Origin of the sequence: Paraburkholderia diazotrophica, from assembly GCF_038900755.1 — a bacterium.
GTDB classification, from domain to species: domain Bacteria; phylum Pseudomonadota; class Gammaproteobacteria; order Burkholderiales; family Burkholderiaceae; genus Paraburkholderia; species Paraburkholderia diazotrophica_A.
In genome coordinates this window covers 56,414-112,017 of the sequence record NZ_JBBPEN010000009.1, presented here as the reverse complement: position 1 = coordinate 112,017, position 55,604 = coordinate 56,414, and the positions used below count along the sequence as shown (strand labels likewise).

The 55,604-nt window shown below is 63.3% G+C and carries 55 protein-coding genes and 1 pseudogene (2 of these 56 running past the window's edge); 23 read left to right on the top strand and 33 right to left on the bottom strand.

The window, feature by feature from the left end:
* A protein-coding gene (locus AABE10_RS25685; protein WP_342936031.1) for a DUF3331 domain-containing protein crosses the window boundary here: on the top strand, positions 1-324 show its 3' portion. It extends 63 nt beyond the left edge of the window; 324 of the gene's 387 nt are visible here — the last part of the coding sequence; its start codon lies off the left edge, out of view; its stop codon occupies positions 322-324.
* A gap of 11 nt (positions 325-335) precedes the next feature.
* Here the strand turns inward: AABE10_RS25685 and AABE10_RS25680 are convergent, their stop codons facing one another.
* The 8 genes from AABE10_RS25680 to AABE10_RS25645 all read right to left on the bottom strand — a co-directional run bounded on the left by AABE10_RS25680 (position 336) and on the right by AABE10_RS25645 (position 9,487).
* Entirely contained in the window at positions 336-1,349 is a 1,014-nt protein-coding gene (locus tag AABE10_RS25680; RefSeq protein ID WP_342936030.1) for a UDP-glucuronic acid decarboxylase family protein, read from the bottom strand.
* A gap of 14 nt (positions 1,350-1,363) precedes the next feature.
* Positions 1,364-2,320, bottom strand: a complete 957-nt coding sequence (locus AABE10_RS25675) for a glycosyltransferase family 4 protein (RefSeq protein ID WP_342936029.1) — start codon at positions 2,318-2,320, stop codon at positions 1,364-1,366.
* A complete protein-coding gene (locus tag AABE10_RS25670) occupies positions 2,310-3,449 on the bottom strand; it encodes a glycosyltransferase family 9 protein (RefSeq protein ID WP_428983384.1) in 1,140 nt (379 codons plus the stop codon). The genes AABE10_RS25675 and AABE10_RS25670 overlap by 11 nt, the downstream gene beginning before the upstream one ends.
* Positions 3,446-4,504 carry a glycosyltransferase family 2 protein gene (locus AABE10_RS25665; protein ID WP_342936028.1) on the bottom strand — a complete coding sequence of 353 codons (1,059 nt, stop codon included), beginning with the start codon at positions 4,502-4,504 and terminating at the stop codon, positions 3,446-3,448. The genes AABE10_RS25670 and AABE10_RS25665 overlap by 4 nt, the downstream gene beginning before the upstream one ends.
* Positions 4,501-6,267 carry a carbamoyltransferase family protein gene (locus AABE10_RS25660; protein WP_342936027.1) on the bottom strand — a complete coding sequence of 589 codons (1,767 nt, stop codon included), beginning with the start codon at positions 6,265-6,267 and terminating at the stop codon, positions 4,501-4,503. Before AABE10_RS25660 ends, AABE10_RS25665 begins: the two co-directional genes overlap by 4 nt.
* Before the next feature lie 5 nt (positions 6,268-6,272).
* Positions 6,273-7,475 (bottom strand): glycosyltransferase family 9 protein, encoded by a 1,203-nt coding sequence (locus AABE10_RS25655; protein ID WP_342936026.1) that lies wholly within the window; start codon positions 7,473-7,475, stop codon positions 6,273-6,275.
* Entirely contained in the window at positions 7,475-8,125 is a 651-nt protein-coding gene (locus AABE10_RS25650; protein WP_342936025.1) for an HAD family hydrolase, read from the bottom strand. The genes AABE10_RS25655 and AABE10_RS25650 overlap by 1 nt, the downstream gene beginning before the upstream one ends.
* A gap of 69 nt (positions 8,126-8,194) precedes the next feature.
* Entirely contained in the window at positions 8,195-9,487 is a 1,293-nt protein-coding gene (locus AABE10_RS25645) for a glycosyltransferase family 1 protein (RefSeq protein ID WP_342936267.1), read from the bottom strand.
* 306 nt (positions 9,488-9,793) lie between these two features.
* On the opposite strand from AABE10_RS25645, the gene AABE10_RS25640 reads away from it, so the two are divergent.
* Positions 9,794-12,511, top strand: coding sequence for an ATP-binding cassette domain-containing protein (locus AABE10_RS25640; protein ID WP_342936024.1), 2,718 nt, complete (start codon positions 9,794-9,796; stop codon positions 12,509-12,511).
* Positions 12,512-12,523: 12 nt separating this feature from the next.
* On the opposite strand, the gene AABE10_RS25635 is transcribed toward AABE10_RS25640, so the two are convergent.
* The 4 genes from AABE10_RS25635 to AABE10_RS25620 all read right to left on the bottom strand — a co-directional run bounded on the left by AABE10_RS25635 (position 12,524) and on the right by AABE10_RS25620 (position 14,808).
* Complete coding sequence (locus tag AABE10_RS25635; protein WP_342936023.1) at positions 12,524-13,507, bottom strand: glycosyltransferase family 2 protein; 984 nt, start codon at positions 13,505-13,507, stop codon at positions 12,524-12,526.
* Complete coding sequence (locus AABE10_RS25630) at positions 13,507-13,740, bottom strand: DUF2795 domain-containing protein (protein WP_342936022.1); 234 nt, start codon at positions 13,738-13,740, stop codon at positions 13,507-13,509. The genes AABE10_RS25635 and AABE10_RS25630 overlap by 1 nt, the downstream gene beginning before the upstream one ends.
* Before the next feature lie 123 nt (positions 13,741-13,863).
* Complete coding sequence (locus tag AABE10_RS25625; RefSeq protein WP_342936021.1) at positions 13,864-14,412, bottom strand: DUF4142 domain-containing protein; 549 nt, start codon at positions 14,410-14,412, stop codon at positions 13,864-13,866.
* A 219-nt stretch (positions 14,413-14,631) separates the two neighbouring features.
* Entirely contained in the window at positions 14,632-14,808 is a 177-nt protein-coding gene (locus AABE10_RS25620) for a hypothetical protein (protein WP_342936020.1), read from the bottom strand.
* Positions 14,809-14,976: 168 nt separating this feature from the next.
* On the opposite strand from AABE10_RS25620, the gene AABE10_RS25615 reads away from it, so the two are divergent.
* Complete coding sequence (locus tag AABE10_RS25615; RefSeq protein ID WP_342936019.1) at positions 14,977-15,540, top strand: hemerythrin domain-containing protein; 564 nt, start codon at positions 14,977-14,979, stop codon at positions 15,538-15,540.
* Positions 15,541-15,582: 42 nt separating this feature from the next.
* Here the strand turns inward: AABE10_RS25615 and AABE10_RS25610 are convergent, their stop codons facing one another.
* Positions 15,583-15,888 (bottom strand): hypothetical protein, encoded by a 306-nt coding sequence (locus AABE10_RS25610; RefSeq protein ID WP_342936018.1) that lies wholly within the window; start codon positions 15,886-15,888, stop codon positions 15,583-15,585.
* Here AABE10_RS25610 and AABE10_RS25605 point away from each other — a divergent pair.
* Together AABE10_RS25605 and AABE10_RS25600 are read left to right on the top strand one after the other, a co-directional pair.
* Entirely contained in the window at positions 15,866-16,198 is a 333-nt protein-coding gene (locus AABE10_RS25605) for a hypothetical protein (RefSeq protein WP_342936017.1), read from the top strand. The genes AABE10_RS25610 and AABE10_RS25605 overlap by 23 nt on opposite strands.
* A gap of 234 nt (positions 16,199-16,432) precedes the next feature.
* Complete coding sequence (locus tag AABE10_RS25600) at positions 16,433-16,603, top strand: hypothetical protein (RefSeq protein ID WP_342936016.1); 171 nt, start codon at positions 16,433-16,435, stop codon at positions 16,601-16,603.
* Positions 16,604-16,676: 73 nt separating this feature from the next.
* Here AABE10_RS25600 and AABE10_RS25595 read toward each other — a convergent pair whose 3' ends face one another.
* The 3 genes from AABE10_RS25595 to AABE10_RS25585 are packed head-to-tail and all read right to left on the bottom strand — an operon-like array spanning position 16,677 to position 21,059.
* Positions 16,677-18,275 carry an efflux transporter outer membrane subunit gene (locus AABE10_RS25595; protein WP_342936015.1) on the bottom strand — a complete coding sequence of 533 codons (1,599 nt, stop codon included), beginning with the start codon at positions 18,273-18,275 and terminating at the stop codon, positions 16,677-16,679.
* A gap of 1 nt (position 18,276) precedes the next feature.
* The gene (locus AABE10_RS25590) at positions 18,277-19,866 is read right to left on the bottom strand and encodes a DHA2 family efflux MFS transporter permease subunit (protein ID WP_342936266.1); all 1,590 of its coding nucleotides are present in this window, start codon (positions 19,864-19,866) and stop codon (positions 18,277-18,279) included.
* Positions 19,866-21,059, bottom strand: coding sequence for an HlyD family secretion protein (locus AABE10_RS25585; protein ID WP_342936014.1), 1,194 nt, complete (start codon positions 21,057-21,059; stop codon positions 19,866-19,868). The genes AABE10_RS25590 and AABE10_RS25585 overlap by 1 nt, the downstream gene beginning before the upstream one ends.
* A 377-nt stretch (positions 21,060-21,436) precedes the next feature.
* Here AABE10_RS25585 and AABE10_RS25580 point away from each other — a divergent pair, with 377 nt between their 5' ends.
* From AABE10_RS25580 to AABE10_RS25555, 6 genes are all read left to right on the top strand, one after another.
* A complete protein-coding gene (locus tag AABE10_RS25580; protein WP_342936265.1) occupies positions 21,437-23,431 on the top strand; it encodes a protein-L-isoaspartate(D-aspartate) O-methyltransferase in 1,995 nt (664 codons plus the stop codon).
* Between the two features lie 202 nt (positions 23,432-23,633).
* Entirely contained in the window at positions 23,634-24,668 is a 1,035-nt protein-coding gene (locus AABE10_RS25575; RefSeq protein WP_342936264.1) for a flavodoxin family protein, read from the top strand.
* A 96-nt stretch (positions 24,669-24,764) separates the two neighbouring features.
* Complete coding sequence (locus AABE10_RS25570; protein ID WP_342936013.1) at positions 24,765-25,232, top strand: GNAT family N-acetyltransferase; 468 nt, start codon at positions 24,765-24,767, stop codon at positions 25,230-25,232.
* Between the two features lie 25 nt (positions 25,233-25,257).
* A complete protein-coding gene (locus tag AABE10_RS25565) occupies positions 25,258-26,514 on the top strand; it encodes an MFS transporter (RefSeq protein ID WP_428983388.1) in 1,257 nt (418 codons plus the stop codon).
* A gap of 168 nt (positions 26,515-26,682) precedes the next feature.
* The gene (locus tag AABE10_RS25560; RefSeq protein WP_342936011.1) at positions 26,683-27,015 is read left to right on the top strand and encodes a metalloregulator ArsR/SmtB family transcription factor; all 333 of its coding nucleotides are present in this window, start codon (positions 26,683-26,685) and stop codon (positions 27,013-27,015) included.
* Positions 27,008-27,484 carry an SRPBCC family protein gene (locus AABE10_RS25555; RefSeq protein ID WP_342936010.1) on the top strand — a complete coding sequence of 159 codons (477 nt, stop codon included), beginning with the start codon at positions 27,008-27,010 and terminating at the stop codon, positions 27,482-27,484. The genes AABE10_RS25560 and AABE10_RS25555 overlap by 8 nt, the downstream gene beginning before the upstream one ends.
* 191 nt (positions 27,485-27,675) lie before the next feature.
* On the opposite strand, the gene AABE10_RS25550 is transcribed toward AABE10_RS25555, so the two are convergent.
* Positions 27,676-28,422 carry an SDR family NAD(P)-dependent oxidoreductase gene (locus AABE10_RS25550; RefSeq protein WP_342936009.1) on the bottom strand — a complete coding sequence of 249 codons (747 nt, stop codon included), beginning with the start codon at positions 28,420-28,422 and terminating at the stop codon, positions 27,676-27,678.
* A gap of 585 nt (positions 28,423-29,007) precedes the next feature.
* Between AABE10_RS25550 and AABE10_RS25545 the strand changes: the two genes are divergently transcribed.
* Positions 29,008-29,193, top strand: coding sequence for a hypothetical protein (locus AABE10_RS25545; RefSeq protein ID WP_342936008.1), 186 nt, complete (start codon positions 29,008-29,010; stop codon positions 29,191-29,193).
* 55 nt (positions 29,194-29,248) lie between these two features.
* Here the strand turns inward: AABE10_RS25545 and AABE10_RS25540 are convergent, their stop codons facing one another.
* Together AABE10_RS25540 and AABE10_RS25535 are read right to left on the bottom strand one after the other, a co-directional pair.
* Entirely contained in the window at positions 29,249-30,640 is a 1,392-nt protein-coding gene (locus AABE10_RS25540; RefSeq protein WP_342936007.1) for a TIGR00366 family protein, read from the bottom strand.
* 304 nt (positions 30,641-30,944) lie between these two features.
* Complete coding sequence (locus tag AABE10_RS25535) at positions 30,945-32,507, bottom strand: methyl-accepting chemotaxis protein (RefSeq protein WP_342936006.1); 1,563 nt, start codon at positions 32,505-32,507, stop codon at positions 30,945-30,947.
* A gap of 246 nt (positions 32,508-32,753) precedes the next feature.
* Between AABE10_RS25535 and hmpA the strand changes: the two genes are divergently transcribed.
* Positions 32,754-33,968: an NO-inducible flavohemoprotein gene (gene hmpA / locus AABE10_RS25530; RefSeq protein WP_342936005.1), complete on the top strand. Its 1,215-nt coding sequence runs from the start codon at positions 32,754-32,756 to the stop codon at positions 33,966-33,968.
* Between the two features lie 92 nt (positions 33,969-34,060).
* Here hmpA and AABE10_RS25525 read toward each other — a convergent pair whose 3' ends face one another.
* Positions 34,061-34,816, bottom strand: a complete 756-nt coding sequence (locus AABE10_RS25525) for a hypothetical protein (protein ID WP_342936004.1) — start codon at positions 34,814-34,816, stop codon at positions 34,061-34,063.
* A gap of 240 nt (positions 34,817-35,056) precedes the next feature.
* On the opposite strand from AABE10_RS25525, the gene AABE10_RS25520 reads away from it, so the two are divergent.
* Positions 35,057-35,332, top strand: a complete 276-nt coding sequence (locus AABE10_RS25520; protein ID WP_342936003.1) for a DUF6566 family protein — start codon at positions 35,057-35,059, stop codon at positions 35,330-35,332.
* 24 nt (positions 35,333-35,356) lie between these two features.
* On the opposite strand, the gene AABE10_RS25515 is transcribed toward AABE10_RS25520, so the two are convergent.
* The 4 genes from AABE10_RS25515 to AABE10_RS25500 form a co-directional block, all read right to left on the bottom strand.
* Positions 35,357-37,651 (bottom strand): xanthine dehydrogenase family protein molybdopterin-binding subunit, encoded by a 2,295-nt coding sequence (locus AABE10_RS25515; RefSeq protein ID WP_342936002.1) that lies wholly within the window; start codon positions 37,649-37,651, stop codon positions 35,357-35,359.
* Positions 37,648-38,130 (bottom strand): (2Fe-2S)-binding protein, encoded by a 483-nt coding sequence (locus tag AABE10_RS25510; RefSeq protein ID WP_342936001.1) that lies wholly within the window; start codon positions 38,128-38,130, stop codon positions 37,648-37,650. The genes AABE10_RS25515 and AABE10_RS25510 overlap by 4 nt, the downstream gene beginning before the upstream one ends.
* On the bottom strand, positions 38,127-39,443 hold the full coding sequence (locus AABE10_RS25505) for a cytochrome c (RefSeq protein ID WP_342936000.1): 1,317 nt from the start codon (positions 39,441-39,443) through the stop codon (positions 38,127-38,129). The genes AABE10_RS25510 and AABE10_RS25505 overlap by 4 nt, the downstream gene beginning before the upstream one ends.
* Positions 39,444-39,580: 137 nt before the next feature.
* Complete coding sequence (locus AABE10_RS25500; RefSeq protein ID WP_342935999.1) at positions 39,581-39,799, bottom strand: hypothetical protein; 219 nt, start codon at positions 39,797-39,799, stop codon at positions 39,581-39,583.
* Between AABE10_RS25500 and AABE10_RS25495 the strand changes: the two genes are divergently transcribed.
* The 3 genes from AABE10_RS25495 (at position 39,798) to AABE10_RS25485 (ending at position 43,045) form a co-directional block, all read left to right on the top strand.
* Entirely contained in the window at positions 39,798-40,520 is a 723-nt protein-coding gene (locus AABE10_RS25495) for a DUF2231 domain-containing protein (protein ID WP_342935998.1), read from the top strand. The two genes, AABE10_RS25500 and AABE10_RS25495, sit on opposite strands and share 2 nt — an antisense overlap.
* Positions 40,513-41,832 carry a sorbosone dehydrogenase family protein gene (locus AABE10_RS25490; protein ID WP_342935997.1) on the top strand — a complete coding sequence of 440 codons (1,320 nt, stop codon included), beginning with the start codon at positions 40,513-40,515 and terminating at the stop codon, positions 41,830-41,832. The genes AABE10_RS25495 and AABE10_RS25490 overlap by 8 nt, the downstream gene beginning before the upstream one ends.
* A gap of 184 nt (positions 41,833-42,016) precedes the next feature.
* A complete protein-coding gene (locus AABE10_RS25485; RefSeq protein WP_342935996.1) occupies positions 42,017-43,045 on the top strand; it encodes an aldo/keto reductase in 1,029 nt (342 codons plus the stop codon).
* A 261-nt stretch (positions 43,046-43,306) separates the two neighbouring features.
* On the opposite strand, the gene AABE10_RS25480 is transcribed toward AABE10_RS25485, so the two are convergent.
* Positions 43,307-44,638, bottom strand: coding sequence for a PLP-dependent aminotransferase family protein (locus AABE10_RS25480; RefSeq protein WP_342935995.1), 1,332 nt, complete (start codon positions 44,636-44,638; stop codon positions 43,307-43,309).
* 91 nt (positions 44,639-44,729) lie between these two features.
* Between AABE10_RS25480 and AABE10_RS25475 the strand changes: the two genes are divergently transcribed.
* Complete coding sequence (locus AABE10_RS25475; RefSeq protein ID WP_342935994.1) at positions 44,730-45,326, top strand: DJ-1/PfpI family protein; 597 nt, start codon at positions 44,730-44,732, stop codon at positions 45,324-45,326.
* An 82-nt stretch (positions 45,327-45,408) separates the two neighbouring features.
* On the opposite strand, the gene AABE10_RS25470 is transcribed toward AABE10_RS25475, so the two are convergent.
* Positions 45,409-46,200: a hypothetical protein gene (locus tag AABE10_RS25470; protein WP_342935993.1), complete on the bottom strand. Its 792-nt coding sequence runs from the start codon at positions 46,198-46,200 to the stop codon at positions 45,409-45,411.
* Between the two features lie 116 nt (positions 46,201-46,316).
* Here AABE10_RS25470 and gcvA point away from each other — a divergent pair, with 116 nt between their 5' ends.
* Together gcvA and AABE10_RS25460 are read left to right on the top strand one after the other, a co-directional pair.
* Positions 46,317-47,225: a transcriptional regulator GcvA gene (gcvA, locus tag AABE10_RS25465; RefSeq protein WP_342935992.1), complete on the top strand. Its 909-nt coding sequence runs from the start codon at positions 46,317-46,319 to the stop codon at positions 47,223-47,225.
* Positions 47,226-47,518: 293 nt separating this feature from the next.
* Positions 47,519-48,772: a GDSL-type esterase/lipase family protein gene (locus tag AABE10_RS25460; RefSeq protein WP_342935991.1), complete on the top strand. Its 1,254-nt coding sequence runs from the start codon at positions 47,519-47,521 to the stop codon at positions 48,770-48,772.
* A gap of 129 nt (positions 48,773-48,901) precedes the next feature.
* Here the strand turns inward: AABE10_RS25460 and AABE10_RS25455 are convergent, their stop codons facing one another.
* The 3 genes from AABE10_RS25455 to AABE10_RS25445 form a co-directional block, all read right to left on the bottom strand.
* Positions 48,902-49,216 carry a hypothetical protein gene (locus tag AABE10_RS25455; protein WP_342936263.1) on the bottom strand — a complete coding sequence of 105 codons (315 nt, stop codon included), beginning with the start codon at positions 49,214-49,216 and terminating at the stop codon, positions 48,902-48,904.
* Between the two features lie 483 nt (positions 49,217-49,699).
* A complete protein-coding gene (locus AABE10_RS25450) occupies positions 49,700-50,044 on the bottom strand; it encodes a DoxX family protein (RefSeq protein WP_342935990.1) in 345 nt (114 codons plus the stop codon).
* 2 nt (positions 50,045-50,046) lie between these two features.
* Complete coding sequence (locus tag AABE10_RS25445) at positions 50,047-50,970, bottom strand: NAD-dependent epimerase/dehydratase family protein (RefSeq protein WP_342935989.1); 924 nt, start codon at positions 50,968-50,970, stop codon at positions 50,047-50,049.
* 127 nt (positions 50,971-51,097) lie between these two features.
* Here AABE10_RS25445 and AABE10_RS25440 point away from each other — a divergent pair, with 127 nt between their 5' ends.
* The gene (locus tag AABE10_RS25440) at positions 51,098-51,703 is read left to right on the top strand and encodes a TetR/AcrR family transcriptional regulator (RefSeq protein ID WP_342935988.1); all 606 of its coding nucleotides are present in this window, start codon (positions 51,098-51,100) and stop codon (positions 51,701-51,703) included.
* A gap of 433 nt (positions 51,704-52,136) precedes the next feature.
* On the opposite strand, the gene AABE10_RS25435 is transcribed toward AABE10_RS25440, so the two are convergent.
* The 3 genes and pseudogenes from AABE10_RS25435 to AABE10_RS25425 all read right to left on the bottom strand — a co-directional run.
* Positions 52,137-52,370: a DUF1330 domain-containing protein gene (locus AABE10_RS25435; protein ID WP_342936262.1), complete on the bottom strand. Its 234-nt coding sequence runs from the start codon at positions 52,368-52,370 to the stop codon at positions 52,137-52,139.
* A 430-nt stretch (positions 52,371-52,800) separates the two neighbouring features.
* Entirely contained in the window at positions 52,801-53,100 is a 300-nt protein-coding gene (locus AABE10_RS25430; RefSeq protein WP_342935987.1) for a hypothetical protein, read from the bottom strand.
* A gap of 296 nt (positions 53,101-53,396) precedes the next feature.
* Positions 53,397-53,698: pseudogene (locus AABE10_RS25425) on the bottom strand (oxidoreductase); the annotation flags it as partial.
* Between the two features lie 163 nt (positions 53,699-53,861).
* Here AABE10_RS25425 and AABE10_RS25420 point away from each other — a divergent pair.
* Positions 53,862-54,110, top strand: a complete 249-nt coding sequence (locus tag AABE10_RS25420; RefSeq protein ID WP_342935986.1) for a helix-turn-helix domain-containing protein — start codon at positions 53,862-53,864, stop codon at positions 54,108-54,110.
* A gap of 2 nt (positions 54,111-54,112) precedes the next feature.
* Complete coding sequence (locus AABE10_RS25415; RefSeq protein ID WP_342935985.1) at positions 54,113-55,456, top strand: type II toxin-antitoxin system HipA family toxin; 1,344 nt, start codon at positions 54,113-54,115, stop codon at positions 55,454-55,456.
* A 32-nt stretch (positions 55,457-55,488) separates the two neighbouring features.
* On the opposite strand, the gene glcF is transcribed toward AABE10_RS25415, so the two are convergent.
* Positions 55,489-55,604, bottom strand: partial view of a glycolate oxidase subunit GlcF gene (gene glcF, locus AABE10_RS25410; protein ID WP_342935984.1) — the final stretch only. 1,168 nt of this gene lie beyond the right edge of the window; 116 of the gene's 1,284 nt are visible here — the last part of the coding sequence; its start codon lies off the right edge, out of view — the gene reads right to left on this strand; its stop codon occupies positions 55,489-55,491.

Below are 55,604 nucleotides of genomic sequence, written 5' to 3'. Positions count from 1 at the left end.
CGGGAGTCGCGCGAACTCTGTCGTCCGGCGCGTGCTCCCGTTGCGAATGCATCGTCGATCGATCGCATCGAGCGGCAGACCACGTCGACAATACTCGTCTCGTGGAGCGACTCTACATTCGGCCGGTATCAGGATCAGATGTGGCGAGCGGGCTTTGCGCGCACGTCCGGCGTGTGCGGGCTGACGGGAGCACCCGTGCGGCGCGGCGACCCCGTGTTCCGGCCGCTCGTTCGCGCAGGCGCGAAGCCATTGAACGCGCTCGACATGATTCTCGCCGCCACGCTGCAAAGAGAGTGGCACGGACCATCCGCCGACGGACATTGAAGACGCGAATGCTACAGCTGTGCGATCGACGCCGTCGCTCCAGCATCGCGCGCAGTGCCATGCGTGCGCGGCGTCGCGCGCAGCAGCGCCGAGAAATAGCGGATCGTCGCGTCGAGCCCTTCATCCAGCGACGTATGCGGCTCCCATGCCAGCAATTGTCTTGCACGGCTGATGTCCGGCTGCCGATGCCACGGATCGTCGACGGGCAGTGGGCGAAACTCGATGACCGACGACGAACCCGTCATCTCGACGATGCGTTGCGCGATCGCGAGCATCGACACTTCATGCGGATTCCCCAGATTGACGGGGCCGTTGGGATCTTCGTTCAGGTTCATCAGCCGGATGAACGCGTCGATCATATCGTCGACGAAGCAGAACGAGCGCGTCTGCGAGCCGTCGCCATAGACGGTCAGCGGTTCGCCGCTCAACGCCTGGATTACGAAGTTCGACACCACGCGTCCGTCGGCGGGATGCATCCGCGGTCCATAGGTATTGAAGATGCGCGCGATGCGGATATCGAGCCCATGTTGGCGCCGGTAATCCACGAAGAGCGTTTCCGCGCAGCGCTTGCCTTCGTCGTAGCACGAACGCGGACCGATGGGATTTACGTGGCCCCAGTAGTCCTCCTTTTGCGGATGCACGCGCGCATCGCCATAGACTTCGCTCGTCGACGCCTGAAAGATTTTCGCCTTCACGCGCTTCGCGAGTCCCAGCATATTGATCGCGCCGTGCACGCTGGTCTTGGTGGTCTGCACGGGATCGTGCTGATAGTGAATCGGCGAAGCAGGGCACGCGAGGTTGTAGATTTCGTCGACTTCCACGTACAGCGGAAATGTCACGTCGTGACGCATCAGTTCGAAATTCGCGCAGTCGAGCAGATGCGCGATGTTGTCCTTCGTGCCCGTATAGAAGTTGTCGACGCACAGCACGTCGTGGCCTTGCGCGACGAGCCGCTCGCACAGATGCGAGCCGAGAAACCCGGCGCCGCCCGTCACGAGAATGCGTTTGCGCGATATCTCTTTCATCGTCGTGCTCCGTGTCAGGCCGTGACCTGCGTTAGCGTGTCGTGCCAGTCCTGCACGAAACGGTCGATATGGAAACGCTCGAGCGCCGTGCGCCGCGCGTTGTCGCCCAGCGAGCGCGCGAGCGCCGGATCGCGTAGCAGCGCGTGCATCGCATCGGCGAGCGCATCCGTGCTGGTGTCGATGAAGCCGTTTTCGCCGTTGCGGATCACCGTCGACAACTCCGTCGTCGCAAGCCCGACGATAGGCATGCCGACCGTCATCGCCTCGACGATCGCGAGGCCGAGGCTCGTCCAGCGGATCGGATTGAAAAAGAAGCGGTAACGCGCGATGAACGCGGCAAGCTCGAGATTCGCAATCTCGCCGATGCCGCCGCAGCTTTGCGCATCCATGCCGACGAGATCGAGCGGCACGCGGGAACGCAACTGCGTGAATACGTCGCTGCCGAGACGCCGTCCGCGCTGCGCGAGATGATTGACGACGACGATCCCGCACTCGCGCTCGCCGCTATACCGGACGCCTTCGGGCACGACCACGCCGTGCTCGATGACGCGCGTCGGCGTCGCGCCGCAATCCCACATCAACTGGTTGAAGTGCGTGACATGAACGAGCAGTGTTCCGGGATCGTCGACCCAGTGCCATTGCTGATACGGGTTCTCCATCGGCGGATCGTGCTCGACATAGATGCGCGGCAAGCGGCGCTGCGCATCGGAGAGCACGTGCTCGCGGTCATGGTCCCAGTGCTGACGATGCTGATACAGCACGACGTCGAATTCCTTCGACGCCACTTCGTCGATGTTCACCTCATGCACGTTATCGCCCCACGGCAGCGTGCCATTCGCGCCCGCATAACCGGGCGGATTGCCGGGCTTGGTGACGAGATAGAAATCGTGCGGGGCCTGGGTCAGGTAGTACAGATAGTTGCCGTGCACATGCCAGGTCAGCACGCGCAGCCGGCGACAGCTATGCAACATGACGCGCCTCCTCATGAGCAGATGGAACGGAAGCATCGGCCGCATGCAATGTGCAGGGCGCGGCGGGATTCGCATCGCAATCGCGCGCCAGCATGTCGCGTGCTGCCTGCACGACGTCCTGCACGGCGATGTTCAACGCGCACTCGTGCCCATAAGGACACACGCGAAACGCGCACGGACGGCAGTGCGGATAGTCCGCGAGCACGCGATGCCGCTCGCGATCGAGCGGCGCCCAGCGGCGCGTGTCGCTGCCCGACGCGACGACGACACTCGGCGTGCGCATCGCCGCCGCGATGTGCGACATGCCCGTGTCGTTGCAGACGACGAGCCGCGCGCGATCGACCAGCGCCGCCAGCGAGCCGAGCGAAGTCGAGCCCGCCAGATGCAACGCGGGCGCGGTCATCAGGCCGAGCACGGTGGCCGTCAACTCCGCTTCCGCGGCCGTGCCCGTCACGGCGATCTGCCAGCCATCGGCGGCGAGCGCATCGGCGACGTGCGCAAAGCGCGCGGCGGGCCAGCGGCGCGACGGCAATTGCGCGCCTGGGTGAATCAGCACGAGCCGATGCGCTTCGATGCCGTGCGCGGCGGCGAGCGACGCATATTCGGCTTCATCGCGCGCGTTCAGTTCGAACGCGAGCGCATCGCTTTCGCACGGCGCGCCCATTGCATTCGTCAGCGCGAGATAGCGATGTGGCTCCGGCAGCCTGTCAGGCCATTCGATGAAACAGCCCGAACGCGCGATCTCGCCGGGCTGCACGAAGCCCGCATACGCGCGCGCGCCGAAGCGGCACACGATATCGTTCGCAATGCCGCCGCTGCCGTGCAACTGGATCGCGAGATCGAACGCGCGCTGTCGCATCGCGCCGATGAACGCGGGCAGCGCGCTATCGTCTTCGCGTTGTTCGGGAAAGCCGGTTGCGCCGGGAAACACGATCAGTTCGTCGATCAGCGCAGCGTATCGGTCGACGAACACCTGAGCCCACGGCAGACCGATCAGCGCGATATGCGCGTGCGGCGCCGCGCGGCGCAGCGCGCGCAACGCGGGAACGCTGCACAGCATGTCGCCGAGTTGCAGCGCGCGAAAGACCACGATGCGTTGTGGGGCGAGTCGATCGATGAAGGAACTCACAGGAAGAACACCTTGTAACGGGTCGCGCCGCGCAGGCGCCAGTAGATGGAAAGAAACGGAATAAGCATCGACGTCCATGCCATTTCGGCGATATGCGGAAAGTCGCGTCGCGTGCGGCGCAGACGCGCGACACAGAAGCTCGCGGTCAGCAGCGCCCACAAGATCAGCGCAGCCGCTGCGAGCAATCCGTGCCCCGTGAGCGCGGCGAAGCACGCGCACAGCATGCTCGCGACGATCGCGTAATAGAGGTGCGGCGGCCCCGCGTCGATCCGTTGCCGATAGAGCGCGGGATGCTTGCGAAACAGCAGCGCTTCGAACTGGCTCTTCTTCTGCTGCGCGAGGCTCACGCCCCAGCGCGCGGGGCGCACGGGATGCACGACGACGGCATCGTACGCGCGCACGATGCGGCCGCCCGCCTGAAGCACGGCGAACTGCAAGTCGGAGTCCTCGCGCCATGCCGATGTAAACCGTTCGTCGAAGCCGCCCATTGCGACGAGCCGCGAGCGGCGCACGAACGCATTAGCGGTGGCGAACTCCGCGCGCGCGAGGCCGCTCGCATCGAGTTCGTAATCGCTGGGCGTGTCGGGCAGCGGCACGGCGATGGTGCCTGATGCAGCGTCGGCGCCCGTCGCGAGTGCGGCGGCGCCCGCCGTGAGCCAGTGCGGATCGGGAATCGTATCGTCGTCGGTGAAGGCGATCAGCGGCGCGCGCGCCGCGCGCCAGCCCGCGTTGCGCGCCCCGGCTGGCCCTTGCGTTGCCCTCACGGGCAAGTAGCGGACCGTGAGCCCGCGCGCGGACATCTGGTCCGCGAAACGCTGCACCGTCAATTGCGTCGCGTCGTCGGGGCCGTCGTCGCAGACGATGATTTCATAGCGGCGCGCGTCGAAGTCCTGCGCGGCCAGCGCGTTCAGACAGACGATGAGCAGCGCGGGCCGTCTGTACGTGGGCACGACCACGGAGATGTCGCATTGCGCGCAGTCGGCGCCTGCCGCGCCGGCCCCGGTGTCGTGTCGCGCGGAGCCATGATCGAATGTATCCAGGTTGCGCGCATTCATGCCGCGGACTCCGCATGCATAGCGCCCGAACGTGCCGAGCCCGCCTTTTCGACGATGAACGGTCCGATCACGAGGGCGTCGAGCGGGGACGTCCAGAACGATTCGACGGCATCGCGCGGGGAATTGACCATTGGCTCGCCGCGCGTATTAAACGACGTGTTCACCAGCACGGGCACGCCCGTGCGTTGCCGGAACGCGTCGAGCAGATCGTAATAGAGCGCATGCTGCGCGCGGTTCACCGTCTGCACGCGAGCGGTGCCGTCGACATGCCGCACGGCGGGAATACGCGACGCCTGTTCTTCGCGCACATCGAACACGAACAGCATGAACGGCGCGCGCTGCCCGCCGACGAACCAGTCGGCCGCGTGCTCTTCCATCACGACGGGCGCGACGGGCCGGAAATCCTCGCGGTCCTTGATCTCGTTGAGCCTTGCCTGCATGCCCGCATCGATCGGCGACGCGAGAATCGAGCGGGCGCCCAGCGCGCGCGGCCCGAATTCCGTGCGCCCCTGGTACCAGCCGATTACCTTGTTGCCGGCGAGCATGTCGGCCGCTTCGTTCACGACATCTTTCGCACGGCGATAAGGTATCTTCGACCATTTCAGGAAGCGCTCGATTTCATCGTCCGCGTAATCGGGACCGAGGTACGCGTGGTCCATCGTCCAGTGGCGCGTGTTGTCGCCGCGCTCTCGATAGTCGGTCCATAGCGCGGCGCCGAGTGCGGTGCCCGCGTCGCCGGCGGCGGGCTGCACCCAGACTTCATCGAACGGCCCCTGGTCGCGAATCTTCGAGTTCATCACGCAGTTGAGCGCGACGCCGCCCGCCATGCACAGCCGCGTCAATCCCGTCTGCCGATGCAGCCAGCGCGCGAGATGCAAGACCGTTTCCTCCAGCACGCATTGCAGCGAATGCGCGATGTCGAAGTGCCGCTGCTCCAGCGGGGCGCCCCGTTCGCGCGGCGTGCCGAAGCGTTCGACGAGACGTGGCGCATCGACGGTATACGTGCCGTCCTGTCTCACCTTGACGATCGCACGGAACTGATCGACATAGGCGGGCTTGCCATACGACGCGAGCGCCATCACCTTGTACTCGTCGGACGAGTGCAAAAAGCCGAGCCATGCCGTCACGGCTTCGTACAGCAGCCCCAGCGAATGCGGCAACTCGACTTGACGCAGCCGCGTGTACCTGCCGCCGACGAACTGCCCCATGCTCGTCGTCACGCCTTCGCCACGGCCGTCCATCGTGAGCACGGCGGTATCGTCGAAGGGGCTCGCGAGAAAGGCGCTCGCTTCATGCGCAAGATGATGATCGACGAAGTGCCACTCGAAACAGTCATTGCGATCGACGCCCTTGAATCGCTTCGACAGATGATGCGGCGCGCCGTCGAGCAGTTGCCCCTTTGCATTCGCGATATAGCTCAGAAAAAGCGGGTCCCACGGCGACTCCGACGGGTTCGCGATTCTGGATTGCGCGGGATCGAAAGGAAGCGCAATCGTTGCTTGCGGTTCTTTCGGCATGCCGGCGAACAGCGCGGGGTCGTAGGAGTACGCGATGTGATCGACGTCCTTCAACGTGATGCCAGCGGCGCCCAGACAGTAATCGATTGCATCGAACGGCAGTTGCCATGTCGAGAAAGGCACGGGCCGTTTTGCGTGCTTGATGTGCGTAAAGCGCTCGTCCTCTGCGGCGGCCAGCACGACGCCGTCGCGTACGAGCACGGCGGCGCTGTCGTGATAGACGGCATTGATTCCCAGTGTGTACATGAACGTCACCCCGTGTGAGTTGCGATTGCGTTGGATGCCAGTTGCGTGCCCGACGAAGGCGGGCTGGTGTCGTCGAGCAGATCGAGCGCGGCCTTTGCGACTTCGGTGGGCGGGATGCCGCGCAGGCACGCGTGATGTCCCTGAGGACAGACGCTGCGATAGCACCAGCGGCATTCGACATCGTTGAACAGCACGCGATGCGGTGTTTGCCACGGCCCATGCTGCGGATTGGTCAGCGCATACAGATCGACGACGGGCGTGCCGAGCGCGCACGCGATATGTACAGGTCCGCTGTTGTTCGACACCACGACCGTCGCTCTTTCGATCAGCGCAGCGAACGCGCCGAGGTCGAACGCATCCGTCAGATCGTGCATGAACGGCCGCACAGACGGGCCGGCGGCATCGATCACCGCGCGTACCAGCGGCGCTTCGCTTTCGCCGCCCGTGACAAGCACGTTCATCCCCGTTGCGCGACCGAATTGCGCGGCAGCCGCCCCGAAGCGTTCGGCAGGATAGCGGCGCGATTCGGCGCTCGCGCCGGGATGAATGACGATGAAGGGAACGTAGGCATCGATATGTCGACGGGCGAGCGTCGCGGCCAGCGTCCTGCGGTCGAGTTCTCGCACGCGCATGCGCATGCGCGTGTCGTTCGTGCTCGCTCCGACGGCCTGCACGAGCGACAGTTGCCGTTCGACTTCGTGCTGCGTGCCTTGCTCCGGTTCCGTCTCGCGCACCCAGTCGTCGAGCAGCGCATATGGATTCTCGCGGCAACGTGCGAGCCGGTGCCGAATGCCCGCGAGATAGCACATCGTCGCGGCGGGCAACGGGTTCTGGCTGTAGACGGTGAAGATCGCGGCGGCGTCGAAACGCCCTTCTTCGAGCAACGCGCGTATTGCCAGATCGGCGGGATGTGAGCGCGGAGGACGCGAGCGCGACCACGGCGCTTCATAGTGGATCACATCGTCGATATCGGGCAGAAAGGGCGCAAGGGCCGCGCCGGCCGCAGATGCGAGCATCGTCAGATGACGGCCGGGGCACGCGGCACGCAACGCGTGAAAGGCAGGCGTCGTCATCAGCACGTCGCCGAGATTGTCGGTGCGCACGCACAGGATGCGCTTAACGTCGTCGCCCCATGGCGCGAGCGCATGCGATGCCGCGACGGGTGCATGCGCCGCGCTGGGCGGTGGAAGCATTGCGAGACTTTTCATCATGCCGCCTGGCCCGACAGATCGGATGTGCCCGCGCTGCACTTTTCGTGGTACTGCAGGATCATCAGCGCGGCGCGATGGAGGTCGCGCGCATAGGCGGTCGGAATGCGCGTTTGCGTTCGGCGCCATACCGTCTCGTGACCGTTGTCGAGCAATATCGTCTTGCAGCCCGCGACGTTGCCCGCTTCGACGTCATCGAGTATGTCGCCGACGAACCACGACGTATCCAGGTCGATGCCGTGCTCGCGTGCCGCCCGCAACAGCATGCCCGGTGCGGGCTTGCGGCAGTCGCATGAGTGCGCGTAGGTCGGCACGCTGCCTTCGGGATGATGCGGACACCAGTACACGCCGTCGAGCGTCGCGCCGCACGACGCGAACATGTCGCGCAGCTTCGCTTCGACGGCATCCAGTGCGCTGATATCGAAGCGTCCCAGCGCGACACCGCTCTGATTGCTGATGACGATCAGCTTGAACGGACAGCATGCGAGCGCGCATAGCGCTTCGCACGCGCCGGGCGCAAAGCGCATCTGCTGCGGATCGACGTTGTACGGTACGTCCTCGAGGAGCGTGCCGTCCTTGTCGATAAAGACGGCCGACTGGTGCCGATCGGCAGGCGGCGTGATGGAAGGCGTGAACGACGGCGTGAGCATTGCAACCTCGGATGAATCGGATATCGGATGTGACTCGACGTGCGGACGATGCACGGCCGGCCAGCGCCGCTAGCCGGCCGCGCCTCCCGCTGCCGAGCGCAGTGCCTCGCTCGATTCGCTTCGGGCGAAGACCGTGTTCACGTCGGCGACACGCCGGTAGATGTCCGTCAACGACTCGCACACGCCGCTCCACGTGAACTCGGCTTGCGCGCGAGCGAGCCCTGCTTCGCCCATCCGGCGCGCGAGTTCGGGATCGCGCTGCAGCGTGGCCAGCTTTATTGCGAGCGCGGCCGGGTCGCGCGGCGGCACGAGCCAGCCAGTCTCGCCGTGCTTCACCGAATACCGGATGCCGCCGACGTCCGCGCCGATCACGGGCGTGCCGCATGCCATCGCTTCGACGGGTGTGATGCCGAACGGCTCATACCAGGGCGTCGTCACGAATACGTTCGCCGCGCTGTAGAACATGCGCAGACGCCGTCGTCCTCGACGGCCGACGAAGATCGTTTCGTTCGCAATCTGTTCCTGCGTCGCGATGCCACGCAGCCGCGCAATTTCGGGCGTGGCGATTTCATTCGGCGCGTCGGAATTGCCGCCGACGATGTAAAGCCGCGCATCGACGCCGTGCTGCGCCTTGAGCGCGCCGACGCCGCGAATCACGTTGTCGATGCCCTTGCGCTGCACGATCCGCCCGAGCTGCAACACGATGAACCGGTCGCGCGGCCAGCCCAGTGCATCGCGCGCGGCGTCGCGGTCCATCGGATGAAATTCGTCGGCGTCGAAGCCGCAAGGCACGATGTCGATGCGTTCGGAGTCCGCGTGATACAGATCGATCAGATCGGCTTCATCTTGCGGACACTCGGCGATGATCGCGTCCGAACGCCGGACGAGTTCGTCCTCGATCGCAAAGCGCTCGTCGGGAAAGCCGTCGTCGGTGCCCTGATGAAGGCGGCGAACGCGTCCGAGCGCATGAAACGTCGTGACGAGCGGCACGCCGAGCGCGCGCTTGACCTTGAGGCCGGCCAGCCCGGACATGAAGAAGTTCGCGTGCATCACGTGATACGGCGTTTTCTCTCGGCGAAAGAAGCCGATCAGAAAGTCGGCGAATTCGCCCATGTACGGCAGCAACTGCTCCTTGGGCAGTTGCAGCGGCGGGCCCGCCGGCACGTGGATCACGCGGATTCCGTCCATGTTCGAGACGGACGGCAGCAACGCGCGATCGCGCCGCGTGAAGACGTCGACCTGATGGCCGCTTCGCTGCAGCTGTCTCGCGACATTCGCGACATAGATGTTTTGTCCGCCGCTGTCGACGCCACCCGCAACGGCAAGGGGAGACGCGTGTTCGCTGATGATGGCAATCTTCATCGTGATCCCTTTTGGTTCCTTCATGGCCCCTTTGTTGATGGTCATAGGGCGGTTGATCGGAATGGCGCTGCTTCTTCGCAATCGCATCTGAGCAGTGCGTACCTTGTTTCAGCATGCGATGTGCCGCTCGATGAGAACGCCCATTTCCATCGTTGTGCTCGGCGCGCATGCTTATTTCGCCGAACGCGCATCGCTCGAAGCGCTGTGGCGTGCCCCGAATTACAAGCGTCGTGTAAAAAGCGCTTCGCAATGTGTGAGAGCGTCGGGGATGGTGCCGGGCGCACGGCATGCTAGCGGCACAGGACGATGGATACGACTCACGCAACCCAATCTCTTTCGCGCATCCGAGGACTGATCGTCGGCGACCTGCTGCGCGCGGTGCTCCGCTACCGGACGGTCACGGCCGCGTCATTCGCGCTGATGATCTTCGCGAAGCTCTCAGCCGTCGCGATTCCGCTGACGCTCAAACATATCGTCGACGAATTGAGCCACCCGGAATCGCCTGTTGTATTCCCCGTATTTCTGGTGCTCGCGTATGCGCTGCTGCGCTTTTTCGCCGATGCGCTGAACGAGGCGCGCGACGTCGTGTTCAGCGCCGTCACCCAGCGCACGGTTGCGGATTTCGCCGAGCGGACTTTCGCGCATCTGCACCGGCTCGGCGCGCGCTTTCATGCTCAGCGCGAGACGGGCAGCGTCGTGCGCGACGTGCAGAAAGGCACGGACGGGATCGGCTTTCTGCTCGGGACGGCGCTTTTTTCGATCGTGCCGACCTTCATCGAGATCGGTACGATCGTCGCGATCGTGATGCGCAATTACTCATGGACCTTCACGATCATCATTGCGGCAACTTTTGCGGGCTATGCGGTTTATACATACATCTTTACGCAGCGGCGTCTCGTCGTGCAGCGCCGTGTCAACGAGATCGAGGCGCAGTCGGACGGGCGGCTCGTCGACAGTCTGCTGAACTACGACACGGTCAGGTTCTTCGCGACGGAAGAGACGGAAACGCGCCGTCTGAGCGCGGTGCTCGCGCAATGGGTCGATGCGCGCATCGCGAACCAGCGCGCGCTTACCACACTGCACGTCGGACAGAGCGCCGTGATCGCGATGGGCATTGCGGCCGTTCTGCTGCTCGCCGTGCAGCACGTGATGACGGGCGTCATGAGCGTCGGCGATCTGGTGCTGATCAATGCGTACATCATTCAGGTGTGCATGCCGCTCAATACGCTCGGCTTCGTGTTCCGCGAGACCAACGACGCAAAGGTCAACGTCGAGCGCATGTTTGCCATTCTTGTCGCGCGCGGCGTGCCGGGCGAGGACGTCGATCTGCCGAACGCGCGGGCGCTGGCTATTACGGAAGGCGCCATCGAGTTCGAGCATGTCAACTTCGGCTACGATCCCGCGCGCCAGGTGTTGCGCGACGTGACGTTCCGCGTTCATCCGGGGCATCGCCTTGCCGTCGTGGGCGGCAGCGGATCGGGCAAATCGACGCTCATCAAGCTGCTGTTCCGCATCTATCAGCCGACGTCGGGCCGCGTGCTGATCGACGGCCAGGATCTGCAAGTCGTGACGCAGAAGAGCCTGCGCGAAGCGATCGGAATCGTGCCGCAAGACACGGTGCTGTTCAACGACACGATTGCGTACAACATCGCGTATGGCAAGCAAGGCGCGTCGCGCGCCGATGTGGTGCGCGCGGCAAGAGCAGCGCAGCTCGACGACTTCATCGAGCGTCTGCCCGATCACTACGACACGCGAGTCGGCGAACGCGGCGTGCGGCTGTCGGGCGGCGAGCGGCAGCGCATCGCGATCGCGCGCGCTATTCTCAAGAATCCGCGCGTCATCGTGTTCGACGAGGCGACGTCGGCGCTCGATACCCGCTCCGAACGCGCGATCCAGAGCGAGCTGAACCGGCTCGCGCAAGGGCGCACGTCCATCTCGATCGCGCATCGCCTGTCGACTGTCGTCGACGCGGACTGGATACTCGTGATGGAGCATGGGCGCATCGTCGAGCAGGGCACGCACGGCGAGCTGCTGTCGCGCAACGCCGTCTACGCGAAGATGTGGGCGCTTCAATGGCAGCAGGGCGAGCTGGAGCATCTGCAACGCAAGGTGTCGGCGCAATCGTTGCGCCTCGATGTGGTGATCTCCGATGCAATGGCGCCGCTGCAAGCCACGATCGCGCAACGGCGCATCACGTGGCGGATGGTCGTGCCGCCGGAAGAGTTGCGGGTCACGGGCGATCCCGTCGAACTGCAACAGGCGATCGGCACGCTTTGCCGGAGTGAAATCGAGCAGACACGCATCGGGGGGCGTGTCGAATTGCGCGTCGAGCGTCGTCAGAATCATGCGTGGATCAGCGTGACCGGCACACGGGAGGGTTCTGTCCAACTCTCGCAGGAAGCCGCGCGAACGATGGAAGCGAAGCTCGCTGCGCTCGGCGGCAGACTCACCGTGATGCCCGTCGACAATCGCATTGCGTACGTGATGGTCTTGCCGTTGCGGCCCGTTCTCGACGACGATGCGGCGGCTTTGCCGCGCGAAGCGCCGCCTTCTGTCAGCGACGGATCGTCGCTCGCCATGCAGGCGCCGCTGAAGGGCTTGTGCGTGCTCGCCATCGACGATCAGGAAGATGCGCGCGATGCGCTCGAAGCCGTGCTGAGCGCGAGCGGCGCGCGCGTGCAACTCGCGGCGTCCGGCGACGAGGCGCTAGCCGTGCTCGCGAGCACGCCGGCGCAGGAATGGCCGGATGTCCTGCTGTGCGATATCGTGCTGCGCGCAGAAGATGGCTACCAGGTGCTCGAACGCATCAGAGCCTTTGTCGGGGCCTTTGAAACGCAGCATGAAGCGCGTTCCGAACGACATCTTCCCGCCATTGCACTGACGGGCTACACGCAAACGGAAGATGGCGCCCGCGCGGCCAAGGCCGGCTTCGACGCGCATCTGACCAAGCCCATCGCGGCGCCCGCGTTGATCGCCGCGATTCGCAATGTTGCAGACAGGCAAGGCGAGTCGCTTGCGTCGTAAGGTGCGGAGAACCTATCGCCCGGTTGTCTCTTCGTACTGTGTCGCGCGCGATTCGCCGGCGTTCGCGGTTTGGGCCGGCTGCGGCATCGATTGAAGATTGCGTTCGTGACGTTGGACCACGCGGCGCATTGCAAGCACGCTGTCGGGCAAGCGCTTGCGTTCGCGCAGCGCCCAGCGCAAGCCGCGCAGCATCGCGGTGCCGTCGTGCCATAGCGTGCGCTCGCGCCTGAAAGTCGAGAATGCGCGCAGTGTCCGCGTGAACGCCTCTGCAACGGGAAGACGCATCCATCCCGTCCACGCCGCGTTGCGCGCGAGCGTGCGCCGGCGCAATGCGCTGTCGCGTGCCGGCGACGGATGATGCTTGACCACGAGCGCGTCGCGGTAGACGATCGCGTGGCCATTCGCGAGCACGTCGAGCGCAACGAGCTCTTCTTCGCCGCCGATGAAAAGGCGCGCATCGTAGCCGCCTGCCTCGCGGAACACGGCGGTTCGGAATACGCAGGCGCCCGCCATATAGCCGATGAGCGACGGGCCAGGCAGTTTGCCCGGATCGAGTGGACTGTGCTGCATCAACAGACACGTCGCGTCTGTTTCTCCCGACTCGCCCACTTCGATGCGCGCGTTGAGCACGCCGATTTCAGGGTGCGCGTCGAGCAGCCGCACCGCCTGTTCCAGCGAGCCCGGCTCCCACCAGGTGTCGTCGTCGCAGAACGCGACGTACTCGGTGTCGACGCATTCGACCGCGCGGTTGCGGCCCGCCGCGCCCATGTTGCTCTCGCATTGGACGATGTGCACGTCGGGGTAGGTGAGGTCGGCCATCAGCACGGTCTCGTCGGTGGACGCGTTGTCCGCGACGACGATGGCGGGGCGCTCGGGCAGCGCGCGCAGACGCCGCAATGTGTCGAGAAGGCGTGAGGCCCGGTTGTGCGTCAGGACGACGACGCTGACGCGCGAGCCTGCACGCCGTTGCGCATCGCTGGAAGCGCTGGCTTGCATCACTGGATGCGCGAAATTTCTTTCGACACCGCAGCCGGACTGTCGTAGTTGTGATCGGGAAGCTTGTCGATCAGATCCACGATGTCCGTGTTCGCGTGATTATGGCGAGCTCGTTCGACCAGCTTCTCGCGCGTGGTCGGATAGTCGACGCCCGATAGGGCCTTCTGGATGTCGATGGGGTTGGGCTGTCCAGGATGACGTTGATCCTGCGAATGAGCCGGATGCTGTGACATAAGCTTTCTCCCTGGTTATCAACGCAGCGCGGACCGTGTTGGTCGCCGCGATCTGCGAGAGGTTGCATGCGCGATGCCAGCGTGTTGTTGCGGCCATAGTTGCCGCTATGGTCGTTACTGATGCTATTGCGAAACTCCCTTCTTGGCCGCAAGGTCCTGCGCCATCTGATAGTGCTTCTGGATGGTGGGCAATGCGTCTTGCGCCGCCTTCTTCAACTTCGCGTCCTGGCCGTCCGAGATTTCCTTCTCGAACGCCGCGATGGCTTGCTTGTGGCCTTCGAGGCCAACCTTCGTGATGTACGCCTGGTCGAATGCCTTGTTATTGAGGTTGCGCAGCGAGCCGATCAGCTCCGTGTCGGAGTTGTCCTTCGGCACGGTCACGCCGTGTGGCGCGGCCATTTTCAGTTGAACGGTCAGCTTGGTGTGATCGAGCATCATGTGATGCGCGAACGATTTCACATCCTTGTCCTGCGAATGCTTGGTGGCCAGCTTGGCTGCGTCGATTTCCGTCGATGACGACATCGACGCCGCCTGCACGAAGTCCCTATCGGCCTGCGCCAGCGGGTTCGCGGACGTCGTCGAGGCGGCTTCCGTTTGCGCCGCGGCTAGCGGCGAAACAGCGAGCGCGCCCGCATAGAGGCTCGTGCAAATGATCGCGTACTTGAGCTTCATCGATTTCTCCCTGAGTTGTGCATCGGACCCGTTTGACCGATGACTGGTTAGCTTCATTGAAGAACGGAGCAAGCAGTGAACCGCATGTCGGGCACGCGCGTTCACGCTTGACGTGGCTGCCGCCTGTTGCGTGGACGGCCGACGCATGACGACGGGCGTGCTGCAATCGATGTGCCGCTTCGGCGAACGCGCGCGGCGTAGTGAACGGGCGGCAGCGGCCTAGCGTTTCGATTCCTCCGGCACAGGATTCTTGTCCTGAGTCGATTCGAGCGCGTTTTCCGATGCAGGATGCTTGCTTCTTTCCTTTTCGTCCTTGGCCTGTTGCGCCGTGTCGGCCGGTGGATTTTTCTTGTGGTGTGTATCCTCTTCGCGGGGATGGTCGGAGCCGTGTTTCATGATCTTCCTCTTTAGTCCGTGCGTGGTTCTTGACCTTGCTGTTTCGTGCAATCAGCGTACCTGTGCGTCTGCGGGGCAAGCGTCACGGCGATGTGCGGAATGGCGCTTGCTACATCCGTCGATCGACGCCGCGTTTATCTATTAGCGAAATTTTCCCAGGAGGCAATGATGAGCGAAGACGCAAACAAGGAACTCGCAGCCGAGGCCGCCGTGGAAAATGCGGCGCGCGACGCGATCGAAGTGCTGAGGGCAGACCATCGCATTGCCGAGCAACTCTTCGACGCATTCCACCGGACAGCGGATACCGACCTCGAAGCAAAGCGCGCGCTCGCGCAGCGCGCATGCGAAGAGCTGACCGTTCATACGCTGATCGAGGAGGAGATTCTTTATCCCGCCGCGTACAAGGCGTTGCAGCAGTCAGAGGAAATCGACGTAGACGAAGCCTATGTCGAGCACTTCGTGATGAAGACACTGATCGCCAGATTCGAATCATTAAAGCCCGGAGACCGCGGCTTCGATGCGACATTCGAAGTGCTGTCGGGGATCGTGCGTCAGCACATCCTGGAAGAGGAATCCGTTCTGTTTCCTGAATTGCTCAAGAGCGGGATCGATCTCGTGAGCCTCGGCGAGGAAATCGTCACGCAAAAAGAAGTGCTGATGAAAAGGCTCGAAGCGGCAGGCAGCAAGCTCGCCGGTGATGGAAGCCCCGCGTTCGATCGCGAGGCGAACTGACTCGAAGCGGCGAGATAACCCGAAGCGACCGGGAAGACTGCGTCATCGGCCGTCGTGCTTGCTCGCCTCGAGCGCGGCTTCCACTGAAGGCATCTGCTCGTCGCTCGCGTCCACACTGAGCGTGAACCTTGCGCCCGTATCGACGTCTTTGAATTTGCGGTCGTATTCGTCCGGTTCCGAACGTCCCGTTTCGCAGTCGCCCGTCAGGAAGTTGCCGCGCACACCGCCTGCTTCGTCGGCTTGCGACCATAGCGTCACGCAGTCGGGCGGCACGCCGCAGCGCAGTACGGCGTCGCGCGCCGCATTGGCTTCCGTCAAGGTTTCGATGACTCGGGCGATTATCGGCATCTCTGTTCTCCAATCTGTTGGTGTCCTGGTGGTCTATTGGCTGGCCCCGGAAGGCACGGCACTTGCACCCGCCGAAGGTGAACTGGCGACGGGCGCCTCGCTTGATGGGGGCGGCATGCTCGCAGCGGCCGCATTGCCGCTGGCGCCCCTGGCCGCCGCGCTTTGCCCCGGCGTGCCGCTCATGCCCGCCGTGTTGCTCATCACGCCGCTGCTGCCGGAGCCCATGCTGTTCGAGCTTTTATCGTCGACCTTTTGGCAGGCAGCTGTGCCGAATGCCAATGCTGCCGCCGCGAACGCGACAGCGAGATGACGCGCGACGAGTTTCATATCCGAAGCTCCTTTGCGAACGTATGGCGCCTGACGACATGCGCCCGTCCGTATATAGTCGGTATAGCAACGCGTATTCCAGCGTTCGCCCCGTCGCGGATGGTGCACATGGGCTCTTTACGGCGACGTACACGCCGCAAGGAGCGGGCCGCGTTCTTGCACGTACGTCCAGGAGCCGGTTGAACATCGGACTTTAATGACGTCAAGGAGCACTGCGATGAAAGTGAGAGTGACCAACGAGGGAGACACGCCCATCCGCCTGATCGTGGACGGCGACCCGGTATTGGGCGAGACGATCGAACCAGGGGCGGAAATGGTCGTCGACGGCGAGCTGGTCGAGATTCAGGATCTGGAGCCCGGTCAGGTCGTGCCTGACGACGAAGAATGACGTGAGCGGCACACGCGCGGAACGCGGCGCGCGGCCCATCGTGCCGGACGATATGGAACAGCGATGCACCGCATCAGCGAGGCTGCAAATCGCGGACGGCATCCTCCTGCCAGCCGCCGCCAAGCGCCTTGTACAGCGCGACGAGATCGGTGGACACCTGCATCGTCGCCTGTTCATGTTGCTGGCGGGCCTGCGAAAGCTGGCGCTCGGCATCGAGCACGTTGATGAAGCTGACAAGCCCCTTCCGATAGCTGTCGCGCGCAAGGTCGAACGCACTCTGCTGCGCGGCCGCCTCGTCGGCCAGCGCGTCGCGATGTGACTGGTCGGTGCGATAGACGGCGAGCGCGTTGTCGACATCGCGCAGCGCGCCCAAAACCGTCTTGCGGTAATCGAGCGCCGCGACCTGCTGTTCGGCTTTCGACAGATGCAGATTCGACACGAGCGCGCCGCCCTGAAAGACGGGCAGCGAAATCGCGGGACCGACTGACCAGAACAGATGCGACCAGCGCGCGAGGTCACGCGCATTCGTCGCGCGCGTGCCGATTTGCCCCGTCAGCGAAATGTCCGGGAAGAACTGGGCCACGGCCACGCCGACATTGGCCGTCGCGGCATGCAGACTCGCTTCCGCGCGGCGTATGTCGGGCCGCCTGCGCGCGAGCGTCGACGGAACGCCGACGGGGATCGTCGGCGGCCCTGGCGGAATCGCGGAGGGCGCGGCGAGTTCGGCATCGAGCGCGCCTGGTGTCTCGCCGATCAGGTACGCGAGGCCGTTCATCGCCTGCTCCGCCTGCTGATCGTATTGCGGCAGCAGCGCGCGCGTCTGCGCGAGTTGCGCGCTCGCGCTCTTCACGTCCAGTTCGCTCGCGAGCCCCACGCGAGCCTGACTCTTCGTCAGATCGACTATCGTGCTCTGCTCGTCGATCAGATTCGACGTGAGCGCGCGCAGCGCCTGCGCGCCGCGCAACTGGATGTACGTCTGGGCCACCTCCGCTTCGAGCGAGATCAGCGCGTCGTTGCGGCTTTCCTCTGCGCCTTGCACTTGCGCCGTGGCCGATTCCACGGAACGTCGCACACGTCCGAACAGATCCAGCTCCCACGACGCGTCGAAGCCCACTTGCCACAGGTTGATGGGCTCCGTGAACTGATTGAGCGCGTTCGTCGCCGCTTGCTGCACTTTGGGCCCCGCGCCTGGCGCAATCTGATCGATGGGCGAATTGGGCGCGCCGAGCCGGTTCACGTCGTCATAGATGCCTTGCGATTCGAACAGCCCTTTCGCGCCGAGCTGCTCACGCTTGTAGCTCGCCGTGGCGCTGATGTTGGGCAGTCCCTGCGCGGCCGTGCCCTGCACCTGCGTGCGCGCTTCGACGATGCGCCACACCGCCTGCTGCAATTCCAGGTTGCCCTGCACGGCGCGCGCGATCAGGCTTTCGAGCGTGGCATCGTTGAAGCTGCGCCACCACCGGGGATCGGGGTCCGAGTCGACGGTCGGAACGGAGGCGGGCGCGTGGCTCTCCTGCGTCTGCGGAGTCGCCGTGTGCTGCATGTCGTGCCACGCCCCCGGCGCATCGGCGGAAGGCGGCTTGAAATCGGGACCGACAGTGCAGCCGCTCGCAAGCGCCACGATGCAGCATGCCGCTATCCGTCGGGCGAATCCGTGCAAACGCGCGCGCATGTCAGTGTCCTCCTGCGCCGCCCGATGCCTTCACGGGCGAGAAGAGCAGCGTCATCGGCGCGCAGGCGAAGCAGAATACGGCGAGGATAGCGAACACATCGACATACGCGAGGATTGTCGACTGCGCGACGAAGGTTTCGTACATGCGGCCCGTCGCGGACTGGAGCGCCTGCGCCATCGGCGCGCCGTTCAGCGCGGTGATCGCATGGGCGTTCTGCTGGAGCGCGTCGTTGAAGTTCTGCGACAGCGGCGACATGTGCACGGAGAGATGCGCCATGCGCGCCTGCACGCGCTCGCGGATCATCGCCGTCGACAGCGATATCCCGATCGAACCCGCGACGTTGCGAAACATCGTGAAGAGCGCAGACGCATCGTCGTTCAGGCGCTGCGGCACGGTCAGATAGGCGAGCGTCGTGATCGGGACGAACAGAAAGCCGATCGCGAGCGACTGGGAGCTGCGCATTTTCACGAGCGTGAAGTAATCGATATCGGGCGTGAGCGTATGCGAATAGATCAGCGCGAAGCCGAGCAGAACAAAGCCCGTCATGACGAGAAAGCGCGTTTGCACATGAGGCATCAGCTTGCTGATGATGGGTATCTCCATCGTGATGAGCAGCGCGCCCGGCGACAGCACGAGCCCCGCGAGCATCGCGGTGTAGCCGAGCTGCTGCTGGGCCAGTTGCGGCACGAGCACGGCACTGCCGTAAAGAATGGTCGCGAACGCGGCGATGCAGATGCAGCCCAGCGCGAAATTGCGGTCCTTCAGGCAGACGAGATCGACGACGGGCTTTTTCGTGTAGAGCAGCCAGAACGTCGCGCCGACGATGCCCGCCACCGCCAGCACCGCGAAGGTGCAGATAAACGGCGACGCGAACCAGTCGTCGTCCTCGCCGCGATCGAGCATGACCTGCAGGCAGCCGAGTCCAATCGCGATCAGCGCGATGCCGATGTAGTCGATCGACTGCTTGCCCGGCGCGTTGCGCCACGGCGGATCTTCGACGAGTTGCATCACCGCGAGCGACGTCAGCACGCCGACGGGCACGTTGAGCAGAAAAACCCAGCGCCACGAGAAGTTGTCCGTGATCCAGCCGCCGAGCGTCGGTCCGAGCACGGGCGCGACGACGATCGCGACTGCGGAGATCGAGAACGCGCGACCGCGCTGCGCGGGCGGGAAGGTGTCGAGAATGATCGACTGCTGGTTGGGCTGCAAGCCGCCGCCGAAGAATCCTTGCAACACGCGGAACACGATCAGTTGCCCGAGATTGGTCGCAACGCCGCACAGAAACGAGAAGATCGTGAACGCCACGATACAGACGACGAAGTAGCGCTTGCGGCCGAGCACGCGGCCGAAGAAGCCCGATATCGGCAGCACGATGCCGTTGGCGACGAGATAGGACGTCAGTGTCCACGTGGCTTCGTCGTAGCTCGCGGACATCGTGCCCGCGATGTGCGGCAGCGCGACGTTCACGATGGTCGTATCGAGCACTTCCATGAAAGCGGCGAGCGTGACGGAGATGGCGATCAGCCACGGGTTGGCGGCGGGACGCCAGTTCGATTGCGCGTCGCCTTGCGCTTGCGATTGGGCATCCATCATTGCAGATATACCTTCGGCGTGACGGACAGCCCCAGGCCGAGCGGCGGCTGGCCTTGCGGCATCTGGCTGTCGATGACGATCTTGACGGGAACGCGCTGCACGATCTTCACGAAGTTGCCCGTCGCGTTCTCGGCGGGAAATGCGGAGAATCGCGAGCCCGAGCCCAACTGGAAGCTGTCGACGTGGCCTTCGAGATCGAGCTTCGGATAGGCATCGACTTCTATCTTGACCTTGTCGCCGGGCCGCATGCGCTCCAGTTGCGATTCCTTGAAGTTGGCTGTGACCCAGACACGCGTCGTCACGATCGAAAAGAGCGAAACGCCTGCTTGCAGAAAGCTGCCGTATTGAACGTTGCGCTTCGTGATCCAGCCATCGGCGGGCGCGCGCACTTCGCAATACGAGAGGTTCAACTGCGCCTGCTCCAGTTGCGCCTGCGCCTGGTCGACCTGCTTGCGGCGTTCTTCGACGAGCGCCTGCGCCTGCCTGATCTGCTGCGCGACGAGGCTCGCCGTCTTCACTTGCGCCTGGGCTTGCGTCACGTTGGCCTTCGCGCTGCGCCATTGAGCGTCGGCGGTATCGACGTTCTGTTGCGACGTCGCGCGCTGATCGACGGCGTGCTGGCGCTCATACGCGGCCTGCGCCTGCTTCATGCTCGCGCTGGCCGACGACGCCTGCGCCTGGGCTTCGCGATACTCGGCCGGATACCGGACGCGCGCGATATCCAGCTGGACTTGCGACGAATCGAGCTGTGCCTGCGCGAGTCCCAACTGAGCCTGCGCGGCATCGACCTGCGCCTGGTAATCGCGCTTGTCGATGACGACGAGAAGCTGCCCTGCGTGCACGAATGCGTTGTCGTCGACGGCGAGGCGCACCACGTAACCGGACACTTTCGGCGCGAGCGTGACGGCGTTGCCGTCGGTGTAGGCGTCGTCGGTGCTCTCCTGGTTGCGTGTCGCGAACCACCACACAAACGCGACGATGAGCAATAGCACGACGACGGCGGCAAGAATGATCAACGGCAGCTTGCCCGGGCGTTTGCGCTCTTTGCCGCTGTCGCCGTTTCCATTGCCGTTGCCATTTCCTTTGTGCCCGTTATTTTTATGCGCGCCCTGTTCACCATTCTTTTTTGGCTCACTGGAAGAGGGGTGCTGTTCGGGTTGCTGTTCAGCGGAGCCGGTTTGATCGGACATGGGATGCGCGTCGAAGAAGAAGTTCGATGAGTGGGGCGAAATCAGGAAGGCAACGGGCGACACGACAGGCATCGCGGCGCCACCGTTGGGCCAGCAATTTCCGGACTTGCTCTGGAGATGACTGACCGGCGGGCTGTCCGGCGTGCATCGTCACGGCAAGCGCGACGCCGGACGAAAGTCACGGCGGTGGAATACGGGTTCCAGCGCTTGTAACGCTGACGCAGAAGCATACGGCGTGCCTCGCCGGATGAAGTTGCGCCGCGGCGCACGTAAGCAGCCGAAGTGCGCTCGCAAGCGCGACCGAACGTTCGCGGAACAGCCGATGCTTGCATCCAGGTGTATCCAGCGACAACGTCCCCGTGAAAGTCCCTGTGAAAATGGAACCATTCGATTTCGAGCGGCAGCAAATGGTGGACAGGCAGATCGCATCGCGAGGCGTTCGCGATCCGCGTGTTCTCGATGCGATGCGCACGCTGCCGCGGCATGTGTTCGTGCCGAGCCACTTAGCGGAAATCGCCTACAGCGACACGCCGTTGCCGCTAGCGGGCGGTCAAACCATCTCGCAGCCGTTCATCGTCGCGAAGATGATCGAAGCGGCGGAACTGTCGCCGCAAGATCGCGTGCTCGACATCGGCACGGGCTCCGGCTACGCGGCTGCCGTCGCGTCGCGGCTTGCGTCGCATGTGGACAGCATCGAGCGCGACACGTCTCTTGCGGCGTCGGCGCGGCAAACGCTGTCTGCCAACGGCTTCGCCAATATCGATGTGCATGACGCGGACGGCACGCTCGGCTGGGCGGCGCGCGCGCCGTTCGATGCGATCATTGCGGCGGCGGGCGGCCCCGATGTGCCACCCGCATGGCGTGAACAGCTCGCGATGGGCGGAAGGCTTGTGATGCCGATCGGCGTGCATCGCGAGCGTCAGCGGCTCGTCAAGCTCACGCGCAAGAGCGCGACGCAATTCGATGAAGAGGACCTGGGCGAAGTGCATTTCGTGCCGTTGATCGGCGAACAGGGCTGGCCCGAAATCGACGATGCGCTTGCCGGATCGCCGCAGGCCGCGCGTGCGGAGCGCGAACAATCGCAAGCGATGTCGCTCGCGGGCCTGATTGCGGAGGCGGCGCGCCCGTTGCCCGCATTCGACGATGCGTCTTTCGGCGACGCCTTCGATTTCCTCGCCGCAAAGCGCATCGTACTGCTGGGCGAGAACAGTCACGGCACGTCCGAGTTCTACGACGCGCGCGCGGCGATCACGCGGCGTCTCGTCGAACGGCACGGCTTCAATATCGTTGCTGTCGAGGCGGACTGGCCTGACGCGGCCAGCGTCGATCGTTACGCGCGGCAGCGCGATGGGCGAACCGACGCGCTTCCGTTCCAGCGCTTTCCCGCATGGATGTGGCGCAACGAAGAATTTGCCGCGTTCGTCCGCTGGCTGCGCAGCCACAACGAGCCGCTCGACGCGCGGCAACGCTGCGGTTTTTATGGTCTCGACATGTATAGCCTGTCGGCGTCGGTGGCGGCCGTGCTCGATTATCTCGATCGCACCGATCCCGAAGCGGCAGCCGTTGCGCGCGAGCGGTACGGCTGCTTGACGCCCTGGCAGAAAGACCCGCAGGTGTACGGACGAGCGGCATTCTCGGCGGGCTTCAAGACCTGCGAAGATGCCGTCGTCGAGCAGTTGCAGCAGCTATTGCGCACGCGTCTCGAGGACGCGCACGAGGATGCCGAAACATGGTTCGACGCGGCGCAGAACGCGCGGCTCGTCGCATCGGCCGAGCGCTACTACCGGACGATGTACCGCAGCGCCGCCGATAGCTGGAATCTGCGCGACACGCATATGTTCGAAACGCTGGCGCATCTGCTCGAATCGCGTCGCCCCAATGGCAAGGCGGTGGTGTGGGCGCACAACTCGCACATCGGCGATGCGGCCGCGACCGAGATGGGCCGTGTCCGCGACGAACTCAACGTCGGCCAGCTTTGCCGCGAGCGCTTCGGCGACGCAGCGGCACTCGTGGGATTCGGCACGCATGTGGGCACCGTGGCCGCGGCGTCGGACTGGGATGGTCCGATGCAGATCAAGGTTGTGCGGCCTTCGCGGCCGGACAGTTACGAGCATCAGTTCCATGCATCCGGTCAGACGCGCTGCATGGTCGACCTGACGGACACGGCGCACGCGCAGTTGCGCGAGCCGCGACTCGAACGCTTCATCGGCGTCATCTACCGGCCCGATACGGAGATGCATAGTCACTACATGGAAGCGACGCTTGCCGAACAGTTCGACGCGTTCGTATGGTTCGACGCGACACACGCGATCGCGCCGCTTGCCACGCGCGCCACCGAGCGCGCGCCGGACCTCTATCCGTTCGGCGTTTGAAGTTTGCGTCATCGCGACGGTCATCGGCGGTCACAGGATGACCGGAACGGCGTGGGAACGCTGCTTGCAGGACAGGTAGCGTTCGCGCGCCTTTGCGCGCTTCATAACGGCGATGGAAGCAGGAGTGAATCTCGTGACGAGCCCGACAAAGAAGTCCGAAGGCGTGCGGCCTGTCGTGATGAAAGGACAGGTGACAGAGAAAATGACGCGCGAAGCGTTTCGCGAGCGCTTCAACGCGCGCTTTTACGATCCGGCTTTTCGCGCCGAAGACGGTGCGATCGCGCGGCTCGAAGCGATCGCGTGGCAGGCGTATCTGGAAGGCCGCAAGGCGCCTGTCACGCAGAAGGCAGGCGCGGGTTACGCGGACCCCGACTACGATCTATCCGTCGAATGGCGCGAAGCGGCGCAGCGGGTGAACGCGGCGCAGGCGCGGCAGCAAGACCCGTCGACGCGTTCGCGCATTCTCGTCATCAACGCGTCGTCGCGCAACGACTACACGTGCCCTGGCGAAATGTCGAAGAGCTTTCGCCTTGCGAAGCGTGTCCAGGCTGTGATCGAGGCGGCCAGTTTCGATGCGGACTTTCTCGACCTGTCGCTGCTGTCTTCCGATCACGACCGGCACATTCATCCGTGCAAGGGCTGTGTATCGACTGCGATGCCTTTGTGCCATTGGCCATGCAGTTGCTATCCGAATCACTCGCTCGGCCAGGTCAACGACTGGATGAACGAGATCTACGAGCGGTTTGCGGCATGCCACGGCGTGGTCATCGTGACGCCCGTGTACTGGTACGAATCGCCGAGCCCGCTGAAGCTGATGATGGACCGGCTCGTGTGCGCCGACGGCGGCAATCCCGATCCGTCGTCGACGCACGGCAAGGATGCGCAGCGCGCAAAGGAACTGGAACTCGAAGGATGGCCGTATCCGAAACATCTGAAGGGGCGCGCGTATGGCCTCGTCGTGCACGGCGATGTCTCGGGCATCGAAGGATCTCGCGCGGCGCTCGCCGACTGGCTCGACTGGATGGGCTTCATCGAAGCAGGCGCGCAGGCGCGGCTCGACCGCTACATCAACTATTACGCGCCCTATGCGACGAGCCACACGGCTCTCGACGACGACAAGGGCGTGCAGGCGGAGACGGACAACGTCGCGCGCGCCGTCGTCAACGCGGTGACGGCGATTCGCGCGGGCGAACTGCGCCGGCCTGACGATGCGCTCGAACCGCCGCGCGCGAAGTGAAGCGCACGGCCACGCATCGCACATTCAGGAATCGGACTTGCTCGATAACAGATGAACGAAGGCCGCGAGACGGAGTACGTGATGATGGAATCAGCTATGGATTTTGTGATTCAGCGTGAAGATCCGTATTCGCTGGATGCGCAGATATTGATGGACGAACTGAGCGCGATGCTCGCCACGCTTTCCGGGGACGGCGGTCAGTCGCGCTTCAGCACCGACGATGTGTGTTCCGCGAGAGGGGCATTCATGATTGCGCGATCGTCGCACGGCGCGCCGCTGGGCTGTGGCGCGTTCCGGCGCTTCGACTTCGGCGTCGCCGAACTGAAGCGCTTCTACACGCGGCCCAACAAGGCGGGCGTGGGCCGCGCGCTATTGAGCGCGCTCGAAGCGGAGGCCGTTGCAGCGGGCTATCACACCCTCGTGCTCGAAACGCGAGCGGTGAACCGGCGAGCCATTGCGTTTTACGAGCGCAACGGCTATTCGCCTATCGATGTTTTCCCAAGCTGTTCGGACCTGGCCGATGCGCGCTGTTTCGCCAAGACGCTTTGCGGCATCGACGCCTGAGCGGACGCACGCGTTCGCCACGCACGTGAAGCCGACCAAACCGCTACTGGCCGTCAGTTTCTTCGCGGCCGACGTGCAGGCGGGCGTGGGCCCGTTTCTCGGCATCTACTTGCAGGCGAGAGGATGGACGCCCGATACGATCGGCACCGTGCTGACACTCGGCGGGATCGTCGGCATGCTCGTGACAGCGCCTGCCGGCGCGCTCGTCGATGCCACGTCTCATCGGCGCGCGATCGTCGTCGGCGCGGGCGCGCTGACGATCGTCGCCGCATGCGTGATCTGGCTATCGCAACGCTTCTGGCCCGTCACGTTGTCGCAGATCGCAACGGCGATCGCCGGCGCCGCGATGGGCCCCGCGTTGGCCGGCCTGACGCTCGGGATGGCCGGGCGCAAAGACTTCGACCGGCAGTATGGCCGCAACCAGGTCGCGAACCACGCCGGCAACATCGCGGCGGCGGCGTTGTCGGGCGTGCTCGGATGGTGGCTCGGCATTGCATACGTGTTCGCGCTTTCCGCCGCGTTCGGTCTCGCGTGCATTGGCTCGGTGCTGCTGATTCCGCCGCGCGCCGTGCATCGACACTATGCGCGCGGCCTCGCGCACGACGACGAACAGGACCCGTCGCAAGTACACGCGGACAGCATGCGCGTGCTGTTGCGTTGCCGGCCGCTGCTGGTGCTTGCCGTCGTGCTCGCCGCGTTCAATCTCGGTAATTCCGCGATGCTGCCGCTCTATAGCCTCGCTGCAGCGGCGGCTCACCAGGACGGCGCAAGCCAGATCACGGCGGCCAATATCATCATTTCGCAAGTCGTGATGTTGATCGCTGCCGTCTACGCGAGCCGCCTCATTCGCCGCTGGGGCTACTGGTGGATCATCCTCGCGACGCTGATCACGCTGCCGCTGCGAGCATTCACCGCCGCCTGGCTCACGACGCCTCTGGGCATCTTGCCCGTGCAGATTTTCGACGGCGTGGGTTCGGGCCTGCAGAGCGTCGCGATACCCGCGCTCGTCGTGCATCTGTTGCATGGCAGTGGCCGCGTGAATCTCGGTCAAGGCGCAATGAAGGGCGTGGAAGCCGCGGGTGCCTGTTTCAGCCCGTTGCTGGGCGGATGGCTCGCGAGCCGCTTCGGCTTTTCGCTTGCGTTCGTCGCGCTCGGAAGCCTTGCAGCCATCTCATTGGCCGTCTGGATTGCGCAAGGCGCGCGGATACGGCGCGCCTGCGACTCGCGCCGCGACGAACTCGACAAGATGGCCGACCTCGACGTATCGGCGCTGCTTCGTTGAACACGTCGGCGCCTTCGCTTTTCGAACGACGTCACATCATCGGCATATGCGGATGATGTGACGTCATTGACGTTTCGTGCGCCCATCGCCAATCGCAAACGACCACTTGACATGCAAGCAAGGGCTTGCCTATTATTCATGCAAGAGATCACTTGCATATCGCCGTTCATGGCCGAGCGCCCCGATGACAACCTGCTGTTCAAAGCCCTCGCCGATCCCAGCCGGCGCAAGCTGCTGGACTTGTTGCACGCGCACGATGGCCGCACGCTCAACGACTTGTGCGAGCACATGGACATGACGCGGCAGGGCGTCACGCAGCATCTGGATTTGCTGGAGGCGGCGAACCTGGTCGCGACCGTGCGGAGCGGGCGCGAAAAGCTGCACTTCCTCAATCCGGTGCCGCTACAGGAAATCTACGAGCGCTGGATTGCCAAGTTTGAGAAGCCGCGCCTGAAGGCGCTTTCGAAACTGAAGCGACGTCTGGAGAAAGGCAATGACTAGATCGACCTTTGTCTACGTGACCTATATCCGCACCACGCCTGAGAAACTTTGGTCGGCGCTGACCGACGCGGAGTTCATGAAGCAGTACTGGTTCGGGATGCACTGCGAAAGCGAGTGGAAGGCGGGATCGGCGTGGAAGCTGGTGTCGAGCGAGGGGCAACTTTTCGATGCCGGCGAGATCGTCGAGGCCGAACCGCCGCGGCGTCTCGTGATCCGCTGGCGGCACGAGAACAAGCCCGAGCTGAAGGCAGAAGGCGCGTCGCTGTGCACGATGGAACTGGAATCCAGCGGATCGGCCGTCAAGCTCTCGATCACGCACGCGATCGAGCGCGAAGCGTCGAAGCTTATCGACGCGGTGTCCGGTGGATGGCCGAAGGTCATGTCCAATCTCAAGTCGCTGCTGGAAACGGGGTCGATCGCTCTGCTGGAACCTTATCCTGCTGCGAGCGCATGCGAGCAAAAGGCGTAATCGCTTGCAGCAGGAAATGAGCGCAACGCAGCGCTCGCGCATCGAGTATTTGCGCGAGTGCTGCGGCTGTGAGCCTATACGAAATCGCAAAACGAAACCGCAATACGAAGCCGAAATGCAAAGCCGAAATGCAAAGCCGAAATGCAAAGCCGAAATGCAAAGCCGAAATGCAAAGCCGAAATGCAAACCGGCTATATGAAACTAATGCCGCCATTGACGGGAATCGTTTGGCCCGTGACGAACGCGTTGCCGACGATCATCAGCACGACATCCGCGACCTCGCTCGCTTCGCCCAGGCGCCCGACGGGCAGCCGTTCCGCGACATTGGACGCCTTGAGCGGCCCGGCCATTTCGGTATCGATGGGTCCCGGCGCAACGGCGTTGACGGTGATCCCTTCGCGCGCGAGGCGTGCCGCATAGCCGCGCGTGAGCCCTTCGATGCCGGCTTTCGACGTGTTGTAGTGAATGCCGATCAGACCCGCGCCGCGCGCGGCCGCCGACGACAGATTCACGATGCGTCCCCACCGTTTCGCCCGCATGCCGCGCAACACGGCTTGCGTGCAGAGAAACGCCGACTTCAGATTGACGGCTAGCGTTCGATCGAATTCCGCTTCCGTCAGATCGTCGATGTCGACGATCGTCGCGGTGCCTGCGTTGTTCACGAGCACATCGACAGGGCCGAGGCGGCTTTCCACTTCCTGAATCATCGCTTTGACTTCGTCTGCCATCGATACGTCGGCGCGTACTGCGATCGCGCGCCCTCCGGCGCGCCCGATTTCCGCGACGACGTCAGCGGCTTCGTTCTCGCGTTGCCGGTAGTTGACAGCGACGGCGGCTCCGGCCGAGGCAAGCGCGATCGAAATGGCGCGTCCGATTCCGCGCGAGCCGCCTGTGACGAGAGCAACGCGATCGTTCAGACCGGGCGAATGAGCGGGCATGAGGAACTCCTCGTTGTTGCGGGATGGTCGTTCCTAGTTTGCCCCTTTCGTGGCGATTCCGCCGGCGAGTCGCACGGATGCATTCATCGAGCTTTCGGCTGTCGTGTGACATCTCGCGATCGACATGAAATCGGGATCCTCGTGGTCGGCAACATGTTGGCTCTGGCACACTATGCCGCCAGTCACGAGGACAACGCGGGACAACGCGGGACATCGCAGGGCATCGGAGTGAATCGGATGAAGCAGATAAAAATTTCGCTGTGGCGGGCGCAATCGCTTTGTCGTCGCCGGCGGCCGTTTTGGCGCAAAGCGGCGTGACGCTGACGGGCGCAATCGACGCGGGCGTCACCTACGTGATCCCACGGGTTCATTCCATTTCGACCGGATGGCGGGCGCGACGCGCGTGCCGAATGCGGTCAAGTATCGCAGTCCCGAAATCTCAGGATTGCAGTTCGGCGCGTTGGATGGGTTCGGCGGCGTGCCGGGGTCGTTCCCGGCCGATTCGACGATGAGCTTCGGCCTCAACTACGCAAATGGTCCGCTCGGCCTGGGGGCGAGACGCTCGACCACAACCGCGCGCATCAGATGAGCGGCGCGCTTCAGGTATCACCTGTCGAAGCGCAGGTTCGTGTACGGGAGGCGATCTATCAGCGGGCGAGCGGCGACAACGCGGTGACGCAGGCATGGATCAATGCACTGTTGCAGCCGGGTGCCGCAGCAAGCAACCGTTCGCAGACGCTCGCGCGCATCGGCGTATCGACGCGCTTCTAGCTTCTGACGAATCAGAAGCGCGCCGCGAACGGTCATCATCGGGACGTTTGAATGCTTACGGCACGAGCCACAACGCGACCGCATAGATCACGAGCGAGACGGCGAACGTGACGGCCGTGTAGCCCATCACGCGCTGAATGCGGATGCCGGCAATCGCGACGATAGGCACGGCCCAGAACGGCTGCAGCATGTTGGAGACGTTCTCTGCCATCGCAACGCCCATTGCAGTGCGCGGCACCGACGCATGCAGGCTCATCGCCGCAGGCAGCACGAACGGCCCCTGCACGGCCCAGTGGCCACCCGCGCTCGGCACCAGCAGCGTGATGATCAGCGAGCTCAGAAAGCTCCACATCGGCAGCATCGCGGGCGAAGCGATCGTGACGAACGCTTTCGCGATCATCGATGCGAGCCCCGTGCCCTTCATGATGCCCATGATGCCGCCGTAGACGGGATATTGCAGCAGCATCGAGCCCGTCTGGCGCGCGGCGCGGCGGATCGCGTTCGCATACGCGATCGGCGTGCGCTGAAGCGCGAGGCCGATCAGCAGGAAGATCAGGATCGTCGTGTTGATGTCGAGTTCGAACTCTTTTCCGTGCCACGCCATCCACAGGTAGCCGATGCCGAGCGCGAGCAGAAGCAGCGTGCCGAGCATCGACTGTTCGAGGCGCGATGCAAACGATGCGGATTCGCCCGTGCGCGCGTGAGGGTCTTCGCTGGCCGCGTTGCCTGCGTCCTCATCGGCATTGTGAAACGCGACCACGTTCTCCGGCTTCGGATGCATCTTGATGAAGATGACCGTCATCATGATCACGACGAGCAGCGTCGGAATAAAAACGAACGGCGCGAAAATGGTTTCGCTCAGCGGCACGACGTGGCCCGTCGCTTTTTCGACTAGATTCAGCGCGTTGCCATGCGAGGCCTGCGAGAGCGCGATCGAACTCGAAAGCCCGCTATTGCAGATCGACCAGGCCGAATAGCTGCCGGCGACGAGCCACGCGAAATCGACCTTGACGCGGCGGGCAATCTCACGCGACAGCATCGCGCCGACGATCAGCCCGAGCCCCCAGTTCAACCACGCCGCGATCGCGACGACGGGAAACACGAGCAACGCGGCGCGCGCGGGCGTCTGCGCATGGGCTGCGAGCGCGCGCAATCCGCGCTGAACGATAGGGGCCTCTGCGATCGCGTAGCCCGTCGCGAGAATCAGGATCATCTGCAACGCAAAGCCCAGAATGCCGAAGGTGCCCGTGTACCAGGCGTCGAGCAGCGTCGGCATCTTGCCTTGCGGCGCGATGAAAAGCGCCAGCACGGCTACGACGAGCGTGAGGGCGATGGACAGCACGAACGGGTCCGGCATGACCCGCTCGAAAACATAGACCAGGCCTTCGACGACCCCTCGTGAGGCGGCAGGTTGGCTAGCGGCGGTAGGGTAGGTGTCTCGCTTCATGTGCATTGCTCTGTATGGCGTCCGGCCGTTTGCGGACGGGCGGGAAGAAGATAGATACGCGGCCTGCCGATCAGCGGCGTACGCATGCCGGCAAGCCTGGTCTGATTCCACTGATGAGGGAAAGAGCTCACGGCTCCGGGCGCGAGCCGACGGCAACGCGACGCGTCCTGGTCGAGCTTTCGCCTGGTGACCGCGCTGCGTGCTCCGGCAAGAAGTTCGCTAATCGAACATCACTTCGATAAACGAACGGCGGCTCATTATTCGTCTGATGCGCATTGGATGTCAAGGCGACGCCGCGGGCCTGTCAGGTTCGAGCGCCTTCGACCCGAAATACCGAGACCGAACCTTTCAGCGCGACCGTCTGTTCATCGAGCGCGAGCGCGGCTGCCGAGGCCTGTTCGACGAGTGCCGCGTTCTGCTGCGTCACCTGATCCATCTGCGCGATTGCGCGGTTGACCTGCTCGATGCCCGACGATTGCTCTTCGGAAGCCGCCGCGATTTCGCCCATCAGGTCGTTGACCCTGTTGACCGAGGTCAGGATATCGGCCATTACCTGGCTTGCCTGTCTGGCTTGCTGCGTGCCCGCTTCGACGCGGCCGAGCGAATCGGTGATGCGCTCCTTGATTTCCTTCGCCGCGCCGGCGCTGCGCTGGGCAAGCGAACGGACTTCACTCGCGACGACGGCGAAGCCGCGTCCTTCTTCACCGGCGCGCGCAGCCTCCACGGCAGCGTTGAGCGACAGGATGTTGGTCTGGAACGCAATGCCTTCGATCACGTTCGTAATGTCCGCGATCTTGCCCGACAGATCCGACAGCCCCTGCATCGTCAGCACGACGTCGTGGGCTGCGCGATTGCCCTGTTCGGTGATGAGCGCGGTGCTGCGTACGAGCTGCGTCGCCTGCTTCGCGTTGTCGGCGTTCTGACGGACCGTGCCCGTCAACTGCTCCATCGACGAAGCCGTCTCCTGCAACGCGGCGGCCTGTTCCTCGGTACGCTGGGACAGATCCGTATTGCCGCTCGCCATCTGATGAACGCCCGTCGCAATGGTGTCGGTGCCGCCATGCACGGCCTGCACGATGCCGCCCAGGCTGCGCTTCATGTCCCGCATCGACTCGAAGAGCTTGCCGATTTCGTTGGTCGATTCATGGCGAATCGCGACGGTCAGATCGCCGCGCGACACGTGCGCGAGCACGTTCATCGCTTCCCTCAGCGGAAGGACGACAGTGTGATCGAGCGCGTAATAGACGAGCACGATCAGCGCGAACGACAATGCCAGCAAGCCGATGGCGATGCCTTTCAGCAAGGTTGCGTTCTGTGCCTTGGCGTTTTGCAGTTGCGCCGATTCACGGGTGGCCACTTCAAAGAACGCATCCGCCGATTTGCCGAACGCCGCGCTCGTGGCGGTCATCGGACCTTCGTTCGTTTGCGCGTACGCGGTCACATCGTTCTTGCCGATCGCGCTGAAGAGCTGATCGATCGCATTCGCGTGCGTGTGGAATGCGTCGGCCACGCGATTGGCCGCCTGCTGCTGATCCGCCGTCTCCTTGGGGATGGCCTCGAAGGCGCTGAAGGCCTTTTTCGCCACGTCGTAGTAGCCTTGCGCAGCCGCGACGGCAGTACCCTTGTCCGCAGGATTGGCAGAAAGCGCGATGTAGGCCCGGCTCAATGCACTGCGGGTCTTCAGATTGTTGATGTAGACATCCTTGAGATGGACGGTTTCGGCGTTAAGGGTATTGATCTGTTCGGACAACGCGTTGGTCCGCGTCAGCGAGTAGATACCGAACAACGCGGTCGCCAGAACCAGCGTCCCGAACAGCGCGAGCACTGCGATAAAACCCGTTCGCACGGGCAGATCTTTCAATTTCATAGGTGTCTTTTCGAAAATGAGCCGTGAATCTGGCTCGTCACGAGCGCGAGAGGCAGCAACGTATCGCCGCGGCTTTGTTAACGGGCGCTTAATTGAAAACTTGAGAGGCGGTCGATGCGTGTGGCGATGGAGAATCGGCCCACGTCAGCGATCTCGATCATCGGGAAGACAGCAAACCTGCGCGTGCGCGGCATCCCGTATGCGACGCACGCGTGTGCAATGCGATCATCACGAATGGAGGGAACGATGCTCACCCAGCGTACGAAGGACATTGTCAAGGCGACGGCTCCCGTGCTCGCCGAACACGGATACCCGATCATCCAGCGCTTCTATACGAGGTTGTTCGACGCGCATCCGGAGTTGAAGAACGTGTTCAACATGGCGCACCAGGAGCACGGGCAACAGCAGCAGGCGCTCGCGCGCGCCGTCTACGCGTATGCGGAAAATATCGAAGACCCGGGCAGCCTGTCTGCCGTGCTGAGAAACATTGCGAACAAGCACGCGAGCCTCGATGTGCGCCCGGAACACTACCCGATCGTCGGCGAGCATCTGCTCGGCGCGATCAAGGACGTGCTGGGCGACGCGGCCACCGACGACATCATTTCGGCCTGGGCGCAGGCCTACGGCAATCTCGCGGATGTGCTGATGGGCATGGAAAGCGAGCTGCGCGAAGAGACAGCCACCCAACTGGGCGGCTGGACGGGCTGGCGCACGTTCGTCGTGAAGGAGAAGCGCTCTGAAAGCAGCGTCATCACGTCGTTCGTGCTCGAGCCCACCGACGGCAAGCCAGTCGTCAACTTCGAGCCGGGCCAGTACACGAGCGTCGCGGTGCGCGTGCCCGCGCTGGGCCTTCAGCAGATTCGACAGTACAGTCTGTCCGATATGCCCAACGGCAAGACATACCGGATCACCGTCAAGCGCGAAGCGGGCGATGCGCAACGGCGCGAGGGCTACGTGTCGTCGCTGCTGCACGAACAGGTGAAGGTCGGCGACGAGCTGCAACTGGCCGCGCCCTACGGCAACTTTCATATCGACGTCGATGCGAAGACGCCGATCGTGCTCATCAGCGGCGGCGTCGGTCTCACGCCGATGATCAGCATGCTCAAGCGCGCGATCCAGGACCCGGGACGCCGCGTCGTGTTCGTGCATGGCGCGCGCAACAGCGCCGTCCACGCGATGCGTGACAGGCTGAAGCAGACGGCCGCGACGCATTCGAACTTCCGCGCGATCATCTTCTACGATTCGCCGTTGCCCGCCGACGTGCAGGGACGGGACTACGACCATGCCGGCTTCATCGAACTCGACCGGATTGCGAGCGAGGTCATGCTGCCCGACGCCGATTACTACATCTGCGGGCCGATTCCGTTCATGCGCATGCAGCACGACAAGCTAAAGAGCATGGACATCCACGAATCGAAGATTCACTACGAGGTGTTCGGGCCGGACCTGTTCGCCGAATGAATCGCATCGGCCATCGGCTGCGATAACGCGCTACACATCGCATTACCCGTCGCGCGGCGTGACGAACGTCGCGTCGCGCGACGGATTGCGCGCTAGTGCGCTGCTTCAGCGGGCCGTTGCCTGAACACCGACCCGCAGACCAGAATGAACACGACGAGCGCAATCGACGCGTGATAGCGGCTCATCGCAAGACCGCCGTTGGCGATGGGCTTGTCAAGAAAGTCGCCGACCACGGCGCCGAGCGGCCGGGTCAGGATGAACGCGGCCCAGAAGAGCAGCGTGCGCGGAATCTCCGTTGCGTAATACGCAATGACGAGCGCGAGCAGCAATCCGCCGAAGATCAGCGCGGCACCGGAATAGCCGACACCTGCCGTGTCGGCCGTCCAGTCGCCCAGCGCGGTGCCGAGCGTCTGCGAGAACATGATCGTGACCCAGTAGAACACTTCGGCCTTGCTCGACGACACTGTCGTGACGGACACCGACCCCATCACGCGATACCAGACGAAGAGCGAAGCGAGCAGCAGGAACACGAGCAGCGTGCTGCCACCCGCATAACCGATGCCGAGCGACCGGTCTACGAAATCCGCGAGCGTCGTGCCGACCGTTGTGGTCGCGATGATCGTGACCCAGTACAGCGCGGGGCTGAAGCGCTCCGCTTTCATTTGCGCAACGACCGCTACGAGAAAGATCGCGGCGAAGATGATCGTGCCGATCAGATAACCCAGATTCATCGACATCGAGACGGCATCTCCGCCCGTTTCGCCGAGCGTCGTTGCGGCGATCTTGATGATCCAGAACGCGAGTGTGACCTCGGGAACCTTGACTATGGCGTTATTCGTTTTTTCCATGGCTTTAGCGTGAAATCCAGTTGAGACATGGTGGTTGAAATTGCAGGAATCGCCGGCTGATCGCGCCGATTGCATGTCGAACCCATGCGCAAATCGGCGGCCTGCCAGCGGCACAAGGCGACAGGCTAGCGATGTTTTCTTAACAAACCCTTAGTGTCGCGATGTTGTCGCTATGTGTTGGCGAGGGGCACACCGCTTGCTCGCCGAGAGCACGCTCTTGTTTCAAAGAGGTGATGACTCATGAACCCATCCACGAGTTCGGCCGACGGCGCATGCTACGAGTATCACGGCTATACGGTGACGGTCGGCGCGACGAGCCAGGACGGTGAGAACTGGCTGCCCGCGATCGATGTCGAACGCAACGGACAACGCGTGGACCTCGACGCGCCAGAAAGCGCTGTCCCGTTTTGGGCGACGCGCGCCGAAGCGCTTCGCGCGGGCATCGAACGCGCGCGCTATCTGCTCGACCGGCGCGATGGCCTGCTCGACGACCGCAATCCGGGCCGCCGGGGCTGATTTCAATCGATGCGATCCGATGCACTACGCTTTCAGCGCATCCTTCGATTTCGCCGCGAGCAACGGCAACTCGCGCACTCTCACGCCCGTCGCATCGTAGATCGCATTCGCAAGCGCCGCAGCGGCGGGACCTTGCGCCGCTTCTCCGACGCCGAGGAAAGGCAAGCCGGGACGATCGATCAACATGACCTCGACGTGCTTCGGCACCGATGAAAACCGCATGATCGGATACGTGCTCCAGTCGGCGCTCGTGATGCGCTCCTTGTCGAAGCGCGTCTCTTCGAACAGCGTCCAGCTGCTCGTTTGCAGGATACCGCCTTCGATCTGATTGCGCACGCCATCGGGATTGACGATCTGTCCGCAATCGACTGCGGCCACCACGCGTTCGATGCGAACGTCGCCCGTATCGCGGATGACGGTCACGTCCATCGCGATCGCAAGGTACGCCATCAGATTCTTGTATTGAGCGAACGCGAAGCCGGTGCCGCGCGGACTGGTGCCCGTTTTCTCCACGCGTGTTGCGCGCGGTTGCCAGTCGAATTGTTTGGCCGTCGCGCGAATGACGTCGAGCGCGCGCGGATCGTCGAGATGCTTGACGCGAAACGCGACGGGATCGGCATGCGCCGCGCCGGCGAGTTCGTCGATGAAGCTCTCGATCGCGAAGATGTTCATGTGCGCGCCGAGCGAGCGCATCGCGGACACGCGTATCGGCATGTCGGGCAGAAAGTGATGCTGCACGTGCAGGTTCGGCGCGCGGTAAAGCGGAATGCTGTTGCGATCGCCGCCGCCTTCGGGCATCGGAATCGGCTTCGGCGGCGCGGGCGTGAACGGATGCTCCAGCAGTTGCGCGGCCAACAGACGGCCCGCATTCTCGATGCGGTTGTTGTGCGTGTTGCTCCACAGTTCGTAATGCCAGTCGACGATCGCGCCACTATCGTCGAGCGATGCGCTTGCATCGACGGTCATCGCAGGGCCGAAAGGCTCCCACATGTGTTCCTGCTCGCGCATCGACTGCACCCGTACGGGACGTCCGGGCAGTTCGAGCGCGATCAGCGCGGCGTCGGCGGCGACGTCGTCGGCACCGTTGTGGCCATAACAGCCCGAGCCTTCGACGTGAACGCAGCGCACCTTGTCGCGCGGCATCGAAAGCAATTCGGCGAGGCCCGCGCGCAGCGGATAGACACCCTGCGTGTGGGTCCACACCGTCATCATGCCGTTGTCCAGATGAGCGACCGCACACGACGGCCCGATCGATCCGTGCGTCAGATAAGGCCTCGAATAGCGGGCCCGCAGTGTCGTCGCGGGCGCGGTGGAGGACGCGTGTCGATCGGCCACGCCGATTTCCTGCGCCGGCAGGCTCATCAGCACGTCGTGAATCTTCGCGGGATCGGGCAGCGGTGGCCCGGCGTGCCATTGCGCGGCGAGCATCAGCTCGCGCATCGCGACGATCGCGCGCCATTCGTCATCGGCGGCCACGGCGAGATAGCTGCCGTTGCGCACGACCTTGACGACGCCGGGCAGCGCTTCGACGCGCGTGGTATCGACGGAAGCGAGCGTCGCGCCATAGGCCGGCGGCCTGACGACGCGGGCATGCAGCATTCCAGGCAGACGCAGGTCCTGCACGTAGCTCGCGCCGCCCGTCACCTTGGCGGGGATATCCACGCGCGGCAGCGTGCGGCCGATCACCGCGTAACGCGCCGGCGCCTTCTTCGGCGCATCGGGCTGCGCGTTCCGATGCAGGTTCGCATGGCGGACGGCTTCGCCATACGTGACGCGGCGCCCATCCGCCGCGACGATCGCGCCATCGCGCGTCGTCAGTATCGATGCGTCGACGCCCAACCGCGACGCCGCGCTCGCGACGAGCAGCGCGCGCACCTGAGCCGCCGCGTTGAGGATCGCGGTGCCGCTGTCCGCCATCGTGTGGCTGCCCGCCGTATAGCCCTCGTTCGGGGTCGCGCCGGTGTCGGCGGTGATCAGGTCGATCGCGTCTGGCGACAAGTCGAGTTCTTCTGCGGCGAGCTGCAACAGGGCCGTGCGCACGCCCGTGCCGAGTTCCGCCTTGCCGGTGCATGCGCTCACGCGGCCATCGGGATCGATCTTGATCCACGCGTCGAGCAACGGCGTGGTCTTGAGGCTGCCGGGCAGCTTCGGCGCGCTCGCGCTGAAGCTGCCCGCTTCCGTCGTGGTCTGCGCGAGCGCGGCCGCGCCGGGCACGATCGCGAAGCTCACCATCAGCGAGCCGCCGACGAGGAAGCGGCGCCGTCCCGCATCGCTTGGCGCGCCATCTGAAGCGGCCATATAGCGGTGATCGTTGCTCATGACTTCGCTCCGTCGTTTGCCTGCGATGGAGGCGCGGCCACTTCGCCGATCGCGGCCAGTATCCGCATGTGCGTGCCGCAGCGGCACAGGTTGGGCTGCATATGGCGGCGAATCTGTTCGTCGGTCGGATGCGGCGTGCGGTCGAGCAGCGTCTGCGCGCGCATGATCATGCCCGCGATGCAGTACCCGCATTGGGCGGCTTGCTGATCGATGAAGGCTTGTTGCAGCCGTCCCGGATGTTGCGCCGTGCCGAGCCCTTCGACCGTGCGCACCGGCCGCTCGCCGACGGCCACGACGGGCATCAGACACGAGAACACCGCTTCGCCGCCGACGCTGACCGTGCATGCGCCGCATTGGCCGAGTCCGCAGCCGAACTTCGCGCCGTTCAGCTGCAACTGGTTGCGCAGCACATAGAGCAGCGGCGTGGACGGATCGACATCGAGTGTGTGACTGACTCCGTTGACGTTGAGCGTGATCATCGTTGTGGGCTTTCCTTTCGAAGACGGGCGACCGCGTCGGCATCGAGCGAGGGCCACGCGCCGCGTGCGGTGAAGCGCGTGCGCGTGTAGTTCGCGAGCTCGGCGATTTGCGCATCGGTGAAGGTGCTTGCAAAGGGGGGCATGAACTGCGCCGACGCGCTGTCGTCCCAGTCGATTCCATCGAGGATGATGCGGACCATGTTGCGCGGGCTATCGGCGTTGACGGCCGTGCCCAGCGACAGCGACGGATGAGCCGGGCCGCCCGATATCGGCGCGCTGTTGCCGTGGCACGATGCGCAGGCCGCGACGAACAGGCTCGCGCCGTTTCCGGGCTGGGCCGCGACGCTGACGCGAGAAACAGAAGAGTTGGGAGAAGCGGCGGCATCGCCGGGCGTGGCGCGCGTATTGGACTGCAACGCAATCAGATACGCAGCGATTGCCTGAACGTCTTCTGCGGAAGCGTCGGCGAGCAGGCGCGTGACAGCGCGCATCGGACCCGCAGACGCGCCGTGTTCGCTCGCGAAGCCCGTGCGCAGGTAGCTGACGAGCTGCGCTTGCGTCCAGGGCCTGGGACGCGTCGAGAGATTCGTCAGCGCGGGCGCATCCCAGCCTTCCATCGTGCCGCCTTGCAACGCGCTGTCGCGTCGTTCCGCGCCCAGGCGGTTGAGCGGCGTGTGGCATGCGCCGCAGTGCCCGACGCTGTCGACGAGATAGCGCCCGCGCGCGGCTTCGGGATCGGCAGTGCTCGACGATGATTCGTCGGGACCGGGATGCAGATACAGCAAGTTCCACGCGGCCATGATCGGCCTGAAGCCGAGCGGAAACTGCAACTCGTTTTTCGGCGCGCGTGCGTTGACGGGTTCGCGGCTCATTAACCATGCATAGAGCGATGCGATATCCGCATCGCTCATGCGCGTGAAGTGCGGATACGGAAACGCCGGATAGAGCAGATGGCCATCGCGCGAAACGCCGTGCCGCATCGCGCGCGTAAATGCGTCGAGCGACCAGCGGCCGATGCCCGTGTCCTTGTCGGGTGTGATGTTGGTCGAATAAATGACGCCATACGGCGTTTGCAACGGCAGTCCGCCGGCGAACGGTTCACCGTCGGGCGCGGTGTGGCAGCCGATACAGTCGCCGATTGCCGCGAGATTCGCGCCGCGCGCCACGGCCGCTGCATCGCCGGCGGGCGACGAGGGCATCGATACGGGTTCGAGTCGCGATTGCCATGCATGCGCGGCGCGGCCACCGTATGCAGCCGCGAGAGCAAGAACGATGATGGTCGCGCCTGCAACGAATATGCGTCTACCTTTCATCCCGCCTCCAGTGCGCAGCATGCTGCGTTCGAGGAAACGCTACCTATGATGCCTGAGGCGAGGAGAAGTATCTGCTGACGTCGAAGTTCTTTGCGCTGATGCGTGTCCGCATCTGCTGGCGGTTCGCGCCATTTGCGCTAGTGGCTCGCCCCGGAGGAAGGAGCATCGCTTGCGGCAGTTGAAGGGGAAGCGGCGACGGACCCCGGCTGCGTATTGCCGGGGCGCGTGCCGGCCGCCGCAATGCCGCCGCCTGGCGCACGCATGCTGTCGTTGCCCGCTTCGTGGGCCTTCTTGCACGCGGCCGTGCCGAATGCAAGCGAGGCGACCGCGAGCGCAACAGACAGAAACCGTTTCATGTTTTCTCCTCGCGCTATGCCGTGTGGCGTGAGATCAATCGCAGCAGACAACGTACCCGATCGAGCCGCGCTCGCCCGGTTCGACAGGATTGACGGCCTGTTGAATGCTTCGGGCACGTGGCGTGCATCGCGCAGCAGTGAGGACCGCAAATCCAAGGGCAAAGGGTCTGCAAGACGATGCAGCGCGGATCGCGTGGGTCTGACCGGCTCATGCGGATGTGTCGTCGACGCATCTTTATCTTCAGCAAAAGGCGTATTCATGGCTTCGACCACTTCAACATATCGATCGAGATTCGCGGCGGCGGTTTTCGATCTGCTGAATCCGATCCCGTATGGTCTCTTCGTCGGCACATTGATTTTCGATGTGACTTACGTGATCACACGCAATGTTTTCTGGGGCAAGGGCGCCGCGTGGCTTGTCGCGGCGGGACTCTTTTTCGCCATCGTTCCGCGCCTGATCAATCTCTGCCACGTATGGATTCCATCGCGGCATCGGGCGACAGGGGTGATGAGGGCGACAGGCATCGAGAGACTCGACTTCTGGTTGAACCTGCTCGGGATCGTCGCGGCGATCGTCAATGCATTCGTTCATAGCCGCGATGCTTATGCAATGGTTCCGCTGAACGTGATCCTGTCGGTGATCACCGTAGTGTTGCTGAGCATCGGGCAGATCGCACTCGCATTCGATAAGGTCGGTTTCAGGGAGACGGCTCATGAATAAGCGCATCGTGAGCAGCGTCGTCGCAATCGCGCTCGCGGCGCTCGCGAGCGGATGCAACGAGCAGGCAACGTATGACCCCGAGCATCAGGCGGGAGCCAATCCGCCGCTGCCGGCCGTGCGTAATTTCTTCGCCCCGCCAATGCAGGTGCCGAAGTACGTCGGATGGCAGAAGGGCGCAACACCGAAGGTGGCTGACGGCCTGAAGATCGAGGCAATTGCATCGGGACTCGTGCATCCGCGCCAGGTCTACGTTCTCCCGAACGGGGATATTCTCGTCGCGGAATCGAACAGTCCGAACGAGGAGGCCGTGACCACGCCGAAGCAGCTGATCGCCGGCATGATCGAGGGACGTTCGGGCAAAAAAGCGAAAGGCGCGAATCGCATCTCGTTGCTGCGAAAGCGTGCGGACGGCAGCGGGCAATGGGACAAATATCTGTTCATCGATCATCTGCATTCGCCGTTCGGCATGCAGCTCATCGGCGACACGCTCTATGTGGCGGATACCGATGCGATTTTGAAGTACCCGTACAAGTCCGGCGAGACCAGCATTTCGACTCGCGGCGTCGAGCTCACCGATCTTCCCGACACGATCAACCATCACTGGACCAAAGCACTGCTCGCGAGCCCCGATGGCAAGAAGCTGTATGTCGGCGTCGGCTCGAACAGCAATGTCGGCGAGAACGGCCTGGACGTCGAGTACCGGCGCGCGGACGTACTCGAAGTCGATATCGCGACGGGCGGCAGCCGCATCTACGCGGACGGAATACGCAACCCGACAGGTCTGCAATGGGAGCCGAAAACGGGAAGGCTTTGGGCGATTGCGAACGAACGCGATGAGATTGGCGCGGACCTCGTTCCCGACTACCTTACCTCCGTGCAGGAACACGGCTTCTATGGCTGGCCGTACAGCTACTACGGCCAGCATGTCGACCGGCGCGCGCAGCCGCAACGCCCCGACCTCGTCGCAAAGGCGATCAGGCCTGACTATGCGCTCGGCTCACACGTCGCGGCGCTCGGATTGCTTTTCTATACGGGAAATGATCTGCCCGCGCAGTATCGGGGCGGCGCGTTTATCGGCGAGCACGGCAGCTGGGACCGTTCGCCGCTCAGCGGTTATGCCGTCGAGTATGTCGCGTTCGAAAACGGCAAGCCTGTCGGCGAGCCGAAGCCGGTCGTTACCGGCTTCTTCTCCCGCGACGAAAAGCAGCTATATGGCGCGCCCGTCGGTCTCGCGCAGGATCGCGACGGCGCGCTGATCATCGCCGACGATGTCGGCAATACCATCTGGCGCGTGACAAAGGCAGGTGGCTAGCTGGCGACGCAAGCACGCTTCATCGTTCATATCGTCGACGTTGCGCGCCCTGCACATCGAAAATGGATGGAGTAGTCTGTCGGCTCGGCATTCCGCCTTGCGCCGCATCGCACGATGTGGACGCGCATCATCGTCCAGTCCGGTTCATTACGTTCAACGCGGTTCATTCATCAATGAGGACAGCATGGAATATCGTCACCTCGGCGCATCGGGATTCAAGGTTCCGGTACTGAGTTTCGGCACGGGAACGTTCGGAGGAAAGGGCGAACTCTTTCAGGCATGGGGAGAAACGGACGTCGCCGAGGCGCGCAAGCTTGTCGATATCTGTCTCGACGCCGGCGTGACGATGTTCGACAGCGCCGACATCTATTCGAGCGGCGCGTCGGAGTCCATCCTGGGCGAAGCGCTCAAGGGGCGGCGCGACAAGGTGATCGTCTCGACGAAGGCCACTTTTCGTTTTTCCGAGAGCGACCCGAACGATGTCGGCTCGTCGCGCTTTCATCTGATCAAGGCAGTCGACGCGGCATTGAAGCGTCTGCAAACGGATTACATCGATCTCTTCCAGTTGCACGGCTTCGATGCGAAGACGCCCGTGCAGGAAACGCTTTCGACGCTCGACGATCTCGTGCGCGCGGGCAAGATCCGCTACACGGGCGTGTCGAATTTCTCTGGCTGGCACTTGCAGAAATCGCTGGATGTAGCGGACCGTTACGGCTATCCGAGGTATGTTGCGAACCAAACCTACTATTCTCTGATCGGCCGCGACTACGAGTGGGAACTGATGCCGCTCGGCATCGATCAGGGCATCGGCGCAGTGGTGTGGAGCCCGCTCGGTTGGGGCCGCCTGACGGGGAAGATTCGCAGAGGGCAGCCGTTGCCCGCGCAGAGCCGCCTGCACAAGACGGCCGATATCGGTCCGCCCGTGCCCGACGAGTACCTTTATCGCGTCGTCGATGCGCTGGACGATATCGCCAAGCAAACCGGCAAGACCGTTCCGCAGATCGCGTTGAACTGGCTGTTGCAGCGTCCCACTGTTGCGACGGTGCTCGTCGGGGCGCGCAACGAGGAACAGTTGCGTCAAAACCTCGGCGCAGTCGGCTGGAATCTCACGCAGGAGCAGATATCTAAACTCGACCAAGCGAGCAAGGTCCGGCCGGCCTATCCCTATTGGCACCAGGAAGGATTCGCGGAACGCAATCCGTTCCCGGTATAAGCCATCCCCAACGCATTCGAGGGAACGCTGCGTCGTTGTCCGAAGCATCTTGCCTTGGCGCGCGCAGCGTAATGTCGAATTGAACGATACTTCGTCGGAGATGCGGCCTTCGAGTGACAGCATCGCCTTGATCGCCGATGCATTGGGCGCGGCGAAAAACAGTTCTATCGCGGGCCTGAGGCGGTTGAAAATACGGCGTGCTGCGTCCGGATGTGGGGCCGCGATCACGGGGAAAATCGGGCGCCGCGTCGCGAGTCGCGCTCAGTAAGTATGATCCGCAACAACGCGGGCCACGGTTTCCAGAGACCGCCTGAGCGTGTCGAGATCGACGGAGCCGAGCGCCAGCCGGATCGCGTGAGGCACATGAGCCGACGTCGAAAACGGCTGGGCCGTCGACACCGAAACGCGCTCGCGCATCAACGCCATCGCAATCGTGTCCGCGCGAACCTCCTGCGGCAGAGGAAGCCAGACGAAGTACGACACGGGATGGCTGATCCGCTTGAGCCGGCCCAGGACTTCGGCGGCGAGGCTTTGACGTATCGTGGCGTCTCGCCGCTTCCCGGCTTCGAGCCGGTCTACCGTGCCGTCCTCCATCCAGCCGCATGCAATGGCCGTCATGGTCGCGGGCGCGTTCCAGGTCGTTGCCCTGATAGTCCGTTCGAGCCCGGGAATCCATTCGCGCGGTGCACGGACGAAACCGACGCGCAACCCGGTCGCGACACTCTTCGACAGGCTCGACACATACACCGTCGTCTCGGGAGCAAGCGATGCCAACGGCGGCGGCGCATCTTCGGCGAGGAATGCATAGGCTGCGTCTTCGATGACGATCAGTCCGTGGTGTCGAGCGAGGGCGACAAGCTCGCGACGTCGCGTCGTGCTCATCACCCAGCCGAGCGGATTGTGCAGCGTCGGCATCGTGTAGACGGCGCGTACTCGCCGTCGCTTGCACAGGGCCGCCAGCGCCTCCAGATCGGGTCCGCGCCCAGCGGCCGGTAGAGGCGCGAGCTCCAGGTGATTGGCCTCGGCGGCCAGCTTGAAGCCCGGATAAGTCAGCGCATCGACGGCCACCACGTCGCCGGGCTCGAATAGCGCCATCGCGGTCGTCGTCAGGCCGTGCTGCGCGCCGCTCACTAACAACGTGGTGTCGACGGTTGCGGGCACGCCCCGGCTCGCCAGGTGACGCGCGACCGTCGTCCGCTCGTGCTCGCGCCCGCCGTGCGGCTGATATCGAAGCAGGGACTCCAGATCACCTGCGGCCGCAAGCTGACGCAGTGCTGCCCTGAGAAGATCGGTCTGGCCCGGCGCGGACGGATAGTTGAAGCTCAGGTCGACGATGTCCGCGCTCCACGCATGCAGGTCGATGCCTTGTCCGCGAGGCAGCGGCTCCTTGACGAACGTGCCGCGGCCAGCTTCGCCGCTCACCAGACCCATTGCTTGCAGCTCCGCGTAGATGCGCGTGGCCGTGACCAGGGCCAGGCCTTCGCGAGCAGCGAGGTCGCGGTGAGTCGGCAGACGCGTCCCGGGACGCAGGCGGCCTGCGCGGATATCGGCCGCGAGGCGATCGACCAGCTCTTTGTAGCGGGGCTGAGGCATGCCTGAATGTATCCATGACAATTATTTGATTGTATTGATTGTCGGCCCTACGATGAAGCGATTCAACGTCGCCACCCGCACGAGGACCGCCATGCATATCGCCATCCTGACCTTTGAAGGCTTCAATGAACTCGACTCGCTGATCGCACTCGGCATCCTCAACCGGGTCAGGAAGCCGGGATGGCGGGTGTCGATCGCGAGTCCGGTTGCGAAGGTGCGGTCGATGAACGGCGTGGTGCTGGAGGCGCAAGCGTCGCTGAAGGACGCTTGCGAGGCCGACGCCGTGCTGGTCGGCAGCGGAATGCAGACCCGTGACGTCGTCAGCGATGCGACGTTGATGTCGCAATTGAAGCTCGATCCGACGCGCCAGCTATTGGGCGCGCAATGCTCGGGCACATTGATACTCGCGAAGCTGGGTCTGTTGAACGGCGTGCCGGCCTGCACGGACCTGACCACCAAGCCGTGGGTCGAAGAAGCGGGTGTGGCTGTGCTGAACCAGCCGTTCGTGGCGAGGGGAAATGTCGCGACGGCGGGCGGCTGTCTGTCGTCGCAGTATCTGGCAGCGTGGTTCATCGCGCGTCTGGAGAGCGTCGAGGCCGCGCGCAGCGCGATTCACTACGTTGCGCCAGTGGGAGAGAAGGAGACGTACGTCACGCGCGCGATGGCGAACATTTCGCCGTTTCTCTGAGGCGTCTCACGCGCCGAGGAGACGCGGCCGATCGCGCGTTGTGCGTATTGGCGAGCGCATCGGTATTGCGACGTTCGCCGATTCACCGCACTCGAGCTGACTCCGCACGCACGGTGGCGGGAACGCGCATCCGGTACAGAGAGACGGCTTGTATCGCGAGCGTGCAGAAAATCGCGCCGCCATATGCGGCAAGCAGATTGAACCGCGTCAACGTCAGGCCGAGCACATAGAAAAACGCAGCGAAGGCGAGAAGTCCCGCCACCATGCCGCGCAATACTTGCTGCGCGGCTGCATGGCCCATCATCCGATGACTGAAAACGGCAAGAATGATCCCCATGAACGGGAAGGATGCGAGCACGCCGCTCGCTTCTGGTCCGACGTAAGGCGCGGTCAACGTCACGCTGACGACGAGGCCGGCAATGAGCGCCATGCGCGTCGGCAGATCCCACCACGGCGCATCGAGCTTGCCGGTTTTTGCCGTCGAATTGGGAATGACGCTGAGCGCGAGCATGGCGGCCAGGATCGCGACAAGAAAGAGGCCCGTTTCCGGTAGCGCGATGTGTTGCAACAGACCGGCGACGATGGAAAACGTCGCGCAAGCGCCAGCGAGTGCCACGGGCCATCCCTGGGCCGCCAGTCTGCAATAGACAAAGCAAAAGGCCGCTTGCGCAGCCGTCGCGACGAGCGACCCCGCCGTGGCCTGCGCGGCAAAGGCAGAGCCATGCTCGAGCGTCAGGAAAAGCGAGATCGGCCCCGACGTGAGCGGCAGCGCGACTACAAGCCCGCCGATTGCCTCGCCCCAGCGGCGAACGGCCATGGATGCACCCAACAGCAACAGCGGCGTAACGATGAGCTTGAAAGCAAGAAGATTCATGATGTGCGAACAATGAAAAGGATGCCGGCCTTGGAGAGATATTGAAGGCCGCCGCCCCGGCTGACAAACCATTTGTCATCATATAATGCGTGAGCGAGACTCACACATATCTATCTATGTTCGACCGGCTTCCCCCTCTGCAAACGCTGCGCGCCTTCGAAGCAACGGGGCGGTTATTGAGCATGACGCTGGCGGCGGAGGAACTGCACGTCACGCATGGCGCAGTGAGCCGGCATATCAAGACGCTCGAAGATCATCTCGGCGTCGCGCTGTTTCAACGCCTGACCCGGCGGATCATCCTGACGGAAGCCGGGGCCGAGTTTCTGCTGGTCGTGACTCGCGCGCTGGGAGAACTGACGAGGGAGGCCGAGCGCCTTCGTGCCCCTGACAATGTCGCGCGCCTGAAGATCAACGCCAGTGTTTCGTTCGCGAACAAGTGGCTCGCGCCACGGCTGCATCGGCTGAAGGCGCTGCATCCGGAACTCGACGTTCACCTCGACGTCACCGATACGTATGTCGATCTCAACGACAGAGAGGTCGATGTGGCGATACGTTATGGGAGCGGTCGCTATCCGCGCGTCCTCGCAGAGCGGATTCTGGAAGAGACCGTGACGCCCGTTTGCAGCCCTGCCTACAGAGAGGAAATGGGTGGATTGCCTTCTGTGGCGAGTCTTGCCGGTTGTACGTTGCTGCACGAGGACGGCATGCTGGCCAACTGGGAGCAATGGTTCGCGCTGACGGGTGTGAGCAGCGTGCGTAGCGATCGCGGTTCGGCGTACAGCCACGGGAGCCTGGCCATCGAGGCGGCGATTCGCGGCGAAGGCGTCGCACTCGGGCGCAGCGTGATCGTGGCGGACGACATTGCAGCCGGACGGCTGGTTGCGCCGTTCCCGCAGTTTCGCCTCAAGGCCGAGCGCGGCCATGATCTCGTCTATCGCATCGGCAGCCGCGACGACCCGAAGGTGTGCGCATTGCGCGACTGGCTCTCTGACGAAATCCGGTTGTTTCTCGCGCGCGCGGGCTGATCGTCGAGCGCTCGCCGGCATGTGACGGGGCGCGCGCCATGGCCTCGCAGCAGTCGAAGTCCGAAGGCTTTTGCGCACCGCAGCGAACGGACGCACACCGGTACCGTAACGAATACGAGGGGCAGGTCAGCCCGGACAACGGACTTCCGCACGCGGATCGTAGCTGGCGCGTTAATCGTTGATTTCCCGACGCAAGAAGACGCGCGGGTATAAAAGGTGCTCACTTCCCTCAGGAGTTTGTTCGCGTGCAGGTTGACGTTCTTTCGTCCGCCTGATCGCGTTGTGAGGCACCCATGGACCGATTGCAAGGCCGGGCCGATAGCACCGGCGCGTGGCCTCGACGCGTGCTGATCGCGCTTTTCGCGGCGGCCTGTCTTTCCTGTGGCGGAGGTGGTGGCGGAATGTCTGATGGCAAGGCATCGGTCGGCGCATCACCGATTCCGTGGACCGGTACGTGGGCTGTTGCACCATGGGCCACCGATGCACCGGGCTTCAACAACCAGACCGTGCGCCAGATCGTGCACACGAGCATTGGCGGGTCTGCTGTGCGCGTGCAGTTGTCGAACCTTTACGGGAGCAAGGCAGTCGTGATCGGCAACGTTTATGTTGCCCTGCGCGACAGGGGTCCCACTACGGTCGCCGGCAGCACCAGAACGATCACGTTCGGAGGCCAGCAAAGCGTGACGCTGCCCGCAGGTGCGTCAATCGCAAGCGATCCCGTTCCATTCGACGTGCCGCCACTCGCGGACATTGCCGTCAGCGTTTATTTGCCCAGCGAGACGCCACCGCGGCCGACGGGTCACGACGATTCGCTACAGGACGTCTATGTCGCGCCGGGCAACGTCGGGGCCGATCCGGGTTTCACCGGCTCCACCACCAACCCTGCCGGTCAGGCCTACTATTTTTTGACGAACGTCGATGTCCAGAACGCGCATGCAACGGGCGCGGTAGTAGCGTTCGGCGCGTCGATCACTCAGGGGCTCAGATCCAGCAGCAATGCCAATCGTCGCTGGGCGAACGATCTTGCCGTGCGCCTGTTCAACGCCGGCATGGCGGTCGGTGTGTTGAACGAAGGAATCAGTGGCAATACTTTCTTTGCGGATGGCGAGGGCGAAGCGGGCCTCAATCGCTTCGATCGCGACGCGTTGGCCCAGCCGGGAGTGAAGTGGGTTATCGTCTCCGACGATGCCGTCAACAACCTCAACACCGCGTCGCCATCCAGCGCGCAGGATCTGATCGGCGCGTTTCAGCAGTTGATCGCCCGCGCGCATCGGGTGAATGTCAAGGTGATCTGCTCCACGCTGACACCGTTTCGTGGCACACAGTTCTGGACATCCGCGGTCGAAGCTACACGCGAAGAGGTCAACGCGTTCGTGCTGAGCCCGACGAGCGGCTGCGATGCCGTGCTGGACCAGGCTCGCGCCGTAAGCGATCCCGCCGACCCAGCCTCCTTCCTGCCGGCATTTAACAGTGGCGATAACTTGCATCCGAACGACGCCGGCATGCAGGCGATCGCCGACGCATTGGACCTCACTAGCCTCAAGTGATGACGCGAACGGCGTCGAACTCCAGGGGCCGCCAATAGTCGCCGCATGAAGCCGTCTTTCCAATGGCGGTCTGATTTCAAGGAGTCAACGGGTGGATGCAACAAATGACTGCGCGAACTTCATTCGCGATCAATACCCGTATCCACCCTGACAAGGCACATAGGCGCGTTGATAGCTGTCGTAGCAAGTCGCCGAAGGCGGTTGCGCATAAACCGGTTGTCCATAAGCGGGTTGCTGATAGACCGGTTGTGTATAGGTGGGCTGGGCAGTCGCAACCGACGTCACGAGCGCCCCCAGCACCGCGCCTCCGATGAGCGCGCCCACGATCGCGCCGCCGTTGCCGCCGCCGTGACCATGGCCCCAGCCACCGCGCCCGTGCGCCGATGCCTGCTGGGTCACCAACAAACTACCGATTACCAACAAGACGAGTGCTGAGCGTTTCATGAGACTCTCCCTTTTTCCGTTTGACGGATTCATGGAGATCATCTTAAGCAGGCGTCGATGAAATAACTTATGCAGTTGGTAACTGCGCATTTCAAATATTACAAGGCCGCGTTTCGGTATTTCATGCAGGTATCCGAATGCGATGCGCGTTTGGGGGCGTATCTGCTTCATCCTGTCGTCTGCATGTCTATTCGCTAAGTGATAAGGATGGCGAATGAAATGATCGACTTCCGAATTACTGCTTTCCCACGATTCGCCATTGGCATATTGATGTGTCCGCCTTAAATCGACTACGCTGCGAGACCTGTATCGTCATAAAGAATGAACTGTCGTGGTGGCTGAGTTAGCTGGCCGTGTTCCTTGCGCGCCGATACCGGACGCGTGCGCGGGGACGGGCTATCCGTATGCGTATTTCTGGTATCTGCAGCACGGATTGCCCGCGCGGCCCGTTAGTGTCCGGGCTCACTCGTTTGGTGGTGAACCTCAACCGCGGGCCGCCACGGTAGCCACAATCAGAGCCGAAAAGACCAGCGCCGGGGCGAGATGCCGGAATGGCTCTCGATTTCGCACCAACGTGAAGAGCACGCCGATCATGATCGTACCGGCCAGCGTCAGGCCTACGACTCTGGTTTGTTGTCCAGGAAGAAGTGCCGCACTGAACAGTTCGAGAGTGCCACATAGCAATCGAAACCATGCCGGATAACCCCAGCGCGCGAAGTCGCGCTTCACCGCGCCGCGTCCTGCGAGATTGACGACACCGGCAACCGCGAACAGAACCGCTACGATCGTCGCGAGAAGCGATTCGACGGATGCACTATTCCATGCCATCGTCATGCTCCGTTGATTTGCTGAAAGTGCGTTGGTGCAGAGAGGTCCGCAATCAGGCCGGGACCATGGGGTTTCCACGCAAGAACGCGCCGGGCATGCTGGCCGCTTACTGTCTGATCGAGCGCCAATGCATCTGCGAACGGTCCAAGCGATTTGCGAGCGTCGTCGAGCGGCCAGAGTTCGAGGCGATCGGCCCCGACCGAGGTCCGAATCGCTTCACCCATTTCGGCGACGGCAACGGCCTCTTCCGCGACCACGTTGAAGATCTGCCCCGTGACCCGATCGTCCCCGCTTGCCGCCTGTTCCACCGCGCTCAGGTACGCCGTGGCGAGATCATCGACGTGAACAGCAGGCCAGTGATTGCGACCATCGCCGACGATCCTCACACTGCCGGTCCGACAGACCATGCCGGCAAGCATGCCGAAGATGCCACCGCCGTAGCCATGCACCATCGCCGGCCTGAGAATCACTGCGGCAATGGCGCGGCGTGCTGCCAGCGCCTGCACATGTTGCTCCACTGCGGGCCGCCACGCGATGAGTGGTGTGGGGTTCAGCGCCGATGCTTCAGTCGCCGGTTCCCCCGCCGTATTGCCGTAGACCCACGAGCCCGACGTATAGACGAACGCCGCGCCCGGATGCAGATGCGAAAGCATCGCTACAGCTGCGGCCTCATCAGCAGCAGCGGCAGAAGCGTCGTTGGTGGACGCGATGTGCAGGACGCCGTCAGCGGAACCGGCAGTGCCAGCGAAAGACTGTGGCTCACGCAGGTCGCCGGAATGCAGTTTCACGCCGAAACGTGCCAGCGTGCTGGCGGCCGCCGACCTGTCCTCGCGCACCAGCGCCGTCACCCGATGGCCGAGGCCGACTGCCTTGCGCGCGACCGCTTGCCCGATGTAGCCCGTACCACCCGTCATAAACAATTCCAAAGCGTTCTCCCAACGAATCGTGCGAGTTGAATAAAGACACAAACGAGACCATTGGGTCTCGTTTTGGCAAAGGTAAACGAGACTGATCAGTCTTGTCAACTGCTCGGCGATCTGGTATTTATTTCGTATGAACGTCTCCTCTCCCCCCAGCTTGAGCCCGCTGCAACGCCGCAAGCGGTCTGCAATCCTCGACGGCGCGAAAAGCGTTTTTTTACGTCAGAGTTTCGATCTGGCAACGATGGACGATGTTGCAGCGGCCGCCGGCGTCGGCAAACAGACGGTCTACCGTCACTTCGGGTCCAAGGAGGCGCTCTTCGTTGGTCTGGTGATCTCGATGTGTGCTCAGGTAGGTGAATTTCTCTCCAGCGCTCTGGACGAGCAGTCCGATGGCTCACCCGACGTCGAGTTGCGCGAGTTGGGATGGTTGCTGGCACGAAGCCTTATCGCGCCGGATAATCTGCGGCTTTACCGGGCCATCGTAGCTGAGGCCGAACGTCTTCCGGAACTCGGTCAGGTGTTTTACGAAAACGGTGCAAAGGTCGTGCGCGCCGTCGCCGCAAGAATCCTGCGAAAGCGATTTGACGAATTGACTGCTGCATTCCGGGCAGCAACATTCGTCCAGTTGGTGCTAGGCGACGCGTATCTGGAACTAACAATTGGCTTCACGGTGCCCGATGTTGAGGCGCGCTTTGCACTGCAGATTGAAGAGGCGGTAGCGGCTGCACTTCGCTAACGAGCGCAGAACAAGATGTTGAGTCGCTGCATGCGGAGCGCAACAGCGTGTCGCGCGGGAAGCAATCGTTCCATTGCTTCCCGGGTTCGCCTGGTCTACGTCGATCACTACCGGCTGCTTTGGCCGACAAAGCAACGCTCACCGTTGCGAATTGAGCGGCCGCTTGCCGAGCGGATCCGACGTCTAACCATTCGAGCATCAGTGCTTGAGATTGTCTCTTGTTGCCCGACCGTACGCGCTCGCCAACGTGGCCGTAAGTCGCCGTACAAAAGCAGTCGCCTTGCGTCTGCGGCTGCCTGTGGCGTCATTGCACCGTGAGTGCAACCGGGCACTAACGGTCCGTTGCGATCGATTCGCGAAGGACCGTTCACAAGAGAAGGATCGCTCTTCGAAGGGCGATTAAAACCGACAACCCTTCTGCCTGAATCATTTGCTACAAGGTCACGTCCGCGATCCTTTCCAGCGCGACGATCCTCGCGGTCGCGCATTTTTCACGGATAGCCTTGAGACGGGCGTACTCTGGCGAGTCATACCAGGCCATCAAGGAATCCATGTCCGGAAACTGAATGATGACGAGCCGATGCGGCTGCCAATCGCCTTCGAGAACTTTGGTCAGACTGCCACGGCCCGAGCACTTTCCGCCGTAGCGCGCCTCGGTAACAGGTATTTCTCGTTTGTATGCTTCGAAAGGGCGGCTTCTTATACGTCGACATCGGCAATAAGGTATGCAGACATGGCGCGATCCTCCTTTTCACGGTAGTCACACCGCTCGTTGTCGCTGATTGATTGTAGCCAACTGGGGCGTCAATCCGCGGGCAGTACTGACTGTCGTGACAGCCGGCGTTGTCGAACAACTGCAATGGCGGAACAGCTGCGGACTGCGGTCAAGTCGAGTATGGACGTTCTACCGAGGGGCGCACTTTTCTGCTTTGGCCAAGGATGCGGCATCTACTTCCTCGCCCATCCAGATGTCCGGCCGTCGTAAAAAAGACCACTGCCCGTCACGGACAGTGGTCTTTTGTTCTCCTGAACCGGCTGGCTAATGAATAAGTCGCACTCCAGATCGCTTTGCGCCTGATTGCGAATCTTGATTGCTGCTATTTGCCGGGTGACACGGTGCTTGGAGTCGCCAGCGTGTTGTTAACGCCGTAAGCGCTAGCGCGGGGCGTCGAACTATCATTCGTGCTCTTTTGCTGGCTCGAGTTCGGCGACGCGGTGCCCATGCCGCTGTCCGAGTTAGTGGCAGCAGGCGTGCCGTAGCTGCTCGTTGTATTGGCTGCGGCCGCCGGTGACACGGTGCTCGGGGTTGCGAGCGTATTGTTGGCCTGCGCGTAAACGCCACCCGATAGCGTGAATGCGGCGACGGCCGCGATTGACGTGATGCTTGCCTTGTTCATGATTCGCTCCTCCTTGTTTGGACTGGAATTCCGACGCAAACGGTCGATCCGTCTTTTCTCAATGGTGCTCGTCGTACGCCGCGGCTCGCGGCGATCAAATCTGCGCGGCCGTTTGCAGTGGTACATATGATGCAGACCGTAGATTGCCGCTGAGGGCCCTCAACGAGACATCGAAGCCGCTCGTCGAAAGAATCGACCGCGCGTGAGTTAGCCCTTGGCAACTGAGCACAAGTTTAGAAAAGCTGTCACGGATAATTAAGCGCATTGTTCGCAAGGGTATATTTCGGCTTTTGAGCGAGAATGAACGATTTAGCCCGCTCGTCGAGCGGGAATCCGTTTCGCGGCAACGAGACCTCGATCGCGTCCCTGCGGAGGGTTTCGTCGACGAGATTGTTGGAGCCGCCTCGCCCGTCGCTCTCCCGCTTCACCGCAATGACGTAGCGATCTCGCTCCTGCGAGTCGTTGCAGAGCGAATAGCTGCGACGCGCGCCGTCGGGCACAACGACGGTCAGGTTCGGCCCCGCTTCGAACGGCGGCAGCGGGGCGCCTGCGGACCGGTTAGCTGAAAGCACCAGATGTCGCGCGCAATTTTCTCCAGGTAACGGGTCCGACATGATGCCGGCTCTGCGCAATCGCGATGACTACGCGTTACCTGTAAAACAGCTAATCGTCATATACCCGTATAGCAGTTATCTTGCAATTACCCGTTTTGCAGGTAAAATGCACTTACCTGCGTTACAGCTATCCCGCGAGCCGCCTCGATGAAACGCACGCTGATCACTCCGCACCAGCTTGGCCAGATCCTTCGCACCGCCCGGCGCGCGAAAGGGCTTTCGCAGGCTCAGGCGGCGTCGCGGGTGGGCCTGAGCCAGAGCCGGCTGTCGGCGATGGAGCTCAATCCCGACTCCATCACGACCGCGCAACTCTTCACGCTGCTGGCCATGTACGGCCTCGAACTGGCCGTGCAGACGCGGCCCGCGCGCGCGGAGCCGTCTAAGGAGGACTGGTAATCATGGGCCGGCCGTCTCACGCGCGCGCGCTGTCGGTGTGGACCAACGGGCTGCGGGTCGGCACGTGGCGCATTCCCTCGCGCGGCGACATGGAGCTTCAGTACGATCGCGGCTGGATGACGTCGTCCACGGGGCGGCCGCTGTCGCTGTCGCTGCCGTTCGGCATCGACGATGCGCCGTTGCGCGGCGAGCGCGTGCGCAACTACTTCGACAATCTGCTGCCCGACAGCGAGCCGATCCGGCGGCGCCTCGCGACCCGCTTCCGGACGGCGACCACCGACGCGTTCGATCTGCTTGAAGCCATCGGACGGGACTGCGTGGGCGCGGCGCAATTGCTTCCCGAAGACGCGCAGCCGGAAGGGTACGACCGCATCGACGGCACGCCGATGTCCGATGAAGAGATCGAGCAGATGCTGGCGCGCACGGTCGCGTCGGGTGGCCCGGGCGCGGGCGGCGATCACGACGACTTTCGCATCTCGCTCGCGGGCGCGCAGGAAAAGACGGCGTTTCTGCGGCACGAAGGAAAGTGGATGCGCCCGCACGGCGCAACGCCTACCACGCACATCTTCAAGCTGCCGCTGGGACTCGTCGGCAACAAGAAGGCGGACTGGACGACGTCCGTCGAAAACGAATGGCTGTGTCTCGCGCTCTTCAGGGCATTCGGTTTGCCCGTGCCGAACGCGGATATTCTGACTTTCGGCGAGCAGAAGGTGCTGGCCGTCGAGCGCTTCGATCGTCGGCTGCATCCTTCGGGGCAATGGATCTTGCGGTTGCCGCAAGAAGATTTTTGCCAGGTGCTCGGCAAGCCGTCGCATCAGCGATACGAAGCGGACGGCGGCCCCGGCATGGTCGACATCGCCGCCGTGCTGCGTCAGTCCGAGCGTCCCGACGCCGATCTCGCGACGTTCCTCACCACGCAGATTCTGTTCTGGATGCTCGCCGCGCCGGACGGCCACGCGAAGAACTTCAGCGTGCATCTGTTGCCGGGCGGGCGCTATGCGCTCACGCCGCTCTACGACATCATGTCGATCTGGCCCGTCGAAGGCGACGCCGGCAACCAGTGGTCCTGGCACAAGGCGAAGCTCGCGATGGCCGTCGCGGGCAAGAACCGGCACTACCTGATGAAGGACATTCAGCGCCGCAATTTCAACGCGATGGCGTCGCGCTGCTTCCACGGTCCCGACGCCGAACCGCTGATCGGCAGGCTGATCGAAGACACGCCCGCCGCCATCGACAAGGTCGCCGCCACGTTGCCCGACGGTTTCCCGGCGCGCGTCGCGGAGCGCATCTTCGGCGGATTGCGCGCTTCGGCCGAGCGGCTCTCGGCGATGCCGCCGGGTGTCTGAGCGGCCTGTGCTGTCTGCGCGTCAACTGCTTTTCACACAGGCTCCGCAGCCACGCTTTTGCGCATCGAACGCGCCTTCGCATCCGACGCATCCAAAGCTTCCTCGACCAGCTCGATCCAGTGACGCACGCGCGTTCTGCCCGCGCCAT

Bases quoted from the DNA above. Each gene is read 5' to 3' on its own strand.
- AABE10_RS25680 (WP_342936030.1), bottom strand. From the start codon at position 1,349: ATGAAAGAGATATCGCGCAAACGCATTCTCGTGACGGGCGGCGCCGGG.
- AABE10_RS25675 (WP_342936029.1), bottom strand. From the start codon at position 2,320: ATGTTGCATAGCTGTCGCCGGCTGCGCGTGCTGACCTGGCATGTGCAC.
- AABE10_RS25665 (WP_342936028.1), bottom strand. From the start codon at position 4,504: ATGAATGCGCGCAACCTGGATACATTCGATCATGGCTCCGCGCGACAC.
- AABE10_RS25660 (WP_342936027.1), bottom strand. From the start codon at position 6,267: ATGTACACACTGGGAATCAATGCCGTCTATCACGACAGCGCCGCCGTG.
- AABE10_RS25655 (WP_342936026.1), bottom strand. From the start codon at position 7,475: ATGAAAAGTCTCGCAATGCTTCCACCGCCCAGCGCGGCGCATGCACCC.
- AABE10_RS25650 (WP_342936025.1), bottom strand. From the start codon at position 8,125: ATGCTCACGCCGTCGTTCACGCCTTCCATCACGCCGCCTGCCGATCGG.
- AABE10_RS25645 (WP_342936267.1), bottom strand. From the start codon at position 9,487: ATGAAGATTGCCATCATCAGCGAACACGCGTCTCCCCTTGCCGTTGCG.
- AABE10_RS25640 (WP_342936024.1), top strand. From the start codon at position 9,794: ATGGATACGACTCACGCAACCCAATCTCTTTCGCGCATCCGAGGACTG.
- AABE10_RS25635 (WP_342936023.1), bottom strand. From the start codon at position 13,507: ATGCAAGCCAGCGCTTCCAGCGATGCGCAACGGCGTGCAGGCTCGCGC.
- AABE10_RS25630 (WP_342936022.1), bottom strand. From the start codon at position 13,740: ATGTCACAGCATCCGGCTCATTCGCAGGATCAACGTCATCCTGGACAG.
- AABE10_RS25625 (WP_342936021.1), bottom strand. From the start codon at position 14,412: ATGAAGCTCAAGTACGCGATCATTTGCACGAGCCTCTATGCGGGCGCG.
- AABE10_RS25620 (WP_342936020.1), bottom strand. From the start codon at position 14,808: ATGAAACACGGCTCCGACCATCCCCGCGAAGAGGATACACACCACAAG.
- AABE10_RS25615 (WP_342936019.1), top strand. From the start codon at position 14,977: ATGAGCGAAGACGCAAACAAGGAACTCGCAGCCGAGGCCGCCGTGGAA.
- AABE10_RS25605 (WP_342936017.1), top strand. From the start codon at position 15,866: ATGACTCGGGCGATTATCGGCATCTCTGTTCTCCAATCTGTTGGTGTC.
- AABE10_RS25610 (WP_342936018.1), bottom strand. From the start codon at position 15,888: ATGCCGATAATCGCCCGAGTCATCGAAACCTTGACGGAAGCCAATGCG.
- AABE10_RS25600 (WP_342936016.1), top strand. From the start codon at position 16,433: ATGAAAGTGAGAGTGACCAACGAGGGAGACACGCCCATCCGCCTGATC.
- AABE10_RS25595 (WP_342936015.1), bottom strand. From the start codon at position 18,275: ATGCGCGCGCGTTTGCACGGATTCGCCCGACGGATAGCGGCATGCTGC.
- AABE10_RS25590 (WP_342936266.1), bottom strand. From the start codon at position 19,866: ATGGATGCCCAATCGCAAGCGCAAGGCGACGCGCAATCGAACTGGCGT.
- AABE10_RS25585 (WP_342936014.1), bottom strand. From the start codon at position 21,059: ATGTCCGATCAAACCGGCTCCGCTGAACAGCAACCCGAACAGCACCCC.
- AABE10_RS25580 (WP_342936265.1), top strand. From the start codon at position 21,437: ATGGAACCATTCGATTTCGAGCGGCAGCAAATGGTGGACAGGCAGATC.
- AABE10_RS25575 (WP_342936264.1), top strand. From the start codon at position 23,634: ATGACGCGCGAAGCGTTTCGCGAGCGCTTCAACGCGCGCTTTTACGAT.
- AABE10_RS25570 (WP_342936013.1), top strand. From the start codon at position 24,765: ATGGATTTTGTGATTCAGCGTGAAGATCCGTATTCGCTGGATGCGCAG.
- AABE10_RS25560 (WP_342936011.1), top strand. From the start codon at position 26,683: ATGGCCGAGCGCCCCGATGACAACCTGCTGTTCAAAGCCCTCGCCGAT.
- AABE10_RS25555 (WP_342936010.1), top strand. From the start codon at position 27,008: ATGACTAGATCGACCTTTGTCTACGTGACCTATATCCGCACCACGCCT.
- AABE10_RS25550 (WP_342936009.1), bottom strand. From the start codon at position 28,422: ATGCCCGCTCATTCGCCCGGTCTGAACGATCGCGTTGCTCTCGTCACA.
- AABE10_RS25545 (WP_342936008.1), top strand. From the start codon at position 29,008: ATGAGCGGCGCGCTTCAGGTATCACCTGTCGAAGCGCAGGTTCGTGTA.
- AABE10_RS25540 (WP_342936007.1), bottom strand. From the start codon at position 30,640: ATGAAGCGAGACACCTACCCTACCGCCGCTAGCCAACCTGCCGCCTCA.
- AABE10_RS25535 (WP_342936006.1), bottom strand. From the start codon at position 32,507: ATGAAATTGAAAGATCTGCCCGTGCGAACGGGTTTTATCGCAGTGCTC.
- hmpA (WP_342936005.1), top strand. From the start codon at position 32,754: ATGCTCACCCAGCGTACGAAGGACATTGTCAAGGCGACGGCTCCCGTG.
- AABE10_RS25525 (WP_342936004.1), bottom strand. From the start codon at position 34,816: ATGGAAAAAACGAATAACGCCATAGTCAAGGTTCCCGAGGTCACACTC.
- AABE10_RS25520 (WP_342936003.1), top strand. From the start codon at position 35,057: ATGAACCCATCCACGAGTTCGGCCGACGGCGCATGCTACGAGTATCAC.
- AABE10_RS25515 (WP_342936002.1), bottom strand. From the start codon at position 37,651: ATGAGCAACGATCACCGCTATATGGCCGCTTCAGATGGCGCGCCAAGC.
- AABE10_RS25510 (WP_342936001.1), bottom strand. From the start codon at position 38,130: ATGATCACGCTCAACGTCAACGGAGTCAGTCACACACTCGATGTCGAT.
- AABE10_RS25505 (WP_342936000.1), bottom strand. From the start codon at position 39,443: ATGAAAGGTAGACGCATATTCGTTGCAGGCGCGACCATCATCGTTCTT.
- AABE10_RS25495 (WP_342935998.1), top strand. From the start codon at position 39,798: ATGTTTTCTCCTCGCGCTATGCCGTGTGGCGTGAGATCAATCGCAGCA.
- AABE10_RS25500 (WP_342935999.1), bottom strand. From the start codon at position 39,799: ATGAAACGGTTTCTGTCTGTTGCGCTCGCGGTCGCCTCGCTTGCATTC.
- AABE10_RS25490 (WP_342935997.1), top strand. From the start codon at position 40,513: ATGAATAAGCGCATCGTGAGCAGCGTCGTCGCAATCGCGCTCGCGGCG.
- AABE10_RS25485 (WP_342935996.1), top strand. From the start codon at position 42,017: ATGGAATATCGTCACCTCGGCGCATCGGGATTCAAGGTTCCGGTACTG.
- AABE10_RS25480 (WP_342935995.1), bottom strand. From the start codon at position 44,638: ATGCCTCAGCCCCGCTACAAAGAGCTGGTCGATCGCCTCGCGGCCGAT.
- AABE10_RS25475 (WP_342935994.1), top strand. From the start codon at position 44,730: ATGCATATCGCCATCCTGACCTTTGAAGGCTTCAATGAACTCGACTCG.
- AABE10_RS25470 (WP_342935993.1), bottom strand. From the start codon at position 46,200: ATGAATCTTCTTGCTTTCAAGCTCATCGTTACGCCGCTGTTGCTGTTG.
- gcvA (WP_342935992.1), top strand. From the start codon at position 46,317: ATGTTCGACCGGCTTCCCCCTCTGCAAACGCTGCGCGCCTTCGAAGCA.
- AABE10_RS25460 (WP_342935991.1), top strand. From the start codon at position 47,519: ATGGACCGATTGCAAGGCCGGGCCGATAGCACCGGCGCGTGGCCTCGA.
- AABE10_RS25455 (WP_342936263.1), bottom strand. From the start codon at position 49,216: ATGAAACGCTCAGCACTCGTCTTGTTGGTAATCGGTAGTTTGTTGGTG.
- AABE10_RS25450 (WP_342935990.1), bottom strand. From the start codon at position 50,044: ATGGCATGGAATAGTGCATCCGTCGAATCGCTTCTCGCGACGATCGTA.
- AABE10_RS25440 (WP_342935988.1), top strand. From the start codon at position 51,098: ATGAACGTCTCCTCTCCCCCCAGCTTGAGCCCGCTGCAACGCCGCAAG.
- AABE10_RS25430 (WP_342935987.1), bottom strand. From the start codon at position 53,100: ATGAACAAGGCAAGCATCACGTCAATCGCGGCCGTCGCCGCATTCACG.
- AABE10_RS25420 (WP_342935986.1), top strand. From the start codon at position 53,862: ATGAAACGCACGCTGATCACTCCGCACCAGCTTGGCCAGATCCTTCGC.
- AABE10_RS25415 (WP_342935985.1), top strand. From the start codon at position 54,113: ATGGGCCGGCCGTCTCACGCGCGCGCGCTGTCGGTGTGGACCAACGGG.